This window comes from Bradyrhizobium sp. USDA 336 (assembly GCF_044908355.1).
Lineage (GTDB): Bacteria > Pseudomonadota > Alphaproteobacteria > Rhizobiales > Xanthobacteraceae > Bradyrhizobium > Bradyrhizobium yuanmingense.
The window spans coordinates 2,985,417-3,043,087 of sequence record NZ_JBIYDC010000002.1 but is presented as its reverse complement, the minus strand read 5'-3'; the positions used below and the strand labels follow the sequence as shown (position 1 = coordinate 3,043,087).

46 protein-coding genes and 1 pseudogene (2 of these 47 cut by a window edge) are annotated in these 57,671 nt (G+C 65.6%); 28 read left to right on the top strand and 19 right to left on the bottom strand.

What is annotated here, in order from left to right; genetic code table 11:
* Positions 1-1,949, top strand: partial view of a phosphoenolpyruvate carboxylase gene (gene ppc, locus ABIA45_RS15145; protein ID WP_404652619.1) — the 3' portion only. The gene continues 850 nt to the left of window position 1, outside the view; the window shows 1,949 of its 2,799 coding nt (coding positions 851-2,799); its start codon lies off the left edge, out of view; the stop codon is at positions 1,947-1,949.
* Positions 1,950-2,019: 70 nt separating this feature from the next.
* On the opposite strand, the gene ABIA45_RS15140 is transcribed toward ppc, so the two are convergent.
* From ABIA45_RS15140 to ABIA45_RS15130, 3 genes and pseudogenes are all read right to left on the bottom strand, one after another.
* Positions 2,020-2,934 carry an SDR family NAD(P)-dependent oxidoreductase gene (locus tag ABIA45_RS15140; RefSeq protein WP_109144458.1) on the bottom strand — a complete coding sequence of 305 codons (915 nt, stop codon included), beginning with the start codon at positions 2,932-2,934 and terminating at the stop codon, positions 2,020-2,022.
* 187 nt (positions 2,935-3,121) lie between these two features.
* Complete coding sequence (locus ABIA45_RS15135) at positions 3,122-4,261, bottom strand: thiolase C-terminal domain-containing protein (protein ID WP_275496593.1); 1,140 nt, start codon at positions 4,259-4,261, stop codon at positions 3,122-3,124.
* A gap of 4 nt (positions 4,262-4,265) precedes the next feature.
* Positions 4,266-4,680: pseudogene (locus tag ABIA45_RS15130) on the bottom strand (Zn-ribbon domain-containing OB-fold protein).
* Between the two features lie 188 nt (positions 4,681-4,868).
* Between ABIA45_RS15130 and ABIA45_RS15125 the strand changes: the two are divergent.
* The 5 genes from ABIA45_RS15125 (at position 4,869) to ABIA45_RS15105 (ending at position 9,988) form a co-directional block, all read left to right on the top strand.
* Entirely contained in the window at positions 4,869-6,218 is a 1,350-nt protein-coding gene (locus tag ABIA45_RS15125; RefSeq protein ID WP_404542522.1) for an amidase, read from the top strand.
* Positions 6,211-6,897 carry a DUF2848 domain-containing protein gene (locus tag ABIA45_RS15120; RefSeq protein WP_404542519.1) on the top strand — a complete coding sequence of 229 codons (687 nt, stop codon included), beginning with the start codon at positions 6,211-6,213 and terminating at the stop codon, positions 6,895-6,897. The genes ABIA45_RS15125 and ABIA45_RS15120 overlap by 8 nt, the downstream gene beginning before the upstream one ends.
* Before the next feature lie 401 nt (positions 6,898-7,298).
* Entirely contained in the window at positions 7,299-8,045 is a 747-nt protein-coding gene (locus ABIA45_RS15115; protein WP_404542517.1) for a 2OG-Fe(II) oxygenase, read from the top strand.
* Positions 8,046-8,054: 9 nt separating this feature from the next.
* Positions 8,055-8,708, top strand: a complete 654-nt coding sequence (gene alkB / locus ABIA45_RS15110; protein WP_404542515.1) for a DNA oxidative demethylase AlkB — start codon at positions 8,055-8,057, stop codon at positions 8,706-8,708.
* A 53-nt stretch (positions 8,709-8,761) separates the two neighbouring features.
* Positions 8,762-9,988, top strand: a complete 1,227-nt coding sequence (locus tag ABIA45_RS15105) for an MFS transporter (protein ID WP_404652617.1) — start codon at positions 8,762-8,764, stop codon at positions 9,986-9,988.
* Positions 9,989-10,183: 195 nt separating this feature from the next.
* Here ABIA45_RS15105 and ABIA45_RS15100 read toward each other — a convergent pair whose 3' ends face one another.
* The 6 genes from ABIA45_RS15100 to hpaH form a co-directional block, all read right to left on the bottom strand.
* Entirely contained in the window at positions 10,184-11,809 is a 1,626-nt protein-coding gene (locus ABIA45_RS15100; protein WP_271545311.1) for a thiamine pyrophosphate-dependent enzyme, read from the bottom strand.
* Positions 11,810-11,834: 25 nt separating this feature from the next.
* Complete coding sequence (locus tag ABIA45_RS15095) at positions 11,835-12,704, bottom strand: fumarylacetoacetate hydrolase family protein (RefSeq protein ID WP_157281278.1); 870 nt, start codon at positions 12,702-12,704, stop codon at positions 11,835-11,837.
* Positions 12,704-13,687 carry a 3,4-dihydroxyphenylacetate 2,3-dioxygenase gene (gene hpaD, locus ABIA45_RS15090; protein ID WP_157281281.1) on the bottom strand — a complete coding sequence of 328 codons (984 nt, stop codon included), beginning with the start codon at positions 13,685-13,687 and terminating at the stop codon, positions 12,704-12,706. The genes ABIA45_RS15095 and hpaD overlap by 1 nt, the downstream gene beginning before the upstream one ends.
* 132 nt (positions 13,688-13,819) lie before the next feature.
* On the bottom strand, positions 13,820-15,358 hold the full coding sequence (gene hpaE / locus ABIA45_RS15085) for a 5-carboxymethyl-2-hydroxymuconate semialdehyde dehydrogenase (RefSeq protein ID WP_404652615.1): 1,539 nt from the start codon (positions 15,356-15,358) through the stop codon (positions 13,820-13,822).
* Positions 15,351-15,749: a 5-carboxymethyl-2-hydroxymuconate Delta-isomerase gene (locus ABIA45_RS15080; RefSeq protein ID WP_404542509.1), complete on the bottom strand. Its 399-nt coding sequence runs from the start codon at positions 15,747-15,749 to the stop codon at positions 15,351-15,353. The genes hpaE and ABIA45_RS15080 overlap by 8 nt, the downstream gene beginning before the upstream one ends.
* 28 nt (positions 15,750-15,777) lie before the next feature.
* A complete protein-coding gene (gene hpaH, locus ABIA45_RS15075; protein ID WP_271545308.1) occupies positions 15,778-16,584 on the bottom strand; it encodes a 2-oxo-hept-4-ene-1,7-dioate hydratase in 807 nt (268 codons plus the stop codon).
* Between the two features lie 112 nt (positions 16,585-16,696).
* On the opposite strand from hpaH, the gene hpaR reads away from it, so the two are divergent.
* The 6 genes from hpaR to ABIA45_RS15045 all read left to right on the top strand — a co-directional run bounded on the left by hpaR (position 16,697) and on the right by ABIA45_RS15045 (position 26,555).
* A complete protein-coding gene (hpaR, locus tag ABIA45_RS15070; RefSeq protein ID WP_225149904.1) occupies positions 16,697-17,215 on the top strand; it encodes a homoprotocatechuate degradation operon regulator HpaR in 519 nt (172 codons plus the stop codon).
* 114 nt (positions 17,216-17,329) lie between these two features.
* The gene (locus ABIA45_RS15065; RefSeq protein ID WP_404652613.1) at positions 17,330-18,106 is read left to right on the top strand and encodes an HpcH/HpaI aldolase/citrate lyase family protein; all 777 of its coding nucleotides are present in this window, start codon (positions 17,330-17,332) and stop codon (positions 18,104-18,106) included.
* 95 nt (positions 18,107-18,201) lie between these two features.
* A complete protein-coding gene (locus ABIA45_RS15060; RefSeq protein ID WP_404652611.1) occupies positions 18,202-19,725 on the top strand; it encodes a UxaA family hydrolase in 1,524 nt (507 codons plus the stop codon).
* Between the two features lie 144 nt (positions 19,726-19,869).
* Positions 19,870-23,139 carry a DUF2126 domain-containing protein gene (locus tag ABIA45_RS15055; RefSeq protein ID WP_404652610.1) on the top strand — a complete coding sequence of 1,090 codons (3,270 nt, stop codon included), beginning with the start codon at positions 19,870-19,872 and terminating at the stop codon, positions 23,137-23,139.
* Positions 23,140-23,166: 27 nt separating this feature from the next.
* Positions 23,167-25,680: a circularly permuted type 2 ATP-grasp protein gene (locus ABIA45_RS15050; protein ID WP_271545304.1), complete on the top strand. Its 2,514-nt coding sequence runs from the start codon at positions 23,167-23,169 to the stop codon at positions 25,678-25,680.
* Entirely contained in the window at positions 25,677-26,555 is an 879-nt protein-coding gene (locus ABIA45_RS15045; RefSeq protein WP_271545303.1) for a transglutaminase family protein, read from the top strand. The genes ABIA45_RS15050 and ABIA45_RS15045 overlap by 4 nt, the downstream gene beginning before the upstream one ends.
* A gap of 74 nt (positions 26,556-26,629) precedes the next feature.
* On the opposite strand, the gene ABIA45_RS15040 is transcribed toward ABIA45_RS15045, so the two are convergent.
* From ABIA45_RS15040 to ABIA45_RS15030, 3 genes are read right to left on the bottom strand one after another with little or no spacing between them, the layout of a single operon-like run.
* Positions 26,630-28,741, bottom strand: coding sequence for a xanthine dehydrogenase family protein molybdopterin-binding subunit (locus ABIA45_RS15040; protein ID WP_404652607.1), 2,112 nt, complete (start codon positions 28,739-28,741; stop codon positions 26,630-26,632).
* Positions 28,738-29,715: an FAD binding domain-containing protein gene (locus ABIA45_RS15035; protein ID WP_404542496.1), complete on the bottom strand. Its 978-nt coding sequence runs from the start codon at positions 29,713-29,715 to the stop codon at positions 28,738-28,740. The genes ABIA45_RS15040 and ABIA45_RS15035 overlap by 4 nt, the downstream gene beginning before the upstream one ends.
* Positions 29,716-29,717: 2 nt before the next feature.
* A complete protein-coding gene (locus ABIA45_RS15030) occupies positions 29,718-30,344 on the bottom strand; it encodes a (2Fe-2S)-binding protein (RefSeq protein ID WP_404542494.1) in 627 nt (208 codons plus the stop codon).
* Positions 30,345-30,572: 228 nt separating this feature from the next.
* Between ABIA45_RS15030 and ABIA45_RS15025 the strand changes: the two genes are divergently transcribed.
* Both ABIA45_RS15025 and ABIA45_RS15020 read left to right on the top strand, forming a co-directional pair.
* Positions 30,573-30,698, top strand: coding sequence for a hypothetical protein (locus ABIA45_RS15025; protein ID WP_271545299.1), 126 nt, complete (start codon positions 30,573-30,575; stop codon positions 30,696-30,698).
* A gap of 93 nt (positions 30,699-30,791) precedes the next feature.
* Complete coding sequence (locus ABIA45_RS15020) at positions 30,792-31,616, top strand: helix-turn-helix domain-containing protein (protein WP_404542491.1); 825 nt, start codon at positions 30,792-30,794, stop codon at positions 31,614-31,616.
* 144 nt (positions 31,617-31,760) lie between these two features.
* Here ABIA45_RS15020 and ABIA45_RS15015 read toward each other — a convergent pair whose 3' ends face one another.
* The 5 genes from ABIA45_RS15015 to ABIA45_RS14995 all read right to left on the bottom strand — a co-directional run bounded on the left by ABIA45_RS15015 (position 31,761) and on the right by ABIA45_RS14995 (position 36,886).
* On the bottom strand, positions 31,761-32,585 hold the full coding sequence (locus tag ABIA45_RS15015) for a phosphodiesterase (protein WP_157281317.1): 825 nt from the start codon (positions 32,583-32,585) through the stop codon (positions 31,761-31,763).
* 67 nt (positions 32,586-32,652) lie between these two features.
* Positions 32,653-33,933, bottom strand: a complete 1,281-nt coding sequence (locus ABIA45_RS15010; protein ID WP_404652605.1) for an ABC transporter substrate-binding protein — start codon at positions 33,931-33,933, stop codon at positions 32,653-32,655.
* 28 nt (positions 33,934-33,961) lie between these two features.
* A complete protein-coding gene (locus ABIA45_RS15005) occupies positions 33,962-34,798 on the bottom strand; it encodes a carbohydrate ABC transporter permease (RefSeq protein WP_404652603.1) in 837 nt (278 codons plus the stop codon).
* The gene (locus ABIA45_RS15000) at positions 34,795-35,742 is read right to left on the bottom strand and encodes a carbohydrate ABC transporter permease (protein WP_157281326.1); all 948 of its coding nucleotides are present in this window, start codon (positions 35,740-35,742) and stop codon (positions 34,795-34,797) included. Before ABIA45_RS15000 ends, ABIA45_RS15005 begins: the two co-directional genes overlap by 4 nt.
* Positions 35,735-36,886 carry an ABC transporter ATP-binding protein gene (locus tag ABIA45_RS14995; protein WP_404652602.1) on the bottom strand — a complete coding sequence of 384 codons (1,152 nt, stop codon included), beginning with the start codon at positions 36,884-36,886 and terminating at the stop codon, positions 35,735-35,737. Before ABIA45_RS14995 ends, ABIA45_RS15000 begins: the two co-directional genes overlap by 8 nt.
* Before the next feature lie 150 nt (positions 36,887-37,036).
* On the opposite strand from ABIA45_RS14995, the gene ABIA45_RS14990 reads away from it, so the two are divergent.
* The 9 genes from ABIA45_RS14990 to ABIA45_RS14950 all read left to right on the top strand — a co-directional run bounded on the left by ABIA45_RS14990 (position 37,037) and on the right by ABIA45_RS14950 (position 47,370).
* A complete protein-coding gene (locus ABIA45_RS14990; RefSeq protein WP_271545293.1) occupies positions 37,037-37,936 on the top strand; it encodes a LysR family transcriptional regulator in 900 nt (299 codons plus the stop codon).
* A 227-nt stretch (positions 37,937-38,163) separates the two neighbouring features.
* Complete coding sequence (locus tag ABIA45_RS14985) at positions 38,164-38,991, top strand: HD domain-containing protein (protein WP_271545292.1); 828 nt, start codon at positions 38,164-38,166, stop codon at positions 38,989-38,991.
* A gap of 11 nt (positions 38,992-39,002) precedes the next feature.
* Positions 39,003-39,896, top strand: coding sequence for an alpha/beta fold hydrolase (locus ABIA45_RS14980; RefSeq protein WP_404652601.1), 894 nt, complete (start codon positions 39,003-39,005; stop codon positions 39,894-39,896).
* A gap of 171 nt (positions 39,897-40,067) precedes the next feature.
* Positions 40,068-40,694: a GTP cyclohydrolase I FolE gene (gene folE, locus ABIA45_RS14975; protein ID WP_036006126.1), complete on the top strand. Its 627-nt coding sequence runs from the start codon at positions 40,068-40,070 to the stop codon at positions 40,692-40,694.
* Between the two features lie 28 nt (positions 40,695-40,722).
* The gene (locus ABIA45_RS14970; RefSeq protein WP_404652599.1) at positions 40,723-42,246 is read left to right on the top strand and encodes an FAD-dependent oxidoreductase; all 1,524 of its coding nucleotides are present in this window, start codon (positions 40,723-40,725) and stop codon (positions 42,244-42,246) included.
* A 127-nt stretch (positions 42,247-42,373) separates the two neighbouring features.
* Positions 42,374-42,943, top strand: a complete 570-nt coding sequence (locus ABIA45_RS14965; RefSeq protein ID WP_271545288.1) for an HdeD family acid-resistance protein — start codon at positions 42,374-42,376, stop codon at positions 42,941-42,943.
* A gap of 121 nt (positions 42,944-43,064) precedes the next feature.
* Positions 43,065-44,276 (top strand): ABC transporter substrate-binding protein, encoded by a 1,212-nt coding sequence (locus ABIA45_RS14960; RefSeq protein ID WP_271545287.1) that lies wholly within the window; start codon positions 43,065-43,067, stop codon positions 44,274-44,276.
* Positions 44,277-44,442: 166 nt separating this feature from the next.
* On the top strand, positions 44,443-45,657 hold the full coding sequence (locus tag ABIA45_RS14955) for an acyl-CoA dehydrogenase family protein (protein WP_404652597.1): 1,215 nt from the start codon (positions 44,443-44,445) through the stop codon (positions 45,655-45,657).
* A gap of 255 nt (positions 45,658-45,912) precedes the next feature.
* The gene (locus ABIA45_RS14950; protein ID WP_404652595.1) at positions 45,913-47,370 is read left to right on the top strand and encodes a hypothetical protein; all 1,458 of its coding nucleotides are present in this window, start codon (positions 45,913-45,915) and stop codon (positions 47,368-47,370) included.
* Between the two features lie 218 nt (positions 47,371-47,588).
* On the opposite strand, the gene ABIA45_RS14945 is transcribed toward ABIA45_RS14950, so the two are convergent.
* Positions 47,589-49,328 carry a methyl-accepting chemotaxis protein gene (locus tag ABIA45_RS14945; RefSeq protein WP_404652593.1) on the bottom strand — a complete coding sequence of 580 codons (1,740 nt, stop codon included), beginning with the start codon at positions 49,326-49,328 and terminating at the stop codon, positions 47,589-47,591.
* Positions 49,329-49,562: 234 nt separating this feature from the next.
* Between ABIA45_RS14945 and ABIA45_RS14940 the strand changes: the two genes are divergently transcribed.
* From ABIA45_RS14940 to ABIA45_RS14920, 5 genes are all read left to right on the top strand, one after another.
* Entirely contained in the window at positions 49,563-50,945 is a 1,383-nt protein-coding gene (locus ABIA45_RS14940; protein WP_271545283.1) for an ethanolamine ammonia-lyase subunit EutB, read from the top strand.
* Between the two features lie 148 nt (positions 50,946-51,093).
* Positions 51,094-52,680: a B12-binding domain-containing radical SAM protein gene (locus ABIA45_RS14935; RefSeq protein ID WP_404652592.1), complete on the top strand. Its 1,587-nt coding sequence runs from the start codon at positions 51,094-51,096 to the stop codon at positions 52,678-52,680.
* 6 nt (positions 52,681-52,686) lie between these two features.
* Positions 52,687-53,472 (top strand): ethanolamine ammonia-lyase subunit EutC, encoded by a 786-nt coding sequence (eutC, locus tag ABIA45_RS14930; protein ID WP_404652590.1) that lies wholly within the window; start codon positions 52,687-52,689, stop codon positions 53,470-53,472.
* A 209-nt stretch (positions 53,473-53,681) separates the two neighbouring features.
* Positions 53,682-56,048 (top strand): RND family transporter, encoded by a 2,367-nt coding sequence (locus ABIA45_RS14925; protein ID WP_271545280.1) that lies wholly within the window; start codon positions 53,682-53,684, stop codon positions 56,046-56,048.
* Between the two features lie 73 nt (positions 56,049-56,121).
* The gene (locus ABIA45_RS14920) at positions 56,122-56,904 is read left to right on the top strand and encodes a class I SAM-dependent methyltransferase (RefSeq protein WP_404542458.1); all 783 of its coding nucleotides are present in this window, start codon (positions 56,122-56,124) and stop codon (positions 56,902-56,904) included.
* 18 nt (positions 56,905-56,922) lie between these two features.
* On the opposite strand, the gene ABIA45_RS14915 is transcribed toward ABIA45_RS14920, so the two are convergent.
* On the bottom strand, positions 56,923-57,671 hold the 3' portion of the coding sequence (locus tag ABIA45_RS14915) for a hypothetical protein (RefSeq protein ID WP_404652587.1). Its footprint extends 85 nt past the window's final position; only the last 749 of its 834 coding nucleotides appear in the window; the start codon falls outside the window, past its right edge; it ends in the stop codon at positions 56,923-56,925.

Sequence of the window (57,671 nt, the reverse complement as noted above, 5' to 3'; positions counted from 1 at the left end):
TCGTCACTGCCGACGTCATGCGCGGCACGCTGCGGCTGCAGTCGAGCCGGGTGATGCAGTTCTATCTGAACGAGCTGCACGTGCTCGGCGCGGAGCTGTCGATCGCAGCCCATCTCGCCGACGTCTCCGAGGAGCTGCGAACGCTTGCCGAGCGCTCGCCGGACACCTCGCCGCACCGGAGCGGCGAGCCCTATCGCCTCGCGGTATCAGGCATCTATGCCCGTCTCACCGCGACGGCTGAAAAGCTCGAAGTCGAGATCACGCGCCGGCCTGTCGGCAAAGCGGCGCCTTACGAGAGCGTGAGGGAGTTGCTGGCCGATCTCGACGTGCTGCATCGCTCGCTGATCTCCAACAACGCCCGCGTCATCGCCCGCGGTCGACTGCGGCTCTTGCGCCGCGCGGTGGATTGCTTCGGCTTTCACCTGGCCCGGCTCGACATCCGTCAGAACTCGGCCATCCACGAGCGCACCATCGCCGAGCTGATCGACGCCGCCAATCCCGGCATGTCCTATCTCGCGCTCGGCGAGGATGCCCGCATCTCGCTGCTGACCAACGAGCTACGCTCGACGCGCGCGCTGGTCTCGCCCTTCGTCAAATACAGCGACGAGACCATGGGCGAGCTCAACGTGTTCCATGCCGCCGCGGAAGCGCATGCGAAATTCGGCTCGGACGCCATTCCCCAATGCATCATCTCAATGTGCAAGGGCATGTCGGACATGCTCGAGGTCGCCGTGCTCCTGAAGGAGGTCGGCCTCGTCCATCCCTCCGGCCGCAGCGCCATCAACATCGTGCCGCTGTTCGAGACCATCGAAGACTTGCAGGCTTCGAGCAGCATCATGGACCGCATGCTGTCGTTGCACGATTACCGCCGGCTCGTCGACAGCCGCGGCAGCGTGCAGGAGGTCATGCTTGGGTACTCCGACAGCAACAAGGACGGCGGCTTCGTCACCTCGGGCTGGGAGCTCTACAAGGCCGAGATCGGCCTCGTCGAAGTGTTCGAGCGGCACCACGTGCGCTTACGCCTGTTCCACGGCCGCGGCGGCTCCGTGGGGCGCGGCGGCGGGCCGAGCTATGACGCCATCATCGCGCAGCCCGGCGGCGCGGTGAACGGCCAGATCCGCATCACCGAGCAGGGCGAGATCATCTCGTCGAAATATTCCAACGCCGAGGTCGGCCGCAACAATCTGGAGATCCTCGCCGCCGCGACGCTGGAGGCGAGTCTCCTGCATCCACGCCAGAGCGCGCCGCGCCGCGAATATCTGACCGCGATGGACGAACTCTCGAACCTCGCCTTCAAGGCCTATCGCGGCCTCGTCTACGAGACCGAAGGCTTCGTCGATTACTTCTGGTCGTCCACCGTCATCAACGAGATCGCCACGCTCAACATCGGCAGCCGTCCGGCCTCGCGCAAGAAGACCCGCGCGATTGAGGACCTCCGCGCGATTCCCTGGGTGTTCTCCTGGGCGCAATGCCGATTGATGCTACCGGGCTGGTACGGCTTCGGCAGCGCGGTCGAACAGTGGATCGCGGAGCATCCAGAGCAGGGCATGCCGTTCCTGAAAGAGCTCTACCAGGAATGGCCGTTCTTCCGCATGCTGCTGTCGAACATGGACATGGTGCTGGCGAAAAGCTCGATCGCGATTGCCTCGCGCTATGCCGAGCTGGTGCCGGACGAAGCCTTGCGTGAGAAGATCTTCGGCCGCATTCGCCGCGAATGGCATTCCTGCATCGAAACGCTGCTCGATATCATGGGCCAGGACCGATTGCTCCAGGGCAACCCGCTGCTGGAGCGCTCCGTCCGCCACCGCTTCCCCTATCTCGATCCGCTCAACCACGTGCAGGTCGAGCTCTTGAGAGAGCACCGCGCGCAGAACCCCGACGAGCAGGTGCTGCGCGGGATCCAGCTGACCATCAACGGCATCTCGGCGGGGTTGCGGAATACGGGGTAGGGCGAGTTGCAAATGGCGAGTAGCGAATAGAAACCCTATTCGCCATTCGCCACTCCCGATTCGCGCTACCTTACACCGGGTCCCAGGTGAAGATGTCGGCGGAGCGGTCGAGCTTGTAGAACGAGCCCTTCAGCGCCGGCATGCCGTGTTCGGCGATCGACTGCGGCGTCCAGCCTTCGCTCCGCTGCACCGAGCGGATCGGACGGTTCTGGCTGAACAGGAAGATCTCATTCATGCGCACGCCAAAGATCTGGCCGGTAACGTCCTTGGCGGAATCGCCGAGCAGGTAGCCGCAGAGCGGCGCGATCTTCTCCGGGCCCATCTGCTTGATCTTCTCGACGCGCGCCTTCTCGGCGTCGGTCTCGGTCGGGATGGTGCCGATCATGCGGGTCCAGGCGAACGGCGAGACGCAGTTGGAGCGGACGTTGAAGCGCCCCATGTCGAGCGCGATCGACTTCGACAGTCCGACGATGCCGAGCTTGGCCGCCGCGTAATTGGCTTGGCCGAAGTTGCCGATCAGGCCGGAGGTCGAGGTGAAGTGCACGAACGAGCCCGACTCCTGCTCGCGGAAGATGCGCGCTGCGGCGTGGCTGACGTAGAACGAGCCCATCAGATGCACCTTGATGACGGCCTCGAACGCTTCCACGCTCATCTTGTGGAAGATCATGTCGCGCAGGATGCCGGCATTGTTGACGACGCCGTCGAGCCGGCCGAAATGATCGGTTGCGGTCTTCACGATCTTGCTGGCGGGAATAGCTTCCGCGACGCTTTCGAAATTGGCGACGGCCGTGCCGCCGCGCTTCTTGATCTCCTCGACCACCTCCTCGGCGGGCGCCGCGTTCGCACCAGCGCCGTCGGCGGCTCCGCCGGGATCGTTGACGACGACCTTGGCGCCCTCGGCCGCGCACAGAAGCGCAATCTCGCGCCCGATACCGCGGCCTGCGCCGGTGACGATGATGACCTTGTCTTGCAGTGATTTGCTCATGTGGGTTCTCCGCTATGCGTTCCGGCGTTTCTTACCTCGCCCCGCTTGCGGGGAGAGGTCGGAGCGCATCGAAGATGCGATCCGGGTGAGGGGGTACAGGTCTCGCAGCCATCTCATCCGTGGAGAGAGGCCCCTCACCCCAGCCCTCTCCCCGCAAGAACGGGGAGAGGGAGAGGCGAGCAGCGGGTTACCTCTCGTTCGTGAACACGATCGTGCCACTCGCGGCGAACATGCCGCCGACACCGTGGCACACCGAAATCTTCGCGTTCGGCACCTGTGCCGGCGCGATGCCGCGCATCTGGCGCACGCTCTCCTGCAGCGCGTACATGCCGTACATGCCCGAGTGCATGTAGGACAGGCCGCCGCCATTGGTGTTGAGCGGCAGCTTGGCCCCAGGCCGCGTGTTGCCGTCGGCGATGAATTGGCCGGTCTCCTCATAGGGCATGAAGCCGAGATCGCCGAGGCCGAACAGCGGCAGATGCGCGAACGCATCGTAGATCATGAGATGGTCGACATCCCCGTGTGCGATGCCGGCCTCCTTGAAGGCGAGCGGCCCCGCGGTCTTGAAGGCACGCGAGGAGTTGAACGTCTCCATCTGGCTGACCATCGGCGTCTCGACGCTCTCGCCGGTGCCCATGATGTAGACCGGCTTGCGCGGAAAATCCCTGGCGCGGTCGGCCGAGGTCAGGATCAGCGCGCCGCCGCCGTCAGTGACGAGGCAGCACTGCAGAAGCCGGAACGGATAGGCGATCATGCGCGAGTTGAGGACGTCGGCGACCGTGATCGGCTCCTTCATCATCGCGCGCGGATTCTTCGCCGCCCACTCACGTTGCACCACCGCGACCGAAGCCAGCTGCTCGTGAGTGATGCCGTAGGTCTTCATGAAACGCAGCACGGGAATCGGGAACATGCTGGGCGGGCCATAGACGCCGAAAGGAGCCTCGAACTGGCCGTTGAGGCTGTCGGCCGGCGTCGAGCGCGGCAGTTTGCCGATCATCGACTTGCCGCTCTCGGCGTGGGTGATCAGCACCGTCTTGCACAGACCCGCCTCGATCGCCGCCGCGGCGTGGCGGACATGCAGCATGAAGGAGCAGCCGCCGACCGAGGTGCCGTCCACCCAGGTCGGCTTGATGCCGAGATAGTGGCAGACCTGCTGCGGCGTTTCGACCGCGGTGGCGAAGCCGTCGATGTCGGACAGCTTCAGCCCGGCATCGGCGATGGCGTTGAGCGCGGCATCCGCATGCAGCTGGAGCTGCGAGGCGTTGGGAATGACACCGAGCTCTGTGGTCTCGGCCGCGCCGACGACGGCAACCTGGTTCTTGCGCATGGCCTTACCCCTTCGCCGGGCGGAAGACGGGGAGGGTGATCTTGTCGTCGAGCTCCTGGAAGGCGACCTCGAGCTTCATGTCGAGTTCGAGCGCCTCGGGGGTCTGCGGGCAGTCGATGATGTTGCTCATCATCCGCGGGCCCTCGTCGAGCTCGACCACCGCGATGGCGTAAGGCGGCGTGAAGCCCGGCGCGGCCGGACGATGGTTGATCACGTAGCTGTAGAGAATGCCCTTGCCGCTCGCTTTGAAGATGCTGACCTTGCGCGAGGCGCAGGAGGGGCAGAACGGGCGCGGCGGGAAAGTAGACATGGGCACAGGCATCGCAGCGCTGCAGGCGCAATTCGCCGGCCTTGGTGCCGTCCCAGAAGTGCTGGGTCTCCGGCGTCGGTTTCGGTCGCGCGCGCTGCGGTTCGGCCATGTTGGCGGCTCCTCCCAAGAGACTCCCGAGCGACAGGCCTCGCGCCCGCCGGTTTCGAACTTGATGCGACAATCGACCATGGCGCGTCAACGGTCCAGCAATGCGCATGCATGCCATCATGCGCACAATGCTTGTGTCGAGCTGAGCCAGCGCTATAGATTGCGCGCGAAATATTCCGTGAGACAGACATGCCCGATTTTCCGACACTGGCGCAGCTCGCCGAAGATCTCGAAAGCGGCCGCACCACCTCCCGCAAATTGGTCGAGGCCTGCCTCGCCAGGATCGCCGACCCCGCGGGCGAGGGCCAGCGCGCCTTCATCCATGTCGACAAGGACGCCGCGCTCGCCGCCGCCGATGCGATGGATGCCTTGCGCAAGGCCAAGGCGGCGCCGTCGCGCTATGCCGGCATCCCGATCTCGATCAAGGATCTGTTCGACATCAAGGGCCAGGTGACGCGCGCCGGCTCGCGCGCGCTGGATGACTCAGCCCCGGCCGAGCACGATGCCGCGACGGTGGCGCGGCTGCGAAAGGCCGGCTTCGTCGTGATCGGTCGCACCAACATGACCGAGTTCGCGTATTCCGGCATCGGCATCAATCCGCATTATGGCACGCCGAAGGGAGCTTGGAACCGGTCCGAAGGCCACGTGCCCGGCGGCTCGTCCGCCGGCGCGGCGGTGTCCGTGCTCGACGGCATGGCGCATGGCGCGCTCGGCACCGACACCGGCGGCTCCTGCCGGATTCCGGCCGCCTTCAACGGCATCGTCGGCTACAAGCCGACGCAGCGCCGCGTGCCGCTCGACGGCTCGGTGCCGCTTTCATTCTCGCTCGACAGCATCGGACCGCTCGCACGATCGGTCAGCTGCTGTGCCATACTCGATGCCGTGCTCGCCAATGAGCCGATCGTCGCCTTGAGGCCGCGGCCGATCCAGGGCATGCGCCTTGCGGTGCCCACCACGATCGCGCTCGATGACCTCGACGCCGAGGTGGCCAAGACCTTCGAGCGCGCGCTGAAGACGCTGTCCGATCACGGCGCCATCGTCGAGCGTATCGAGATGGCGGAGTTCCATGACGTCGGCCCGATGAACGCCAAGGGCGGTTTTGCGGCCTCCGAGAGCTATGCCTGGCACCGCTATCTCATCACGGCCAAGGGCGACGTCTACGATCCCAGGGTCGCGGTGCGCATCATGCGCGGCGAGGCGCAGAGCGCGGCCGACTACATCGACCTGCTCAACGAACGCCGCTCGCTGATCGCGCGCGTCAATGCGCGCATCGCGCCCTATGATGCGCTGGTGCTGCCGACCACGCCCAACACACCGCCGAAGATCGCCGACCTCGCCGACGATCAGGCGTTCACCCGCGAGAACATCCGCGCCTTGCGCAATTGCAGCCTGATCAACCTGATCGACGGTTGCGCCATCTCGCTGCCCTGTCATCGCGAGGGCGACATTCCCGTCGGCCTGATGCTGGCGGGCGCAGGCGGCTCGGACCGCCGTATCTTCGAGCTTGCTGCCGGCATGGAGGCCGTCATTCGTGTTTGATCTCACTTTCACCGTCGATGCCCAGGACACCACCACGCCCCTAACGCTGGCGATCGACCAGCTGGTCATCGCCGGCTGGACCGGCCGCGACACGGTCGCGCGCGACAAGCACATCGCCGAGCTGGAGGAGATGGGCATCGCCCGCCCGGCCTCGACGCCGATCTACTACCGCGCCTCGGCGCGGCGGCTGACCCAGGAGGACAGCATCGAATGCACCGGCGGCGATTCTAGCGGCGAGGTCGAGTTCGTGCTGATCGGCTGGCAGGGCCGCATCTTCGTCGGCTGCGGCTCGGATCACACCGACCGCAAGGTCGAGGCCTACAGCGTCACGGTCTCCAAGCAGATGTGCGACAAGCCGATCGCCTCGGCGCTGTGGCAGCTCGAGGACGTCATCGGCCATTGGGACAAGATGATCCTGCGCTCCTACGCCACCATCAAGGGCGAGCGCGTGCTCTACCAAGAGGGCACGCTGGACGCGATGCTGCCGGTCGCCGACCTCATCGCGCGCGGCTTTGACGGTAGCAAGTTCCCCGACGGCTGCGCCATGTTCGGCGGCACCTTCGCCGCCAAGGGCGGCATCCGCCCCGCAGATCGGTTCGATTTCGAGCTGGAAGATCCCGTGCTGAAGCGGACGATCCGGCACGGCTACGACGTGGTGACGCTGCCGGTGCGGGGGTAACTCGCTCCACAAGCGACGGCCCCGTAGGGTGGGCAAAGCGAAGCGTGCCCACGTATTGCGAAGACGTGGGCACGGCGCAAGAGCGCCTTTGCCCACCCTACGAAACTGCCGGTGAGGGGCTGATCCCTCTCCGCGTCATTGCGAGCGAAGCGAAGCAATCCAGGCTCTCTCCGCGGAACCAGTCTGGATTGCTTCGTCGCAAGGGCTCCTCGCAATGACGGGGAGACGATCATCGGAAATCGGGTGGTTGTGGCGCCCGGGATCTGCGACACCCGCTCCCGTCATTCCGGGGCGCGCCCACTTGGGCGCGAGCCCGGAATCCATACTCCCGATCGTGGTTATGGATTCCGGGCTCGCGACTGCATCGCGCCCCGGAATGACGGATGGATAGGATCATCGCCATGGCCATCGCGAAACTCGTTTCCGCTCTCGATGAAACAGCCGACCTCGCCGGCCACGTCGACGCCCTCGACTGGCCCCAAATCACCGCCGAGCTCGACTCCCAAGGCTGCGCCGTGCTGAAGAACCTGCTGACGCCTGCCCAATGCGGCGCCATTGCCGCGCTCTACCCGGACGATGCGCACTTCCGCAGCCGCATCGTGATGGGCCGCCACGGCTTTGGCCGCGGCGAGTACAAGTACTTCGCCTATCCGTTGCCCGAACTGATCGCGCAGCTCCGCCCCGCGCTCTACGCGCACCTGCAAGCCGTCGCCAATCGCTGGAATGAGGCGATGGGGATCGACATCCGCTATCCCGGCACACATGCGGCGTTCCTGAAGCGCTGCCACGACGCCGGGCAGACGCGGCCGACGCCCCTGCTGCTGCAATATGAGGCTGGCGACTACAATTGCCTGCACCAGGACCTCTATGGCGAGCACGTGTTCCCGCTCCAGGTCGCGATCCTGCTGTCCGACCCCGGACGCGATTTCAGCGGCGGCGAGTTCGTGCTGACCGAGCAGCGTCCGCGCATGCAGTCGCGGGCCGAGGTGGTGCCGCTGGCACAGGGCGATGCGGTCGCCTTCGCTGTGCATCATCGTCCGGTGCAGGGGACACGCGGCACCTACCGCGTTAATCTGCGCCACGGCGTCAGCCGGATCAGATCCGGCCGGCGCCACACGCTGGGTGTGATCTTCCACGATGCCAAATGAGCGCTGCGATTGACGGGTGATCTGTTCGACAGCCTCGCCGAGGCGCAGCCATCGCGCGAAAAGATCGCCGACGGTGCCGTGCTGCTGCGCGGCTTCGTCAAGCCGATCGAGAGCGGGCTGATCGACGCGGTCCGCGCCATCGTGGCGCAGTCGCCGTTCCGGCGGATGACGACGCCGGGCGGCCACCTGATGTCGGTGGCGATGACCAATTGCGGCGAGCGGGGCTGGATCACCGATCACACCGGCTATCGCTACGATCCCATCGATCCGCGCACCGGTGCGCCATGGCCGGCGATGCCGCCGCTGTTCGCCGATCTCGCCCGCCGCGCCGCGGAGCAGGGCGGCTTTGAAGGCTTTGCCCCCGATGCCTGCCTCGTCAACCGCTACGAGCCGGGCACGAGGCTGTCGCTGCATCAGGACAAGGACGAGCTGGACTATTCCGCGCCGATCGTCTCGGTCTCGCTCGGGCTGCCCGCGACCTTCCTGTTCGGCGGCCTCGCGCGCAATGACAAGCCGCGCCGCTTCCGGCTCGTCCATGGCGACGTCGTGGTCTGGGGCGGGGCCAGCAGGCTCGCCTATCACGGCGTGGCGCCGCTCGCCGACGGCGAGCATCCGCTGCTCGGCCGGAAGCGGATCAACCTGACCTTCCGCAGGACGCGCTGACGCGTTTCCTCGCAGCCCTCGCTCGTCTAAGCTTGGGGCGGGGAGGCGGCGACATGACGACCACACAGAGCTCGGCCGGCACGGGCACGGCGAACCGCACGGGGCTGTATCTCGGGGTGCTGCAATTGGTGTTCACGCTGGGCTGGACCACCTACGTCGTCTACCTGCCAAAGCTCGCCGCCGATGTCGGCATCGCGCCGTCCACCGTGATCCTCATCCTGATGCTGGATCAGGCGATCTTCACCATTGCCGATACCGCGATGGGAGTAGCCGCCGACAAGCTCGCGCCCCATGTCGGCAGGCTCGGCCTGTTCGTCGCCCTCGTGACCGCGATCTCCTGCGGCGCCTTCGTCGCGCTGCCCTTCGTTGCCGGAGCCGGCGCGGCGGCGCAGGGCTGGTTCATCGCGCTGATCGTGATCTGGTCGATCACCTCCTCGGCGCTGCGCGCGCCGCCGCTGACCTTGCTCGGCAAATACCGCGCCAAGCCGCAGGTGCCGTTCCTCGCAGCGCTCGCCATGCTCGGCTACGGCATCGCCGGCGCGGTCTCCCCCTATCTCGGCGTGGTGCTGCGCGAGCACGATGCGCGGTTGCCGTTCGTGATCTCCAGCGTGGTGCTGCTTCTGACCGCGCTCGGGCTATCCAGGATCGAGCATGACGTGGCGCGCGAGACCGTGCCGCCCACACCGGACGAAGCGGCAAAGCCGCTCGGTCTCGTCCCAATCGCCTTCATCGTCGCGATGATCACGCTCGCACTCGGCTACCAGCTGCACTTTGCCATGAACAGCGCGCCGTTCTATCTGCGCTTTGCAGCTCCCGGCGACCTGCAATGGCTGATGCCGGTGTTTTGGATCGGCTTCAACATCGCGATGTTTCCGGCAAGCCTGATCGTCAAGCATCGCGGCGGCCTCGTCGTGATGGGCGCCGCCGGCCTGTTCGGTGCGGTGGCGATTGCGGCGGCCGAATTCGCCGGCAATCTCAACACGCTGATCGCCGCGCAATTTCTCGCCGGAGCTGCCTGGGGCTGCATGCTGATGAGCGCGGTCTCGGCTGCGCTCGCGATCGGCTCGACCGGCGCGGAAGGCAAGGTCACGGGCCTCGTCTTCTCCGCGCTCGCCCTCGGCACCTTCGCGCGGATGGCCGCGGTTGCCGGCGGCCTGCAGAAGATGCCGGAATACGCGCCGCTGCTGCACTGGGCGCCGGTCGCCTGCTGGTCGGTCGCGGGCGCCGGTCTGCTGGTGATTGCAGCCGCGCGGCTGCAGGGCGCGTCTAAAGCGCGATGAATTAGGCTTGATCGCGCAACGACGGAGGTACGCTCCCTCTCCCGCTTGCGGGAGAGGGTTGGGGAGAGGGTGCTTCCGCAATGGGACAATCCCCAAGAGGAGAAAGCCCTCACCCGCGCCTTCGGCGCGACCTCTCCCGCAAGCGGGAGAGGTGAACAAGCCGCGACAATCGATTCAACCTAAAGCCATTTCGCCTCAAGGCTTCGGCGGGTGAATGAAGGCCCACGGGCTGACTTCGGAATCCCGGGGCACCTCGACGGAAATCAGCACCGGCCCGCCGTGGCCGAGCGCCTTCTCCATCGCCGCCTTGAATTGCTCCGGCGCGGTGACGCGCGCAGCAGTCACGCCAAAGGATTCCGCGAGCTTGACGAAATCCGGATTGACGAGGTCGGACGCCACCACTCGGCCATCGAAATGCTGGCGTTGGTCGCGGCGGACATTGCCGTAGGCGTTGTTGTTGAACACCAGCGTCACCACGCCGATGTTGAACTGCACGGCGGTGGCAAGCTCCTGCACGCCGAACATGAAGCCGCCGTCCCCGGTGATGGCGACGACCGGCTTGTCGGGATTGGCGACCTTGGCGCCGAGCGCGGTCGGGAAACCCGAGCCGAGCGTGCCCTGGTAGCCCGAGGTGATGAAGGTGCGCGGCTGGTAGATTGGAAAGCCGTACCAGGAGGCGAAGCCGACCTGCGACAGTTCGTCGGTGACGATCGCATCTGCCGGCAGTACCTCGCGCAGGATGTTGAGATAGGCCATCTGCGGCTGAACCCGCTGGATCTCGGCTTGCGCGGCCGCGGTGGCCTCGCGGATCGTGCCGCGCCGTCCGGAAGTCTTGCTGTAGCCGGCCCTGCGAACGGCGGCGGCGAGATCGCGGGTCGCGGTCTTGGCATCGGCGACGATCGCGGTGTCCGACGAGAACCGCCGCATCTCGACCGGATCGATGTCGATGCGGATGCTCTTCAGGCCAGTGGGCCGATACGGCCAGCGCGACATGGTCGGCAGCTCAAGCCGTGTGCCGATGCCGATCATGAGATCGGTATTCGGCCACAGCCTGTAGGCCGCGGCCATAGTGAGCCCGAGCTCGTGCGCATTGGAGACGATGCCGCGGCCGCTGCGGAAGGCGACCACGGGCGCATCGATCATCTCGGCGAGCTCGAGGATTTCCTCACCCGCTTCGATCGCGCCGCTGCCGACGAAGATCATCGGCGCCTTGCTGGTCCTGATGAGCGCGGCGGCCTGCTTGATCATATCAGGATCAGGCTGCGGCGCCGGCAGAGGCTCCAGCACCTTCGCAGGCGCCGCGTCGGCACGCTGGGTGAAGACGTCCCAGGGCATCTCGACCGACGCGGGGCCGCGCCGTCCCGACATCATCTCCTGGAAAGCGCGCGCGACGATCGTCGGCGCATCGCCGGGATATTCGATGCGCTCGGCCCATTTCACATAGGTGCGCAAGGTCGCGAGTTGGTCCGGCATCTCATGCAGATGGCCGCGACCCTTGCCCAGGAACGAAGTCGGCACCTGGCCGGTGACGCACAGCACCGGCTCGTTGCAGCCGAACGCGGTGAGCAGCGCGGCGCTGGCATTGAGCACGCCCGGGCCGGGTACCACGCTGAACACGCCGGGCCGGCCGCTGGAGCGCGCATAGCCGAATGCCATGTAGCCGCAGGCCTGCTCGTGCCGCGCGCCGATCACCTTGAGCTGGGCCTGGTGGAACGCGTCGAACAGGCCGTAGACCTGCGCGCCGGGCAGGCCGAACACGGTGTCGACGCCGTGGGCGACAAGCCCGCTTACGATCGCTTCGCCGCCGGAGAGGCTGGTCATTTGGTTATTCCATTTCGCTTGTTGTTCAGGCTTCGTCGATCACGCCGTTGCGCAAGCGCCCGATCCCCTCGGCCTCGACCTCGACGACATCGCCAGGCTTCAGATAGCGCGGCGGATCGAACCGCGCACCGGCGCCGGTCGGCGTGCCCGTGACGATGATATCGCCGGGGACCAGGGTTGCGAAGGTCGAGATATAGTTCAGGAGATAGCGGAACGGAAACATCAGCCGGCTGGTGCGATCGTCCTGCCTGAGCTCGCCGTTGACATGCGTGGTGAGCCTGACGTCCGCGATCTGCGATTCCCGCGTGTAGGGCACCAGCCACGGGCCGAGGCTGCCGCTGGAATCGAAGTTCTTGCCCTGCGTCACGTTGAACTTGGCGTGGCGCAGCCAGTCACGCACCGAGCCCTCGTTGCAGAGCGTCAGCGCGGCGATGTGATCGAGCGCGGCGCTTTCGGGAATGTGCCGGCCTTGCTTGCCGATCACCAGCACGATCTCGCCCTCATAGTCGAGCTGCGCCGAGGCGCGCGGGCGCACCAGCGGCGTGTCGTGGCCGACGAAGGAGCGGGGCGAGCGCATGAACATGCTGGGATATTTCGGCGCCTCCTGGCCGTCCTTGTACTCGGCGTTACGATCAGGATAGTTGACGCCGATGCAGATGATCTTCTCCGGTGCCGGGACCGGCGGCAACCAGGTGATCTCGCTGAGTGCGTGAACCGGCGTGCGACCAGCGGCTTCCTCTGCAAGGCTCACGAGCTTTCCGGACGCGATCACCTCGCGCAGCGTCGGATAGGTCTGGGCATAGCGCGCGGAGAGATCGACGATGCCGCCTTCCAGAACGGCGCCGTACTTGGTTTCACCCTTGACGGAATAGGTGGCGAGACGAGGCAGCTTCATCAGTCCGCCACCAGCACATCGGCCACGAATTTCGGCTCGCGCACGGCTTGGCCCGTGAACGGCGAGCCCTGCTCGAACCAGGACCGCGGCGCCGGGGCGCCCCACAGCGTCTGGCGGCGCGGATCGCGCAGCGACCAGCGCAGCGGCTCGTGGTCGTGATCTCCGGTGAAATAGTCGCTGGTGTAGAGCTCGAGGCGGTGTCCGTCGGGATCGCGCACATAGAGGAAGAACGCGTTCGAGATGCCATGGCGTCCCGGCCCGCGCTCGATGTTCTTCACAAAACCTTGCGAAGCCATGACGTCGCAGAGATGGATGATGTTCATCGCCGTCGGCGTCCAGTAGGCGAAGTGATGGAGGCGCGGCCCCTTGCCGTTGGTGATCGCAAAATCGTGGACATTGCCCTTGCGATGCATCCAGGCCGCGGCGATGCGCCCGTTCGGCCCGTCCTCCTCGGCATATTCGGTGAGGCGAAAACCGAGCCGGGCGTAGAATTCCATCGTGTCCTGCACTTCGGCCGCGAAGACGTTGAAGTGATCCAGCCGCTGCGGGTGGCAGCCCCGGTAGAGGTCGTAGCGGCGCAGGAGATGCGGCCGCCGCTCCATCGCCGCGTAGAGCTCGATTCTAAAGCCGAAGGGATCGGTGAATTGCAGCGTGCGGCCCTGGAACGGCTGGTCGACGAAGGCGTAGGCGAGGCCGTTCTCGGACAGGAACGTGGCGGCCTTGTCGAGATCTTTGTCGTTGCCGACCTTGAAGCCGAGCCGGGCGCAAGCCGGCACCGCGGCCTTGCGCAGCACCAGCGAGTGATGCTGGTGCTCCTCGGCCGCGCGCAGGTAGACGGCCTCTTCGTCGGCGTCCTCGACATGCAGGCCGACAATGGTCTCGTAGAACTCGCGGCTCAGCTTCAGGTCGGTGACGTCGAGCACGACGTGGCTGGAGCGGATGATGTTGAACGGCGGTTCGAAGACATGTTGCGGTACCGGCATGTGCGTTTCCCCTTCTCGGCTTCGTCATTCCGGGGCTTACGAAGCACGAACCCGGAATCCATTCATCCACCAACTCTGCTGCTCGATGGATCCGGGTTAGGCTCTTCGAGCCGCCCCGGAATGACACCGCCGCTAAATTCCCAGCTTCTGAATCTTGTGCGTGCCCCGCGCTAGCGAGACGTGCTTGGTTTCCATGTAGAAGTCGAACGAATAATCGCCGCCGTCGCGGCCGATGCCTGAAGCCTTCATGCCGCCGAACGGCGTCGGCAGATGGCGGACATTCTCCGAGTTCAGCCAGATCATGCCGGCCTCGAGCGCATCGGCAACACGCAGTGCGCGTCCCATGTCATTGGTCCAGACATAGCCGGTCAGGCCGTAACGGATGTCGTTGGCGATCTCGATCGCGTCCACCTCGTCTCGGAAGGGCAGTACGGTCAGGAACGGCCCGAACACCTCCTCCTGCGCGACCCGCATCTTGCCGTGCGCACCGGTCACCAGCGTCGGCTCGACATAATGCCCGCCGCCGGGGCCGTCGCAGGCCTTGCCGCCGACCGCAATGGTGGCACCGTCCTGGCGCGCCACGTCGAAATAGGAGCAGACCTTTGCCAGATGCCGCTCGTGGATCAGCGGGCCGATCTCGGTGGCGGGATCGAGGGGATGGCCCACCTTGAGCGCCTTCACCCGCGCGGTCAGCTTCTCCACGAATTCTTTCGCGATGCTCTGCTGGATCAGCAGCCGACTCGAAGAGGTGCAGCGCTCGCCATTGAGCGAGTAGATCATGAACACGACGGCATCGAGCGCGCGGTCGAGATCGGCGTCGTCAAACACGATCACCGGGTTCTTGCCGCCAAGCTCGAAATGCACGCGCTTCAAGGTCGGCGCGCCCTGCATCATGATGGCCGAGCCGGTCGCGCTCTCGCCGACGAAGCCGATTGCCTTGATGGCGGGATGCTCGGTCAGCGCCTTGCCCGCTTCCTCGCCAAAGCCGTGCACGGTGTTGAGCACGCCGTCGGGGACGCCGGCTTCCTTCACGAGCCTTCCCAGAATGGAAGCGGTCACCGGCGACCATTCGGCCGGCTTGTGCACGACGGTGCAGCCGGCCGCCAGCGCTGGCGCGATCTTCCAGGTCGAGAGCATGAACGGCGTATTCCATGGCGTGATCACGCCGACCGGGCCGATCGGCACCCGCGTCGAGACGTTCCAATGCTCCTCGCTCGGCGTGTTAAGGCCGTCGCGCGCCTCGCTGCATTTGTCGGCGAAGAAACGGAAATTCTCGGCGGCGCGGATCGCGGCCTTTGCCATGAAGCGATAGGCCTGCCCGGTATCGATGCATTCGAGCACCGCGATGTCCTCGGCATTGTCCTCGATCGCATCGGCCACCCGATGCAGCAGCTTCTTCCGCATCGGCGGGCCCATGTCGCGCCACGACTTGAACGCGAGTGCAGCCGCAGTCGCTGCCGCGTCGATGTCCTCGGCATTGCCCCGCGCGACGCTGGCGAGCACGGCGCCATCGACCGGCGACCTGGTCTCGAACGTCTCGCCCGAGATCGAGGCGACGGTCTTGCCGTCGATCATGTGGCCGATGCCGTCCGCGCGCAGAGTTTTCAAAAGCGGCGCGAGGCGGTCACGGTTGGCCTGGAACAGATCGGCTTTCGGCGTGGGCTTATCCATGAGCGGCCTCCGCTTTCAGGGCGTCGTGAATGTTGTTGCGCTTCCAGCTGGTGTCCTTGTCGTTGATCTGCATGTCGAACGACAGGGCGAACTTGCTGGCGGCGAAGACGGGATCGAGATGTCTTGAGAGCGCCTGGAAGACGTGCTCGCCGGCCTTCTGGCGGGTAGGCAGGTCGCGGCCCTCGCCGATGCGCAGCACCATGTCCAGGAATCCGTAGTCCTGCCGCGCGTCCGCAATCGCATAGTGCTCGCAGCGGATGGCACGAACGCGGATGCCGCCGAGCGGGAAGATACCGGTCTCGCTAGCTGCCTTGCGCACGACCTCGCACACCGCGGCGATGTCGAGACGGCCGTCGAGATTGGCCGAATACTCGATGGTGAAATGCGGCATCGCGGTTTCACTCCCTGTCTTCTTCCGCCTAGGCGAAGTAGCAGCTCACCGAGCCGTAGGCGCCATAATCGGCCTGGATTGTGTCGCCCTTGCGGGTCTCAATCGGACGGATGAACGAGCCGGCGAGCACGACCTGGCCGGGCTCGAGCGCCAGCCCAAGCGGGGCGATCTTGTTGGCGAGCCAGGCGACGGCAGTCGCGGGATGATTGAGCACGCCGGCGGCAAGGCCGGTCTCTTCCAGCTGGCCGTTCTTGAAGCAGAGCGCTCCGATCCAGCGCAGGTCAGCATCCAGCGGGCGGATCGGCCGCCCGCCGAGCACGATGCCGGCATTCGCCGCATTGTCGGCGATGGTGTCGAAGATCTTTCGCGTCGCCTTGGTCTTGGGATCGACGCGCTCGATCCGCGTATCCAAAATCTCCAGCGCCGGCACCACGAAGTCGGTGGCGTTGAGCACGTCGAACAGCGTGCAGTCGGGCCCTGAAAGGCGCTTGCTCATGACGAAGGCGAGCTCGGCCTCGACGCGCGTCGCGATGAAGCGCTCGGTCGGAACGAGGCCGCCATCAGCGAAGAACATGTCGTCGAGCAGCACGCCGGAATCCGGCTCGTCGATGCCAAGCGCGCTCTGCATCGCTTTCGAAGTGAGGCCGATCTTGTGGCCTTTGACCACGCGCCCCTCGGCGATCTTGACGTCGACCCAGGCCTTCTGAATCGCATACGCATCCGAGATGCTGATGTCCGGGAAGTCGTGCGAGAGCTGCCGGATTTGCGTGCGCGTCTTCTCCGCCTGGTGCAGACGCCTCGCGCAAGCTTGGATATCGTCGTTGGAAAGCGCCATTTGTGATCTTACAAATCGTGGTGCCGCGGAGATACTTAACATGTTAAGTGAATGCGTCAAACACAAATTCGGCTTGCTGCACTGCAAACGTTTTGCGGCTTGAAGGGGCGTCATGACCAAGAAATCTGCCGATCCCGCCAACGGTCACCCGCCTGCCGCGCGCCAGGTGCCGATGCGCGATTTCTCGCGCTCGCTGCCGATGTCGCTGCTGCGGGCACGGGAAGCGGTGATGCGGCAGTTTCGTCCCTCGCTACGCGAGCACGGCCTGACCGAGCAGCAATGGCGCATCCTGCGCGCGCTGGCGGCGATCGAGGCGGTCGAGGTCACGGAACTCGCGCGCACCGCGTTCCTGCTCGGGCCGAGCCTGTCGCGCATCCTGCGCGACCTCGAGGCGCGCAACCTGATCGAGCGCAAGACGGCGAAGGCCGACCAGCGCCGCAGCATGGTCTCGATCTCGAAGGAGGGGCTGAAGCTGATGGCCTCGGTCGCGCCGACGTCGGAGGCGATCTATGCCGAGATCACGCGGCGCTTCGGCGCCCGCAAGCTCGCCGAATTGCAGGAGATGCTCGGCGAGCTCGAACGGAGCCTTGCCGGGCTCGGCGGCGCGGACGAGACAATAGCCGGGGAGTGAAACCAGATATGCGTGCGTGCGCGGCGAGAGCCATGGACATTCACGCTTTTTTTCGCTCAAAGTGCGGCCCAACCGATCCGCGGCGAGTGAGAGCAACAGGGAAGGAAAGGCAACGTGGCGAACAAAGTCAAAGAGATCTGGAAGTCGGGCAAGGCGGTCGTCAACGCCTGGCTTGCCATTCCCTCCGGCTTCTCGGCCGAGATGGTCGCGCAATGCGGCTTCGACAGCGTCACGGTCGACATGCAGCATGGCGTGCAGGACTATCTCTCGATGGTGCAGTGCTTCCAGGCCATGGACAAGCATCCGGTCACCCCGATGGTCCGCGTGCCCTGGAACGAGCCTGGCATCATCGGCAAGGTGCTCGACGGCGGCGCCTATGGCGTGATCTGCCCGATGGTCAACACGCCGCAGGAAGCCCGGAACCTGGTCTCCTATTCGAAATATCCACCCAAGGGCGTGCGCTCCAACGGTCCGATCCGCGCCGGCATGTACGGCACCGCGGGCTCCTATCAGAAGACGGCCAACGACGAGATCGTGCTGCTGCCGATGATGGAGACGCGGACCGCCGTCGAGAACATGGAAGCGATCCTCGACGTCGAAGGCATCGACGGCGTCTATATCGGCCCGTCCGATCTCGGCTTCTCCTACGGCCTCGAGCCCAAGCTCGACCGCAGCGAGCCCGAGATCCTCGCGATCTACGAGAAGATCATCAAGGAATGCAGCAAGCGCGGCCTCAACCCGGGCATTCATTGCAGCGGCGCCGAGGGCGCAGCGCGCGCGATCAACATGGGCTTCAAGCTGGTGACGCTGTCCAACGAAGTCGGCCTGATGACCACCTACGCCAAGATGCAGGTGAACGCGACCCGCAAGGATTCGGGCGGCAAGGCGTAAAAAACCCGCGCATGGCGAATGGGAGTAGCGAATAGGGCTGCTCCCATTTCCACTCGCCATTCGCTATTCGCTACTCGCCTCCGAAGGAGACTTCCATGACCATCAGCCCCGTCATCCGCCTGCATCCCGATGATGGTGTGGTGATCGCGCGCGCGAGCCTGCCGCCGGGAACATTGGTCGCCGACGGCGTGACCACGGTCGATCGCATCCCCTCCGGCCACAAGGTCGCGATCAAGCCGATCGCCGAAGGCGAGCCGATCAGGCGGTACGGCCAGATCATCGGCTTTGCCACGCAAGCCATCGCGCCGGGCCAGCACGTGCACGTGCAGAATTGCGGCATGGGTGATTTCGCCAAGGACTATGCCTATTGCGTCGACGTCAAGCCGACGCCGAATTTCGACCTGCCGGCGACCTTCGAGGGCATCCGCCGTCCGGACGGCCGCGTCGCCACGCGCAACTATATCGGCATCCTCACCTCGGTGAATTGCAGCGCGCATGTCGCGAGCCTCGTCGCCGACGTCTTCAAGAAGAATCCCTTCACCGGCGACAATCCGCTCGCCGACTTCCCCAACGTCGACGGCGTCGTCGCGCTGACCCACAAGACCGGCTGCGGCATGACGCAGAACGAGCCGCTGGCGCTGCTCCGCCGCACGCTCGGCGGCTATGCGCGGCACGTCAACTTCTCCCACGTCATCGTGCTCGGCCTCGGCTGCGAGGTGAACCAGATCGGCGGCCTCATGGAAGAGCAGAAGCTTGCCGGACGACTGCGCGCGATGGACATCCAGGAGGTCGGCGGCACCCGCAAGACGGTCGAAGCCGGCATCGCCTTCGTGCGCGAGGCGCTGACTGACGCCGACAAGGTCCAGCGCGAGACGGTGCCGGCGAGCGAGCTCACCGTGGCGCTGCAATGCGGCGGCTCGGACGGCTATTCCGGCGTTTCCGCCAATCCCGCGCTGGGGGCGGCCAGCGACCTCATCGTACGCCACGGCGGCACCGTGATCCTGTCGGAGACGCCGGAGACCTACGGCGCCGAGCACCTGCTCACCCGCCGCGCCGTCAGCCGCGAGGTCGGCGAGAAGCTGGTCGATCTGATGCGCTGGTGGGACGAATATACCACGCGCGAAGGCGCCGAGATGAACGCCAATCCGAGCCCCGGCAACAAGGCCGGCGGCCTCACCACCATTTTGGAAAAGTCCCTCGGCGCGATGGCGAAGGCCGGCACCACCAATCTCGTCGAGGTGCTGCGCTATGCCGAGCCCGTCACCAAGAAGGGGTTCGTGTTCATGGACACGCCCGGCTACGATCCGGTGGCCGCCACCGGACAGGTCGCCGGCGGCGCCAACCTCGTCTGCTTCACCACGGGCCGCGGCAGCGTGTTCGGCTGCAAGCCGGCGCCGTCGATCAAGCTCGCCACCAACACGCCCATGTACAAGCGCATGGAAGAGGACATGGACGTCAATTGCGGCACCATCCTGGAAGGCGAGGAGAGCGTCGAACAATGCGGTCAGCGCATCTTCGATCTCATCCTCAAGACCGCCTCGGGCCAGCCGACCAAGAGCGAGAGCTTCGATTTCGGCGGCGCCGAGTTCGCGCCCTGGGTGCTGGGCGCGACGATGTGAGAGAGGCGAATGGCGAGTAGGGAGTGGCCGCAATTCGCCACTCACCACTCGCCCGTGCCTTAGGCACGGTCTGCCCGTTGTTAGTGCTTGATCGCATTGACCTCCGGTGTTCTGCTCAAAAATGCTGCTGGAGCACCGCATCCCTTGTCGATCTACGTCGCGCTACACCACGTCACGCACTACAAATACGACCGCCCGATCGACCTCGGCCCGCAGACCATCCGGCTGCGGCCGGCCCCGCATACGCGCACGCCGATCCTGAGCTATTCGCTCAAGGTCACGCCCTCCAATCATTTCGTGAACTGGCAGCAGGACCCGCAGGGCAACTGGCTGGCGCGCTATGTCTTTCCGGAGAAGACCACCGAACTGAAATTCGAGGTCGACTTCACGGCGCAGATGACCGTGGTCAACCCGTTCGACTTCTTCGTCGAGCCCTATGCCGACAGCTTTCCGTTCGAATACCCCAAGGATCTGAAGACGGAGCTTGCGCCTTATCTCGAGACCATCAAGCCCGACCGTCTGTTCGCCAGGTTCCTCGATTCGATCCCGCACGAGGCCCCCAACACCGTCAACTTCCTGGTCGACCTTAATCGCGAGATCCAGAAGAAGGTTCGCTACATCATCCGCATGGAGCCGGGCGTGCAGACGCCGGAGGAGACGCTTGCCTCAGGCGCGGGCTCATGCCGCGACTCCGCCTGGCTCCTGATCCAGACCTTCCGCCATCTCGGGCTCGCCGCCCGCTTCGTCTCGGGCTATCTGGTCCAGATCCGTCCCGACATCGATCCGATCGAGGGACCGCCGGAAGTCGAGAACGACTTTACCGATCTGCACGCCTGGGCCGAGGTCTATCTGCCGGGTGCCGGCTGGATCGGATTCGACGCGACCTCGGGCATGCTCGCAGGCGAAGGGCACATCCCCGTCGCAGCCACGCCGCACTATCGATCCGCGGCGCCGATCTCCGGCGGGGCCGGCTTTGCCGAGGTCGAGTTCTCCTTCGACATGAGCGTGAGGCGCATCCGCGAGGCGCCGCGCATCACAAAGCCGTTCTCCGACGAATCCTGGGCGCGCCTCAACGATCTCGGCGAGCAGGTCGACGGCGATCTCGCCGCCCATGACGTGCGCCTCACCATGGGCGGCGAGCCGACCTTCGTCTCGGTCGACGATCTCGAGGCCGGCGAGTGGAACACGGAAGCGGTCGGCCCGACCAAGCGCGCCCTCGGCGACGATCTGATCCGCCGGCTGCGCACGCGCTTCGCGCCGGGCGGGCTGCTGCATTACGGCCAGGGCAAATGGTATCCGGGCGAGAGCCTGCCGCGCTGGGCCTTCGGCCTCTATTGGCGCAAGGACGGCGTGCCGATCTGGAAGAATGCCGACCTCATCGCCAAGGTCGAAAACCCGCGTCGCGCCGAGGTGAAGGACGCCGAGACCTTCATGGAAGGCACCGCGGCCCGGCTCGGCCTCGATGCCGGCTACATCATGCCGGCTTATGAGGACACCGCGTACTGGCTCCAGAAGGAGGCGGAGCTTCCCGTCAACGTCGATCCCTCCGATTCCAAACTATCCGATCCGGAAGCCCGCGCGCGGATGGCGCGCGTGTTCGACGAGGGCCTCAACACACCGCGCGGCTTCGTGCTGCCGGTGCAGCGCTGGAACGCGCCGCCGCGTTGGCGCAGCGAGCGATGGCAACTCCGGCGCAATCATCTGTTCCTGATGCCGGGCGATTCGCCGCTCGGTTTGCGCCTGCCGATCGGCTCGCTCGGTTACGTCCCGCCCAACCAATATCCCTACATCGTCGAGCAGGACCCGATGGAGGCGCGGGACAAGCTGCCGGTGTTCACGCTCGCGGCGCGGCCGGAATCCCCGCCGCGGGCCGCGCCCGAGCATCTCAACACCTCCGTCCCGGTTCGCACCGCGATGTCGGTCGAAGTCCGCGACGGCGTGCTCTGCGCCTTCATGCCGCCGGTCGAGCGCATCGAGGACTATCTCGAACTGGTCGCCGCGCTCGAAGCCACCGCGGAGGAGATGCAGCTCCAGGTCCATGTCGAGGGCTACCCGCCGCCGTTCGACCCGCGCATCGAGGTGATCAAGGTGACGCCCGACCCCGGTGTCATCGAGATCAACATCCAGCCGGCGAAGAACTGGCGCGATGCGGTCGAGATCACGACCGGTCTCTATGAGGATGCGGCGAAGGTGCGCCTCGGCGCCAACCGTTTCCTGGTCGACGGCCGTCACACCGGCACCGGTGGCGGCAATCACGTCGTGATCGGCGGCTCCTCACCGCAAGACTCGCCGTTCCTGCGCCGGCCCGATCTTCTGAAGAGCCTGGTGCTGTATTGGCAGCGCCATCCGGCGCTGTCCTATTTCTTCTCCGGGCTTTTCATCGGTCCGACCAGCCAGGCGCCGCGCATCGACGAAGCCCGGCACGACAGCATCTACGAGCTCGAGATCGCGCTCTCGCACGTGCCGCCGCCGGGCACGCAGACGCCGCTGTGGCTGGTGGACCGGCTGTTCCGGCACCTTCTGGTCGACATCACCGGCAATACCCACCGTGCCGAGATCTGCATCGACAAGCTCTATTCACCGGAAGGGCCCACGGGCCGGCTCGGCCTCGTCGAATTCCGCGCGCTCGAAATGCCGCCGGATCCGCGCATGTCGCTCGCGCAGCAGCTCCTGATCCGCGCGCTGATCGCAAAGTTCTGGCGCGAGCCGCTGAGCGGCAAGTTCGTGCGCTGGGGCACCGCGCTGCACGATCGCTTCATGCTGCCGCATTTCATCTGGGAAGATTTTCTCGACGTGCTCGGTGAGCTCAAGCAATCGGGCTATCCGTTCGAGCCGGAATGGTATCTGGCCCAGCTCGAATTCCGCTTCCCCGCTTTCGGCCGCATCCATCATGGCGGAGTGACGCTGGAGCTGCGGCAAGCGCTCGAGCCTTGGCACGTGCTCGGCGAGGAGGGCTCGGCCGGCGGCACCGTGCGCTATGTCGATAGCTCGGTCGAGCGGCTCCAGGTCAAGGCCGAAGGCTTCGTCGAGGGCCGCCATGTCGTCACCTGCAACGGCCGCCGCCTGCCGATGACCCCGACCGGCCGCTCCGGCGAGGCTGTGGCCGCCGTCCGCTTCAAGGCCTGGCAGCCGGCCTCCGGCCTGCACCCGACCATCCCCGTGCACGCGCCGCTGACCTTTGACCTGATCGATACCTGGAACGGCCGCTCGCTCGGCGGCTGCGTCTACCACGTCGCCCATCCCGGCGGGCGCAACTACGACACCAAGCCGGTCAATACCTACGAGGCCGAGGCCCGGCGGCTGGCGCGCTTCCAGGACCACGGTCACACCCCGGGTCCGATGCAGCCGCCGCCCGAGGAACGCACAAATGAATTTCCGCTGACCCTCGACTTGCGGACCCCGCTCCTGCAATGAGTATGATGGTGGGGGAGGGAAAGGCCCATGGGCGAGGGCGCAGCCGAAGACAACGACCAGGCGGGCAGGGCAAATGCCCAGCAGCGGATTGCGCAGTGGGTCCGCGACTATAGCCGCCTGCCCGGCATCCCCGACGAGTTCCTGGGGCCCGACGGTGCGCCGCGCGCGGTCTGGAGCCGCTTCTTCGACGCCTTCGGCGCGCTGGCGCCCGACGAGATCGAGCGCCGCTTCGGCATGGCCGATCGCCATCTCCGCGAGGCCGGCGTCACCTACCGCGCGCCCGGCGATAGCGCCGACCGGCCCTGGTCGATCAGCCATCTGCCGCTTTTGATCGACGAGGCCGACTGGCAGCAGCTTTGCGCCGGCATCACCCAGCGTGCCGAGCTGCTCGAGCGCGTGCTGCGCGACATCTATGGCGAGGGGCGCCTCGTGGCCGAAGGCGCGCTCCCGGCCGCGGCGATCGCCGGCAGTCCCGAATATCTCCGTCCCGTCTGCGGCGTGCCGCCGCCCGGCGGACGCTATCTCTCGATCTATGCCGCCGATGTTGGCCGCGGGCCCGACGGCCGCTGGTGGGTGCTCGGCGACCGCACCCAGGCGCCATCGGGTGCGGGCTACGCGCTGGAGAACCGCCTGGTGCTGTCGCGCGCCTTCTCCGATCTCTACAAGTCGATGAACGTGCCGCGCGTCGCGCCGTTTTTCGAAGCGTTCCGCGACTCCCTTCGCGCGCGCGCCGATCGCGACGAGCCCAGGATCGGCGTGCTCACCCCCGGCAGCTTCAGCGAGACCTATTTCGAGCACGCGACGCTGGCGCGCTATCTCGGATTCCTGCTGGTCGAGGGCGACGATCTCGCGGTCAGCGACAATCGCGTCCACATCCGCACCGTCGCCGGCCTGAAGCGGCTGGATGTGCTGTTGCGCCGGGTCGATTCCAACTCGCTCGATCCGCTCGAGCTCGATGCCTCCTCGCGGCTCGGCGTGCCCGGCCTGATCGACGTGCTGCGCAAGGACGGCGTCGTCGTCGCCAACATGCCGGGCTCGGGCGTTTTGGAGGCGCGGGCGCTGCTCGGCTTCCTGCCGGCGCTGAGCCGCCGCCTGCTCGGCGAAGACCTGAAGATGCCGCACATCGCGACCTGGTGGTGTGGCCAGCGCGTGGCGCGCGACGAGGTGCTGGCGCGGCTCGACGAGGTCGCGATCGAAGGCGCCTATCGCCGCGGCGTTCCCGGCTTCGACTCCAGCGGTCCGGTGCTCGCGAGCGAGCTCGACGCGAGCGGACGGCAGCGCCTGATCGAGGCGATCGGCGCGCGCGGCATGGACTATGTCGGCCAGGAGGTGGTGCGGCTCTCGACCATGCCGGTGTGGGAGCATGGGCAGCTCACGCCGCGTCCCTTCGTGCTGCGCGTGTTCGCGGCCGCCACGCCGGATGGCTGGGCCATCATGCCGGGCGGCTTCTGCCGCATCGCCGAGCAGCCGGACGCGCGCGCGGTGTCGATGGGCGACGGCGCGCGCGCCGCCGACGTCTGGGTCGTCTCCGACAAGCAGGTCGCGACCGCGACGCTTCTGCCCGCGATCGACAAGGTGCGCATCCGCCGTATCGCCGGCGTGCTGCCGAGCCGCGCCGCCGACAATCTGTTCTGGCTCGGCCGCTATCTCGAGCGCGCCGAGGCGACGCTGCGGCTGGTGCGCGCTTTGGGCTCGCCGAGCGGGCCGAACAAGGGCACCGCGGCCTCGGTGCAATCGGCCGAACGCATCCAGCGCCTGCTGGTGGCCTGGGGCGCGGTTTCGCAATCCTCACGCACGGCCGCGGGGCGCATCGTCGCCGAAGCGCTGCAGGGCGCGGAGCGTTTCGGCTCGGCCCTGTCGCTGGTGAGGGCGGCGCAGCGCACGGCGACCTCCTTGCGCGAGCGGCTGTCGCCCGATGCCTGGCAGGTGATCACCGAGATGGCCGAGCGCCTCGCCATCGAGGTGGAGGACGACGACAGCGTGCTGAGCGCCGCCGAGCTGACCTTGCAGGAGCTGGCGAGCTTCGCAGGCCTTGCGCAGGAGAATATGAATCGCGCCGCCGGCTGGCGCTTCCTCGACATCGGCCGCCGTATCGAGCGCGCCATCAACACCACGCGCTTCACCCGCCAGTTCGCCTATGACGAGGCCGGTGACGAGGATCTCGACATCCTGCTGACGCTGGTGGATTGCCAGATCACCTACCGCTCGCGTTATCTGCTGGCGCCGATCCTGGCCCCGGTGCGCGACCTCGCGGTGCTCGACGGCTACAATCCGCGTTCGGTGGCGTTCCAGGTGACGACGCTGAACGAGCACATCGCCGCGCTGCCGAGCCTGAAGGAGCATGGCCTGATCGAGAAGCCGCAGCGTCTGGCGGTGGCGATGCAGGCGATGCTCGCGACCGCCGAGGCTGAGAAGCTCGAGGTCAAGACGCTGTTCGCCCTGGAGCAGGATCTGCTCAGCCTCGGCGAGGCGATCGGGCAGCACTACTTCCCGCACGGCCCCAATGCCAGCCGGCCGGAAAAGCTGACGGGGCTGGCGTGATCTACGACATCCGTCACGTCACCACCTACGAGTACGAGAATCCCGTCAGCTTCGCCCGCTGCACGCTGCGACTGGAGCCCGCAAGCGGCGGCGGCCAGGAGCTGATCTCGCACGAGGTCGAGATCCATCCGCGCCCGGCCGAGCGCAATGTGCGGCGCGACTTCTTCGGCACGCTGACCGAGAGCGTGGTGATCGAAGCCGCGCATCGCAATCTGCGCATCGACTCGCGCTCGCGCGTCTCGGTGTCGCGCAAACCGCCGGCCCGCGATGCGGTCAGCCCGCCCTGGGAGAGCGTCCGCGATGTCGCGTTCGAAGCCACCAGCCTCGGGCCGTCCTCGCCGGTCGGCTATGTCTTTGCCAGCCCCCTGGTGCCGGTGCTGCGCCCGGTCAGCGCCTATGCGGGGATAAGCTTTCCGCCCGGCGCGGGCATCCTCACCGGCGCCGTCGACCTGATGCGACGGATCCGCGGCGAATTCCGCTACGATCCGAAGGCGACCGTGATCTCGACACCGCTCGACGAGGTGTTCGACAAGCGTCACGGCGTCTGCCAGGACTTCGCCCATGTCATGATTGCCGGGCTGCGCGGGCTTGGCCTGCCGGCGGCCTATGTCAGCGGTTATCTGCGCACCGCTCCGCCGCCGGGACAGCCGCGTCTGCAAGGCGCCGACGCCAGCCATGCCTGGGTCTCGTTATGGTGCGGGCCGGAGCTCGGCTGGATCGATCTCGATCCGACCAACGATCTCCTCATCGGCAACGATCACATCGTGCTCGCAATGGGGCGCGATTTTTCCGACGTCTCGCCGGTCGACGGCATCATCGTCGGCTCGCCCAAGCAGAAGCTCAGCGTTGCCGTCGACGTGCTGCAGGTGGAGTAGGGCGGGTACGTCAGCCTCTTCGATGCAGCACAATCATATGCCCAGGAGCGGCGTATGCCACCCTCTTTACAGCGCTAAGCGGTCAGCACGTCTTCGATCCGGATCGGCAGGGTGCGGACGCGCTTGCCGGTCGCATGAAAGACGGCGTTCGCGATCGCGGGGGCGATACCGACCAGGGCGATTTCGCCGAGACCCTTGACCCCGAGTTCATTGACGTGCGGATCCGACTCCTCGACGAAGTGCGCTTCGACCTGGGGAATGTCCAGGTTGACGGGCATCAGGTAGTCGGCCATGTGAGCGTTGACCGGCCGGCCGTCGCGAGCGTCGAGAACGGTGCGCTCCATCAGCGCCATACCGATGCCGCCGACCATTCCGCCGGTGCATTGGCTGCGGGCGAGACGCGGGTTGACGACGCGGCCGATGCCATAGGCGCCGACCGCGCGGCGGACGCGGATCGTGCCGACGTCGGGATCGACGGCGACCTCGACGAAGACGGCGCCGAACGAGTGCATCGAGAACCTGGCGGCAGCCTCGGGATCCCGCTGAGACGACGCCGTGGCTTCGATCGGTCGATCGTTCCGGTCCTTCGCGGCCTGTTCCCGCACGGCGATGCAGGCAGCGCGGATCGCGGAGCCGACCGAGGCCATGGTCCAAGAGCCGCCGTGGGATGGTGCAGGCGGATAATCTGAGCGGCCAAGGCTGAAGCGCACCTTTTCGACGGGGAGCCCGAGAGTCTCGGCGGCGACCTGCGTCATCGACGTATAGGTGCCCGGACCCATGTCGCTGGCCGCGATCTCGACCTCGGCTGTCCCGTCGCGAAGCAGCCGCGCCCGCGCGGTGGCCGGCGCGTGAAAGGCCGGATAGCTTGCCGAGGCTACTCCCATCCCGATCAGCAGGCGGCCGTCGCGCATCGAGCGCGGTTCGGGCGTACGGCGCGACCAGCCGAATCGTTCGGCCCCGAGATCGTAGCATTTCATCAGCGATCGGCTGGAGAAGGGCTTGTTTTCTCCCTCGTCGATCTCCGGCTCGTTCCGGCGCCGCAGATCGATCGGATCCAGGCGGAGCCTATAAGCCAACTCGTCCATGGCGCATTCGAGCGCGAAAACGCCGCTGGCCTCGCCAGGGCCACGCATGTGGTTTGGCGTTCCGGTATCGAGCGGGACCAGGCGGTAGCGCGTCCGCACGTTGGGCGAGGAGTAGAGGAACGTCGTGACCGAGGTCAGGGCTTCCATGAATTCTTCGTAGCGACTGGTCTCGCCCGTACCTTCGTGCACCACGCTGATGAGCTTTCCATCCGCCGTGGCGCCGAGAGCGATCCTCTGCACCGTGCGCGGCCGATGTCCGGTCGTGAAGAACATCTGCTTGCGCGTCAGGACGAGCTTCACCGGGCGGCCAACGTGGCGGGCGGCCATGGCCGCGAGCGTCACATGAGGCCACGTTCTGAGCGAGGTCCCGAAGGCCCCGCCGATGAACGGGCAGATCACCGTCACTTTCTCGGGTGACAAACCGAAGATCGCCGCGATCTCGGCCTGCTCGTTGACGACGAACTGGCTCTTGCTCCAAAGCGTCAGGCGGTCACCGTTCCAGCTGGCGATCGTCGCATGCGGCTCCATCGGATTGTGGTTCTCGCGCGCGATGTCATAGGTCTCGTCGACCTTCACCGGCGCGTCGGCCAGAGCCTTATCCGCGCTTCCGCGCGTCGTGTCGGCGGGAAGCCGGGCGTCCGGCTGTTTGCCGGCCTCCGGTACGATGGGACGAGCTTCAGGGCCCGCGGAATCGACGATTGGCCGCTCGGCCTTGTAGGTGACGCGCAGCGCCGCGGCGGCCCGCTCCGCCTGCGCGATGGTCGCGGCAACGACGAGCGCCACCGGCTGGCCGTGGAAGCGCACAAGATCGTCCTGCAGCACATGCAGCCGCTCGCCCGTCGCCGGATCGATGTAGCTCTTGTGCGGGCCGTACGCCAGGCGTGGCGCGTTGAGATGCGAGAGAACGGCGAGAACGCCCGGCATCTTCTCGACCGCCGCGCTGTCTACGCCGGTCAATCGTCCAAGCCCTATTGTGGCGCTGACGATCACGGCATAGGCCTGGCCCGGCTGATTAAAATCGGCCGCGTACCGCGCGGAGCCGGTGACCTTGGCGCGGCCATCCACGCGGGGCAGCGGCTGTCCGATGACGCTGATCGTCATGCAATTCCTCCCGTCATTTCGAAGGCGCGGACGATCGTCCGCGGCAGGAGTTCGAGTTTGTAATGATTGCCGGACAGCGGGCGGGCCCCTTCCAACGCCGATCGGGCGGCCGCCTCAAACACCTGCCGGCCCGGTACCTTGCCGATCAGCGCCGCTTCCACCGCGCGCATGCGCCAAGGTCGGGTGCCGACCCCGCCAACCGCGAGCCGCGCGCCGCGGATCACGCCGTCCACGACGTCGAGCGCCGCTGCCGCGGAGACCAGCGCAAATTCGTAAGACGCGCGGTCGCGCACCTTGAGGTAGCGCGCCCGGCGGCTATCAGGCCCCCCGGGGATCCGCACTTCAACGATGAGCTCGCCCGGCAGCAGCGTGTGTTCGAGATGGGGGGTGTCGCCGGGCAAGCGAAACAGCTCCTCGACCGGGAAAGTGCGCTCGCCCTTCGGACCCCTGACCTGCATGGTGGCGTCGAGCGCGACCAGCGCGACCGCAACGTCCGAGGGGTGCGTCGCCACGCAGTGATCGCTGGTGCCGAGAATGGCGTGACCGGCATTCAGGCCGTCGCGTGCGGCGCAACCTGAGCCAGGGCTGCGCTTGTTGCAGGATGCGTCGAGCATCCGAAAGTAGGGGCAGCGGACGCGCTGGAGCAGGTTGCCGCCGATCGAGGCCATGTTGCGCAGTTGCGGTGAGGCGCCCTCGATCAGGCTCTCGGAGATCAGCGGGTAAAGACGCTGAACATCGGAGTGGGCGGCGATGTCGGCCATCCGCGCGAGCGCGCCGATGACGAGATTGGACCGGTCGACGCGAATACCGGAGAGCGGAAGCGCATTGATGTCGACGAGCTGCTGCGGCTGCTCCACCTCGTCGCGCATGAGATCGATCAATGTCGTGCCGCCGGCGATGAGGCGGCCTCCGGAGGACGCGGCGGCGACGGCGGCCTCGATGGAGGTCACCTTCTCGATCGTGAACGGGAGCATGGTCAGACCCTCTTGGCGGCGTCGGCAACGGCGGCGACGATCCCGGGATACGCCCCGCAGCGACAGATATTGCCGCTCATCCAGAACCGAATGTCCTCCGGCGAGCCCGCATGGCCTTCGGCGATGCAGCCGACGGCCGACATGATCTGCCCGGGGGTACAGAAGCCGCATTGCAAGCCGTCGTGCTCGACGAATGCGCTCTGGAGCGGATGAAGCTCACCATTCTTCTCGAGACCCTCGATCGTCTCGACTGTGGCCCCGTCGTGCATCGCAGCCAGCGTCAGACACGACACGACCCGCCTGCCGTTGAGCAGGATGGTGCAAGCGCCGCAGGCGCCCTGATTGCAGCCCTTCTTCGTACCGGTGAGACCGAGATCTTCGCGCAGGACGTCGAGCAGGGATTGCCGCGTATCCAAGTCAAGCTCCTGTCTCGTTCCGTTCACGTTCAGGCGAACCCGTGCCGTCGATGCAGCGGGCTTGCTTTCGGATGCGGGTTGCGCGGCAACTTGGGGCACCACCGCCATGGAAGCCGCTCCGCCGACAGTCAGCAGGAGCGAACGGCGCGATACTCCGCCCCGCGTGCTTTCGGTCTCAGCAGCGCCGGCGGCGAACGGCTCTTGGTTTGTCATGGTGGTCGGGATCCCCTCGGATGATCCCGCCCAGTAAGCCACGATCCCGGCGGACGCACCGTTCCGATATTGCGGCGACTATCGCAATCTTGCGACGAAGTGGTGCCGGCGCCTAAGGACTCTGCTTCTCGCCCATTGCGGCGAAAGGCCGCCCAGCTGTGAGGGGGCGCAATGAGATCAAGCCCGACCCTTGCGCTATCTTCCCATCGGCGTTGTCTCGATACCGCCATGTCCATCATGCGCAGTATTTGGGCAATCAGTCAGAAGACATTTCGGGCCGAAGCTTCCCTTCCCCGCAATGTCGTGAAATATTGGTATGTTGATGAAGCGCCTGTCGCGGGTGCGGTCAAATAGTGCGTAACCAAAGCGATGCCCGATCCGGTACACACACGAGAACGAAACCCTTCTCAATCTATGATCCGGATTCTATCGGAGGCACCGCCGCCGTTGGCACCCATCCAGCTAGACTGCGGCACTCAACTCACTCATCGTTTTGTTCGCGGCACGCGTTACGGCTATGCCCCGGGCATGCCCGGACACCTTGTCGGCACCTATTATGGTGAGCCTCAACACAGTGCGTGGACGGTTGAGCGACGGCGGCTCTCCGCTCCGCTGCGGCCCAATTCCATCACAGTGATTCCCGAGCGGCATGATGGAGATTGGGAAGTTGACGGACCGCTGCACGTGTCCCATGTCTACCTCACCAACGAACGACTGGAGCATTGCCGAACGCTCATCGGCGGACGAGGCAATGTAGAGCTGATAGCACGCGTCGGCAGCGAAGACGCCGTGACCTCGCAGATTCTCGCGATCCTCAGCAACCCCGCCGTCATTGCCGATCCTTCGGCAAAGTTGCTGGTCGATCGCTCGGTCGACCTGCTCTGCATCCAGTTGTTGCGTTTGCACAGCATAGTACAACTGCCGCAGAGCCCCGCCTATACTCGCGGCGGGCTCGCACGCTGGCAGCTTAAGCGTGTGACCGATTACATGCTGGCGCATCTCGACAAGCCGATCGGCCTCGACGAACTGGCGTCGCTCGTCGGCCTCAGCCGCTACCACTTTTGCACGGCGTTCCGCCTCTCGACCGGATTGACGCCGCATGTCTGGTTAACTCGGCAACGCATATTGCTTGCACAACGGCTGCTGAATGATCCAAATCTATCGATCAGTGAAGTTGCGCTCGCGGTCGGATATTCGACGCCATCGGCTTTCGCCCAGACCTTCCGCAGAATTGTCGGCACGACGCCCCGAAGTTTCCGCCGATCCTTGTAGCCTCACATCGGATGTCTGCTTCTGGGCCCATCTCCGACCCGGGGCGAGGACGCCAGCGCGCTGCTATCGAGGTGGAGCGGACTCTCCAAGGAGTGCAGCGCGGGCTTATAAGTAGCGCCCCTGGTAATGGTCGGCGCTCGCCGTTCATCTCACCATGGTCTCGCGATCCCAGGCCTTGTAATCGGGCGAACCCTGGGTGCGGATAGGACCGTCATAGCCGTATTCCACCATGTGCACGGTCACATAATCTTCTCCAAAAAACGCGACGCCGTAGGATTGCGGCAGGTCGCAGGCGCTCAGCAGCTGCGTCTCGGAAAAGAGCGGATAGCTCGCATGGTTGGTGCCGCGCAGCGACGAGACGGGGACGCCTGCAATCGAGCCTGCAAGAGGCAAGTGGCAATGCCCGAAGAAGACGTGGCGGATCTTGGCCCGATGGCGGCTGACGAGATGCCGGAACGGAGCCTCGTCGAGCAGGCCGATCTGGTCGAACGGGACGAGATGCACCGGCATGGGATTGTGGTGCATGAAGAGCAGGAACGGCCCGTCATGCTCGGAAAGCCGGGCCTCGAGCCAGCCGAGACGATCGTCGCAATAGCGGCCGGCGTGCGTCTCCGGATGGGCGGTGTCGAGAAACAGGCAGCGCCCCGCGGCGGTGTCGTGGATGCCCTGGACGAAGCCGTTCTCGTCGGCGAGGTCGGGGAATACGCTCAGGAAGGCGGCGCGCCGGTCGTGGTTGCCGATGCACAGCCGCACCGGCAGCGGATATGCGTCGAGGCGCTGCTTGAGCCATTGATAATCGGCGAGATCGCCCCAATCCGAGAGGTCGCCGGTGATCACCATCAATTCGGCGTCGTGATGATCGTTCAGCGCATGCGCCAGCGCCCGCTCGAAATTGACGCGCGGATCGCGGCCGCCGATGGTCGAGCCGGGCGCCGTCAAGTGAATGTCGCTCAGGTGCAGCAGTTTCATCGCCATCTCCAGTCATTGGTCCGGCACGGGCGCCGATGGCGTCCCGTGCCGGCAGATGTCAGGACGCTCAGCGCGCCGCGCCGGTCGTCTTCGGCAGCAGCTTCTGCACGTCAGTCGTCATGTCGGCGAGAACGTCCTCCGGCTCCTTGGCGCGGGCACCCGAGATGATCGAATTGAGATGATCCTTGATCACGTCGGTGATCTTCAGGCCGTTGTCGCCGGGGAAGGCGTACCACTTCGTGAGCAGCGCGAGTTGGCTGACCGCGGTGTAGTTATTGGGGTTCTTGACGTAGAAGTCCTTCAGATAGACCTCGTTGGCGACCTTGTTCGGCGGCATGTAGCCGGTCGTTTCCGCCATGATCGCAGCGCCCTTGGGGCCGGTCCAGAACTTCACCACTTCCCAGGCGGCATCGCGCTTGGCCTTGTCCTTGGCGAGGATCAGCACGACGTTGCCGCCGGCCGGCAGCCTGCCCTTCGGGGAGGCGACGTCCGGGAACGGAATCGTCTTCAGCGCGAACTTGCCGCCGGTCATCTGTGTGACCTTGTTGAGGTCCGAGGTCGAGGTGACGTGGAAGCCGGTCTTGCCGGCCGCGAACGCGGCGCGCATCGACGGCTGGTCGAGATTGGGCATGCCGGCCTCGTTGACGAGCCGCGCGATCGTGTTGATGGCGAACTTGCCCTCGGCTCCGTCGAAGGCGACCTTGGTCTCGTCGGCATTGAGCATGGTGCCGCCGCGCGCGAACACCGGCGCCTGCCACAGCCAGTTGCCGGTGATGTCCCAGGCATAGGTGACGCCGTTGGTGTCATTGCCGAGCGCCTTGACCTTCTTGGCCAGCGCGATCAGCTCGTCCCATGTCTTCGGCAAATTGTTCACGTCGCCGCCGGCCTGCTTCACCAGGTCAAGATTGACGTAGACGATCGGCAGCGAGATCGCGAAGGGCAGGGCGTAGACCTTGCCGCTGGCGGTGCCGATGTCGAACATCGCCTGGTGGAAGCCCTGCTTGTCGAAATCCTTTTCGGCGGCGATGTAGCCGTCCAGCTCGGCCGGGATGCTCTTGTCGACCAGGACGCGGATGCGATTCAGACCCTGGAACGAGACATCAGGCATCTGATTGGTCACGGCCTCGCGCAGCACCTTCTGGGTGCCGTCCTCGTAGGATTCGTAAGGCGCCCGCATCGTGACCTTGATCTCCGGGCGCACCTTGGCGAATTCCTCGGCGATGCGCTTGTGCGTCTCGGTGAACAGCTCCGGATAGGGATATTGCATCACGATCTCGGTCTTTGTCTGCGCGAGCGCAGATCCGGCCGCAAGCGACAGAGCCGCCGCGGCGATGATGGTCTTCAGCATGATAGACTCCTTGTTTGAGGTGACGTGGCTACTTGATCCCGGTCAGGGTGATGCCCTCGATGAAACGGCGCTGGGCAAAGAGGAAAGCGATGACGAGCGGCGCGATGATCACCATCGCCGCAGCCATCAGCGGGCCGTAGCTGGTGCCGGCCTCGCTGTTGCGGAAATGCGCGACCGCGAGCGGCGGCGTGCGCAAGTGCTCGCTGTTGAGCACGATCAGCGGCCAGAAATAGTCGTTCCAATGCGCGACCACGGAGAAGATCCCGAAGGCGGTCACTGCGGGAATCGCGGCCGGCAGCATCACCCGCCAGACGATGCCGAATTCGGAGATGCCGTCCATGCGCGCGGCGTCGACGAGATCGTCGGGCACGGTCTTGAAGAACTGGCGCATCAGGAAGATGCCGAACACCGAGATCGTGAAGGGCAGCACGAGCGCGGCATAGCTGTCGAGCAGGCCGATCTTGTGCAGCAGCAGGAAGACCGGGATCGCGGTCGCCTGCGGCGGGATCAGGATCCCGAACAGCACCAGCGCAAACAGCGTCTCGCGGCCGAGGAAGCGAAGTTTTGCCAGCGCGTAGGCCGCCGGCAGCGCCACCATCACCTGCAGCACGAAGATCGAGACCGTGACGATGATTCCGTTGAGCAGGAAGCGCAGGAGATTGGCCTTGGCGAAGGCCTCGCGCAGGTTCTCGACAAGCGCGAACTGGTGCGGGATCAGGTGCAATTCGCTGGAGAAGATCTCGGTCTGCGGCTTGGATGCGGTCGAGATCATCCAGATGAAGGGTGCCAGCATGAGCGCGGCGCCCGCGATCAGCAACACGTGGCGGAGGATCGCCCGGACTGGGTTGGGATGCGCGTTGCTCATGTGTAATGCACGCCGCGATCGGCGAGCCTCGATTTGATCAGCGTGAGCAGGAGGACGAAGACCAGGAAGACGACGGTGATGGCCGCGGCATAGCCCGAGCGGAAAAACTCGAAGCCTTCCGTGTACATCGTGTGGATCAGCACCTCGGTGGATTTCGACGGGCCGCCCTTGGTCAAGACGTGCACGGTGTCGAACACCTGGAACGAGCGGATGCCGGAGATCACGACGACGAAGGTCGTGACCGGCCCCAGCATCGGCCAGGTCACGAGGCGGAAGCGTGCCCAGCCGCTCGAGGCACCGTCGATTTCGGCCGCCTCGTAGAGCTGCTTGGGGATGGAGACGAGGCCGGCGAGGAACAGCACCATGTTGAAGCCGACCGCCTGCCAGATGCCGATCGCGCACAGCGCATAGAGCGCCGTGCTGCGGTCCTGCAGCCAGGCGAAGGCCGGCAGGCCGGCGCCGCGGAGCAGCCCGTTCACCAGGCCGAATTGCGGATGCAGCATGAATTCCCACACCACCGCCATCGCGATCAGAGTCGCCATGACGGGCAGGAAATAGATCGTCCGGTAGAGGCTGCGCAGGCTGGTGCCGCTCTGGATCAAGAGCGCGATCGCAAGGCCGGCGATCACGGCGCCGGGCACTACGATCACGACGTAAGTCAGCGTGTTGCGCAGCGCGGTCCAGAACACCTTGTCGGCGAACAGGTCCTGGTAATTGGCCAGCCCGATCCAGGAGAAATGCGGCGCGCCGAGCTGATAATCGGTGAAGGAGAGGGCGATCACGCCGGCGAGCGGACCGAGCAGCATGACCAGCATGAGCGCGGCGGCCGGCGTCACCAGCGCGTAGGCGGCATGAGTCCGCCTGCTGCCATGGGCCGGCAGCGTGCGCCTCGTCGTGCCCGTGGGAGCGACGGCCGCGCCGATGGTCATGGAGCCGTCAGACATGGGCGGGCTCACGGATGCGCTCGGCCTGCTCCACTCTGAGCTCGATCCGTTTCCCGGCCGGATCGAACATCCGCACCGCGTCTGGTGCGAAGCCGAAGGCGACGGAGCTTGCCATCGCCGGCAAATGCTTGACGTCCGCGAGCCGCGCGATCAGGCGCGACCCGGTGCCTTCGACTGCGAGATGCACGAAGGCCTCGGCGCCGAGATTTTCCAGGTGGACGACGGTTCCGGAGAACGGCCCGGTGCCGAGCTCGATCCGCTCCGGACGGACCCCGATGCGGCAATCGCCGGCCGCCGCATTGCACGTAAGCTTCAAGGCGGTCCCCAGCACATCGACGCCGCCGTCCTTTCGGATCCGGCCGGGGAGGACGTTGATCTTGGGGCTGCCGATGAATTCGGCAACGCGGATGTCGCCGGGCTCGTTGTAGATCTCGGCTGGCGTGCCGGCCTGGATCAGCTCACCGCCCATCATGACGGCGATCCGGCTCGACATCGTCATCGCCTCGGCCTGGTCGTGCGTGACGTAGACGAACGTCGCCTTGAGGCGGCGGTGCAGCTCGGCGAGCTCTGCGCGCATGTGGACGCGCAGCTTCGCGTCAAGATTGGAGAGCGGTTCGTCGAACAGGAAGGCCACCGGCTCGCGCACCATGGCGCGTCCGACCGCGACGCGTTGCCGCTGTCCGCCGGACAACTGTCCGGGCTTGCGCCGCAGCAATGGGGTGATGTCGAGCTGCTCGGCGATGCGTTCGATGTCGGCGCGAATGTGCCGTTCCTTGGCGCGCCGGCCCGGCAGCAGCGCACCCAGCAGCGGCAGTCGCTCGATCGCGGAGAGGCGCCGCATCCGCAGCGGCACCGCGATGTTGTCGAAGGCGCTCAAATGCGGATAAAGCGCATAGGATTGGAACACCATCGCGAGGTTGCGCGCGCTCGGGCGAATGCCGTCCACGGGGCGGCCGTCGATACGGACCTCGCCGGAATTTTGCGGCTCGAGCCCGGCAATGATGCGAAGCAGGGTCGACTTGCCGCAGCCGGACGGGCCGACCAGCGAGATGAACTCGCTGTCGGCGATGCGGAAATCGATGCCCTTCAGGACGTCGGTGCCGTCAAAGGACTTGCGGATTGCGGATAGTTCGATTTGCGCCATGCGCACTGATCCCCTGCTGGTCCGTTTGCGGCGCACGAGGAGTAGGAAGCGCGTCTGACATTCACATAACGGTCAATGGCCTTCCTTATGGTCATCCCAGGTTTTGCTTTCGCCCGGTCCGACGGGGAATATCATCTTGGGGTTGTTGTCGTGGCGTTGACGTCTTCGCGTGTCCGGGCGGTCAATGCCGTGTTCGAGACCGGCAGCTTTGCCGCTGCGGCAAGGCGGCTCGGGGTGTCGCAGCCGGCCGTTGCGCAGCTGGTGCGGGATCTGGAGGCCGAGTTCGGGGTGGCGCTGTTCGACCGGCACGGCCAGACCCTGATCGCGACGTCGCTGTGTCGGCGGCTCTATGCCGCCACGAGCCGCATGCAGGCGGTCGAGGCGGATGCGCTCGCCATCCTGCAGCAGCGCGACGAGCTCACGGGGGGTGAGCTTCGCATCGGGCTCGGTAACGCCATGCCCGGCATGGCGTTGATCGCGGCGTTCCGCAATCTGTATCCGAAGATCCAGATCAACATCGAGATCGGCAGCTGGTCGGCGATCATGGCCGCGGTGGTCGACCAGCGCGTCGACGTCGCCGTATTGCCGGAGGTGCCGCAGGACAACCGCTTCCGGCGCGAGCCCTGCGTGCAGCAGCGCGTCGTTGCGATCTGCCATCCCGTTCACGATCTCAGCCGCCAGTCGCGCGTGTCCATCGCCGGCCTCATGCAATATCCGCTGGTGTTCCGGACCCGGGATTCCGCGACCCAGCGCGCCGTGGACCGGGCGTTTCGCACCCTCAACCTGCGCGCCAGTCCGACGATCATCGTTAATACGCGCGAGGGGATGCTGGAGGCGGTCGCCAACCGGCTTGGCGTCGGCTTCGTGTGGGAGCACGGCTCGAGCCGCATCGACCGGATCGCGAAGGTGGCGATCGCGGAAATCGAGGCGGAGTCGCCCGAATACATCTTCTCGCTGGCCGGCAAGCGCGGCAAGCTGGTCGAGCTGTTCTATCTCGCCAGAAGCCTTTCGCGCCCGGCCGACGGCGCCGATATCCTGGCCGCGCCCTGAGCGGTCCGAGAAGCGGCGCCGCTCCCGCGCCTTCCGGCCAGCCTCTGGTTGTGCCGAACTGTGACGGCAACCGTGATGTTGCGCAGCGGGGCCGGCAAGATGACGGGAATTTTCGCCCCGGAGTTTGGTGACCCGGCCCAAGATGGGCTATGCTCCCCGGCAAGTCGAGACAAGAATGAGACGTCGGGAGACGGCATGGGATACCAGCGGCGGACGGGGCTGCATCCATGATGACCTTACCCAGGCTGGCGGCCGAATCCCTGGAGAAGGTGCTGGGCTCGTTCATGCGCCGCAGGTTCGGTGAGACGCCGGCCAACATCATCGAGAGCGCCACCCGCACGACGATGGAATGCATCGGCAACAGTGATGCGCTCTATCACAATATCGAGCACACGATGCTGGTGACGCTGGCTGGGCATTCGATTCTCAGCGGTCGGTATCTCCACACGCACCTGGCGGCAGAGGATTATGTCCACGTCCTGATTGCCTGCCTCGCTCACGATATCGGCTATGTGCGCGGCCTGTTCGAGGAGGATGACGAGGACGGCTTCCTGGTCGACGCGGCCGGCACGAAGGTTTCCCTGCCGCGCGGCGCATCGGATGCCAGCCTGATGATGTATCACGTCGATCGCTCGAAATTGTACGTGATGCGGCGACTGAGGCATATTCCGGGGCTTGACCCGGAACGCGTCGCCCGCGCGATCGAAGGCACGCGGTTTCCCGCCCAGCCGGGGCAGGAATACGATACCGAAGCCTCGATCCTGCGCGCGGCCGACTTCATCGGCCAGCTCGGCGATCCCAACTATCTGCGCAAGGCCAACGCGCTCTATTACGAGTTCGAGGAGGTCGGCATCAACCGCCAGCTCGGCTACGACTCGCCCGCCGACATCGTGAACCGCTATCCGCAATTCTATTGGAACAGCGTTGCTCCGCACATCCAGACCGAGATCGGCTATCTCAACAAGACCGAGATCGGCCGGCAATGGATCGCCAACCTCTACAGCAACGTGTTCCGTGCCGAGCGCGACATCTCGCTGTCCGGTCCGCAGAAATAGCTGCGACATGCATGCAACAAAAAACCGTCACCACTGACGTCCTCGACATCGCCTATCGCGAATACGGTGCGCCGGACGGCTGGCCCTGCATCATGGGGCACGGCTTTCCCTATGACGTGAACGCCTATGCCGAGACCGCGCCGATCCTCGCCGAGGCCGGCGCACGCGTGCTGGTGCCCTGGCTGCGCGGTTACGGGCCGACGCGGTTTCGCTTCGCCGAGACGCTACGCTCCGGCGAGCAGGCGGGGTTAGGTGCCGATCTCCTGGCCTTCATGGATGCGCTCGGGGTCAAGCGTGCCATCGTCGGCGGCTATGATTGGGGCGGGCGCGCCGCCTGCGTGGTTTCGGCGCTCTATCCGGAGCGCGTGATCGGTCTCGTCTCCGGCAATTCCTACAACATCCAGAACATCGCCCTCGCCATGGAGCCGGCCTCGCCGCCGGAGGAGGCGGCGTTCTGGTATCAATATCTCTTCCACAACGAGCGCGGCCGCCGCGCCTTGGAGCGCAACCGCCGCGGCTTTGCCCGTCAGCTCTGGACGATGTGGTCGCCGAAATGGGCCTTCGATGACGCAACGTTCGAGACGAGCGCCGCGTCCTTCGACAATCCCGATTTCGTCGACGTCGTGATCCATTCCTACCGCCATCGCTACGCGCTGGTTGCCGGCGATCCCGCCTATGCGGGGATCGAGGCGAAGCTTGCCGCGCAGCCGCCGATCCGTGTCCCGACGATCGCGATCGACGGCGACAGCGACGGCGTCAATCCCGGCACCGCCCACCACGCGCGCAAGTTCGAGGGGTTTTTCGAGCGGCGCGTCTTCACCGACGCCGGTCACAATTTGCCGCAAGAGCGGCCGGCCGAATGGGCACAGGCCGTGATCGACGTGCGGAAAGCGGCTGCCTCATAGGCGGCCCCGAGGCGCCCTCGGCGCACCTCATCATGAGGGGATTGGCGGGTCGGCACTAGGCCATCCTCCCGTTCCCCAAGTTTCCCCGACTTTCGGGAACCTTTTCCGATTGGCGCCGTCCAAGCTGTGGGCCCGCTTCCATATGCGGGCTCGTTGCAGGGGAGAAGCTTGATGAAGTCACAAGTGCGCAAGCTGGAACGTGTCGCCGTGGCGCAGACGCCGTCCGATCGGCCTGACAGGGCGGAGGTCGAACAGGCGATCCGGACCATGATCCGCTGGGCCGGCGATGATCCCGCGCGCGACGGTTTGCGCGAGACACCTGCTCGCGTTGCACGCGCGTTCGCAGAGTATTTTTCCGGATACGCACAGGACCCGACCGAAATCCTGCAAAAGACCTTCGAGGAGATCGAAGGCTATGACGAGATGATCGTGCTGCGCGGCGTTCGCTTCGAGAGCCATTGCGAGCACCACATGGCGCCGATCGTCGGTCGCGCCTGGGTCGCCTATATTCCGCAGGGGCGCGTCGTCGGCATCTCCAAGCTCGCACGCGTGGTGGACGTCTACGCAAAACGGCTCCAGATCCAGGAGAAGATGACCGCACAGATCGCCAACACCATCAACGACGTGCTCAAGCCCGAAGGCGTCGGGGTGATCATCAAGGCGACACATCACTGCATGACCACGCGCGGCGCGCACAAGCCTGGGACCGATCTCGTCACCAGCCGCATGCTGGGCGTATTCCGCGACAATGCGCTGACGCGCCAGGAACTGCTGGGGCTCGCCAGTTCGGACGACTGACTCGCGCGCTCATGATGGAGGCGTTGCCATGGCCGAGGATAAGAAGCCGAGCGGACCCGACCTGACCGAAGGCGTGGCCCTGACCGAGTTCAAGGACGGCAAATTGCTCGGTCACGTCGGAGAGGACGATGTCCTGCTGGTGCAGGCTGGCAGCGAGGTCTTTGCGATCGAGCCGGCCTGCAGCCATTATCACGGCCCGCTCGCCGAGGGCCTGGTGGTGGGCGACACCATCCGCTGTCCCTGGCATCATGCCTGCTTCTCCCTGCGCACGGGCGAAGCCACGCGGCCGCCGGCCTTGAACGCGCTGGCGGTCTGGGAGGCCACGCGCGATCAGGACAAGATCATCGTCCGGCGCAAGCGCGAGGCCCTGACGCCGCCGTCCGCCCATCGCAGCGCACCGGCGCCAGACAAATTCGTCATCGTCGGCGGTGGCGCCGCCGGCTTCGCCGCCGCCGAGACGCTCCGGCGCGAGGGCTTTGCCGGTGCCATCACCATGTTCAGCAATGACGGCGCGATGCCGGTCGACCGGCCAAATCTCTCCAAGGATTACCTTGCGGGCAACGCGCCGGAGGACTGGTTGCCGCTGCGTGGCGAGGACTATTACCGCGACTCGGGCATCGATCTCAGGCTCAACGCCGACGTCGTCGCGATCGATGCCAAGTCGCGCAGCGTCACGCACGGCAACGGCGACAAGCTGCCGTTCGATCGGCTGCTGCTGGCGACCGGCGCCGAGCCGCTCAAGCTGCAGATCCCGGGCGCGGACCAGCCGCATGTTCACACCCTGCGCTCCGTCGCCGACAGCCGGGCGATCATCCAGGCGGCGGGGAGCGCCAAGCGGGCGCTGGTGATCGGCGCCAGCTTCATCGGCCTCGAGGTCGCGGCGTCCTTGCGGGCCCGCAAGATCGAGGTGCACGTGGTCGCGCCGGACGAGCGGCCGATGCAGAAGGTGCTCGGCGCCGAGATGGGCGATTTCGTTCGCTCCCTTCACGAGGACAACGGCGTCGTCTTCCACTTGAAGGAAACGGTGGAGAAGCTCGATGGCCTACGTGCGAGGCTGAAGAGCGGTGCTGTCATCGAGGCCGACCTCGTCGTGGTCGGCATCGGCGTCAAGCCGCGCCTCGCGCTCGCCGAGCAGGCGGGGCTAACCGCCGATCGCGGCGTCAGCGTCATCGAATATCTGGAGACCAGCGTCGCCGGTATCTTCGCGGCCGGCGACATCACGCGCTGGCCCGATCCCCATTCGCGGCAGAGCATCCGTGTGGAGCATTGGGTGGTGGCGGAGCGGCAGGGTCAGACCGCCGCGCGCAACATGCTCGGCAGGCGCGAGCGCTTCGACGCGGTGCCGTTCTTCTGGAGCCAACACTATGACGTGCCGATCAACTATGTCGGCCACGCTGAGAACTTCGATGACGTCGCGATCGACGGCAATATCTCCGGAAGGGACTGCCTGCTGAAGTACCGCAAGGGCGGCCGCGTCCTCGCGGTCGCTTCAATCTATCGCGATCTCGACAATCTCAAGGCCGAGCTCGAGATGGAGCGCACGCGCGGCTGAAGCCCCGCGCGCGAGCTTGATTTGCGTCAACATTGCGACAGGTGAAGGCTGTTCTGCTGGCTGTCGTCCCGGTGCGGTGTGTGCTATCCTGGCGTGTGCCCGCGGGCTTCGCATGCAGGAGTGGCCCATGACCAGTGCTTCAGACGCATCTCATCCTTCCAGCTCGGGTATCTCTGCGCTGCACGGCAAATGGGGGTGGATCGTCGCGCTAGGCGTCGTTTACCTCATCGCCGGCTTCGTTGCGCTCGGCAGCATGGTCATGGCGACGGTGGCGAGTGTGATCGTGGTCGGCGCCATGATGATCGTCGCCGGCGTGACGGAGATCATCGGCGCATTCCAGATGAAGAGCTGGGGCAAGTTTCTGATCTGGGCCTTGCTCGGCGTGCTCTATGTCATCGCCGGCTTCCTGACCTTCGCCAACCCGCTGTTCGCGGCAGTCCTGCTGACATTGTTCTTGGGCGCATCGCTGATCGCCTCGGGCGCGGTGCGGCTGTTTCTTGCCTTCAGCATGAAGCGCGAGAGCCCGTGGCTGTGGGTCGCGCTCTCGGGCGCCATCACGCTGCTGCTCGGCCTCCTGGTCGTGGCGCGCTGGCCGGTGAACAGCGTCTACATCCTCGGCCTGTTTCTCGGTATCGACCTGATGATGGCCGGCGCCGGCTGGATCAGCTTGGGTTTCGCCTTGAAGCGGCGCGGCTAGCGCAACGCCATCAGCAACTCGACGCAAGACCCTCTTGCGGAACTCCGCTGAGCTGACGTGCTGACAAGAGTCAGCACGCCGCGTGACCGTCTCGCGCGGCGATGATCATCGGGGAGAAACCATGAAAGCCGCTTTGGTCCTGGCCGCAGCGCTGGCCGCCGCCTGCGCGTCCGCCCCTGTCTCCGCGCAAAAATCCTACGGTCCTGGGGTCAGCGACACCGAGATCAAGATCGGCAACACCATGCCCTATAGCGGTCCGGCCTCGCCGCTCAGCATCACGGGACGGGTGATCTCCGCCTATTTCGACGAGATCAACGAGAAGGGTGGTGTTGGCGGCCGCAAGCTCAACCTGATCTCGCTGGACGACGCCTTCTCCCCGCCCAAGACCATGGAAGCCGCGCGGCGCCTCGTCGAGGGCGACGGCGTCGCCTTCATCTTCGCCACCATGGGCACGGCGCCGAGCTCGGCGATTGCAAAATATCTCAACAGCAACAAGGTGCCGCAGATCTTCCTGATCAGCTCGGCCTCGAAGTGGAACGATCCCGCCAACATGCCGTGGTCGATCGCGCTGCCCTGGGCACCGAACTACACCAGCGAGGCCGCAATCGATGTCGCCTATGCCCGCGCCAAGAACCCGAATGCGCGCTTTGCGGTGCTCTACCAGAACGACGACGCCGGCAAGGAATATCTTCGCGGTGTCAAGGAGGCGCTCGGTGCCGACGCCGACAAGGCGATCGCGATGGCCTCGAGCTTCGAGGTCGCCGACCCCACCGTCGATTCCCAGGTTCTGACGCTCGCCAATACCAAGGCCGACGTCTTCATGATCTATTCGGTGACGCCGCGCGCCTGCGCGCAGGCGATCCGCAAGGCGCACGAGGTCGGCTGGCAGCCGACGCGCTTTCTCGCCTCGGGATGCGCCAACAAGGCCACCGTGATGGCGCCGGCCGGGCTTGAGGCCGGCAAGGGTGTGCTGTCGCTCGGCGCGCTGAAGCCGTTCGTCGAAACGCCCAGGGACGACCCGGCGATGACGGCCTATATCGACTTCATGAAGAAGCGCCTGCCGAATGCCGACATCAACAACGTCGCCGGCCTCTACGGCTACACCGTCGCCGAAGCGCTGGTGGTCTTACTCAAGCAATGCAAGGACAATCTGACGCGCGAGAACATCATGGCACAAGCGGCGAATCTGAAGAACGTGCCGCTGTCGCTCCTGATGCCCGGCATCACCCTTAACACCACGCCGCAGGATTTCCGCCCGATCAAGGACGGCTACATGCTCCAGTTCGACGGCAATGACTGGATCGTGGCCAGCGAATTGCTGCGCGGGACGTGAGACTGAGCGAGCCAGCGTCTCTCTCCGCTCGCTTGGAATCGTAGGGTGGGCAAAGGCGCTCTTGCGCCGTGCCCACCATCTCACTCGATCGCAAAAGATGCGTGGGCACGCTTCGCTTTGCCCACCCTACGATACTGGCGGGAAGGTCAGCGATCAGGAGACCATCATGGACTTTCAGCACTCTCCCCGTTCGCTGGAGCTGCAGGAGCGCGTCCGCCAGTTCATGCGGACACAGGTCGAGCCGGTCGAGGAGCTCTATTATGAGCAGGTCAAGCCGGAGGCGACACGCTACAAGACGCCGCAAATTCTCCAGGATCTCAAGCAACTCGCGCGCCAGCAGGGGCTGTGGAATCTGTTCCTGTCCGGCGAGCACGGCCCGGGCCTGACCAACCTCGAATACGCGCCGGTGAAGGAGATCATGGGCCGCATCCTCTGGGCGCCCGAAGTCTTCAACTGCTCCGCGCCCGATGTCGGCAACATGGAGGTGCTCGCCAACTACGGCACCAAGGCGCAGCAGGAGCGCTGGCTGGCGCCGCTCCTCGAGGGGCGTATCCGCTCTGGCTTCTCGATGACGGAGCCGCAGGTCGCCTCCAGCGATGCCACCAACATCCAGTGCGAGATCAAGCGCGACGGCGACGATTACGTCATCAACGGCCGCAAATGGTTTACCTCGGGCGCGATGAACGAGGATTGCGAGATCCTGATCGTGATGGGCAAGACTGCGCCCGACCACCCCGACCGCCATCGCCAGCAATCCATGATCCTGGTGCCGAGGAATACGCCCGGCGTACGCATCGTCCGCGACATGCTCACCTACGGCTTTGACGATGCGCCCGTCGGCCATCCCGAGATCGTCTATGACAACGTCCGCGTGCCCGCCGAGAACATTCTGCTCGGGGAGGGCCGCGGCTTCGAGATCGCGCAAGGCCGGCTCGGCCCCGGCCGCATTCATCACTGCATGCGCCTGATCGGCTGCGCCCAGCGTGCGCTGGAATTGATGTGCCAGCGCGCGGTCTCGCGCGTCGCCTTCGGCAAGCCGCTCGCAGAGCAGGGCTCGGTGCGCGAGGACATCGCGCATTCCTTCTGCGAGATCGCGCAGGCGCGGCTGCTCACCTTGCAGGCCGCCGACAAGATGGACCGCGAAGGCAACAAGGCCGCGCGCGATCTGATCGCCGCGGCCAAGATCGTGGTCCCCAGCATGGCCGCCCGCGTCATCGACCGCGCCATCCAGATCCACGGCGCCGCCGGCGTCTCGCAGGACACGTTCCTCGCGCGCGCTTACGTCTACGCCCGCTTCATCCGCATCGGCGACGGGCCGGACCAGGTGCATCTCGCGGCCGTCGGCAAGGAGCTGATCAGGCGCGGCGGGGTGATGGGGTAGCGCCGTGGCCCTTGGCCGGATTGCGCATCGGCGGCGCTTCGAAGCGCCGCGACGGGCAAGTCCTTTGGCCGCGATGCCGTATGGCCTCAGATCACTGTAGTACAATAGTAACTACTGCTGACCGAGAGTGACCCTGCACGCCATGGCGGGTTCACCCAGGTGAAAGAGCACAGATCGCTTTCGCGCGAGAAAACGTCCGATACCGACGTTACAGGAAGCGCTCGCGTCCTGTAGGTGCCGGCGGGCCATTTCCGCATGAGCCTGCGTTGGCTGATCGTCGCGGCGCTCCTCCTGGCTGCCTTGCTCGTCCAGATACCGATCGTCCTGAACCCGGATCTGGCCTGCCTGCTGACGGAGGGCGAGCAGGTCCTGGATGGCCGCAAGCCGGGCGTCGATCTCTTCGAGCTGAATCCACCCCTGTCGGTCTATTTGTACATGCCGGCATCGATGCTGGCGCGAACGACCGGAATTGCGCCTGAAGTGATCGTGATCATCCTGATCCTGGTCGAAATCATCGTCGCGCTTCTGATGATCGATCGTGCCGCTGCGGCCGCAAGGCTCGGGATTGAAGAGCGGATCGTTGCGACCTGCCTGTTCGCGTTCTTGTTCGCAATTCTTCCGAGCGGCGTATTCGGACAGCGTGAGCACGTCGCCGTCATTGCGCTGACCCCTTTCGTCGCCGTCACCGCGATCCGCTGGCGTGGCCTCAGCCCCGGAGCGGTTGCGGTCCTGGCGGGACTTGGCGCCGGACTCGCCATGAGCATCAAGCCCCAGCTTGCCCTGGTCGTCGGGCTTCCGATCGTCCTTGCGGTCGTCCGCCAGCGATCGCTCAGGCCGTTGTTCTCTCCGGAAGCGATGACGGCGGCTGCTGTCGTCATCGGCTACGGTGCGGTCCTCGCCAGCGTTTTCCCCGCCTATCTGTTCGACTATGCGCCGATGGTCTCTGCCGCTTATTTGCCGTTGCGGATGAATCTGGGCGATCTGCTGTCTTTCCCGGCCATGGTGTTGGCCGGGTCCGTCGTGTTTCTCGGCCTGCTGGCCCCGCACGAGTTCAAGTTTGGAGGCAACGCGACCCCGTGGTTGGCTGCGGCGCTCGGTGGAGCTGCAAGTTTCGTTCTCCAGGGCAAGCATTGGACCTACACGGCGTTTGCGCTCTGTGTCTTTGCGATCGCCGCGCCGCTGTTGCATGCGCGCATCAGGACGATGCGGATGCCGGTCATGATCGCCGGCCTCGCCGCCGTTGCGCTCATCGGCTATTGCCTGGCCTTGCAGGTCCGGCCGTTTCCGCCGCTCAAGGAGCGCATCCTGGCCCTCGCAAAGCATCCGCGGCTGATCACGATCGGCGATCACGTCGCGCTGGGGCATCCGCTCGTCCGCGAGGTCAACGGGACCTGGGTGGGCAGCTCCTGCATGCAGCTGTTGGCTGCCGGCGCGATGATGCTGCAGAAAACGACGACGCCAACCGAAGGCGAGCGCGCAAGACTGGACAGCATCATCGATTTCGAGCGGCGGCACTTGCTCGCAGACCTGCGCGCCGGTCGTCCGGATGTGATCCTCGTGGATACCCGGCTGCTGAGCGCGGTCCCGTTCGACTGGCTGGCCTGGGCAAGGTCCGATCCGGAGCTCCAGGCCGAGCTAAGCCGTTACCGCGAGCTCGAGGATGCCGGCGGCCGCGTCCGGATCTTGGTCGCTCGATCGGGTTCGGAGCGGTAACCCCGTTCGGTTGTGCGCCGGCTGCGGCACGGGCGCCACGCTCGTCATGCTGACATCATGCCCCTGTTTTGCCCGACGAGTCAAAATCGGTCCGCAAGAACAGCACGCTTTCGCGCCGTTCGGCTAAGCCACTGAAAAACCTCACCCCCGCCTACTGTGCATGGGGTTGTTTTTCCGTTTTTGCTGGAGCGACCGTTTTCGCGGCGCCAGGCGGGCCGCTACCCCGCCTTGGCGATGCGCCCGTCCGCCGACCCCGCGCGCAGGTTCTGGAAGAACGTCTCCACCTCCCGCGACAGCGTCTGCGCCGTCTCGGTCAGGCTGCTGGCGGCGGTGAACACCGAAGCCGCCGCAGTATCGGTCTCGCCAATGGCATCGCGCAGCGAGGTGATGTTCGCCACCAGCGTCTCGTTGCCTTGGGCGGCGCTTTGCGCGTTGGAGGAGATCTCGCGCGTGGCCTGGTCCTGCTGACTGATGGCGCCGGCAATCGCGGATGTGACCTCGTTGATCTCGCGCACGGCCCCGCCGATCTCGCGGACGGCGTCGACGGCGTTCCGCGTCGAGGCCTGGATCATCGCGACGTTCTCGCTGATCTCGGCCGTGGCCTTGGCGGTCTGGCCCGCGAGCGCCTTCACCTCGTGGGCGACGACAGCAAAGCCGCGGCCGGCATCGCCGGCACGCGCCGCTTCGATGGTGGCGTTCAACGCGAGCAGGTTGGTCTGCTCGGCGATCGCCTGGATCAGGTTGAGCACGCCGTCGATGCGTTGCGTGGCTGCAGCGAGGCTCTCGATCTCGGAGATGGACTTCTCGGTGCGCTGGCCGGTCTGCTCGACCGCGCCCGCGCTCTGCCGCACCTGGCGGCCGATCTCCACCACCGAGGCCGAAAGCTCCTCGGCCGCGCCCGCCACCGCGGTGACGTTGTGCGAGGCCTGCTCGGTGGCATTCGCCGCGGTGCCGGCGCGGCTGCTAGCATCCGCAGTGACACGCGTGATGGTCTGCGCGGTCTCGCGCATGACGGAGGCGTTGTCGCTGAGGCCGCGCATGATCGCGCCGATCGCCTCGCGAAATTGCTCGACGGACCGCTCGACGTGACGGGCGCGCTCCTCGCGCGCGGCGGCGTCTTGCGACACTTGCGAGGCGAGGTTGCGGTTGCGCCCCATCGAGTCCTGGAACACCTGGATGGCGCGGGCCAGCGCGCCGATCTCGTCGGCGCGGTCGGAGTGCGGCACCACGACATCGTCGGCGCCGTCGGCGACCTGCTTGATGGTGGCGGTGATCGCGGCGAGCGGCCGGGCGATCGAGCGGGCAATGATGACGATGCCAGCGACGACGAGGGCCAGCGCCACGCCGCCGAGGCAGGTGAGGATGAACGACAATGTGCGGGCGGTCTCGGTCTGCTGCGCGATCTGCCTGCCGCGCTCGGCATAGACCTTGGACAGCGCCTCGAGGTCCTTGTTCAGCGCCGAGCGGACGCTGCGGTTGGCGTCGTTGTCGCCCCATTCGCGGCCCGCTGCCGCGTTGATCTCGACGCCGCGCCGCACCAGCTCCTTGCGGAACTCGACGAACTGCTCGATGCGCTTCTTGAAGGTCGCGAACTGCTCGGCATCGTCTTCCTTGACGATGGTCTCCCAGCGTTTCACGACGTCGAGGATCTGGGCGTTGAACTTGAGCAGGCCGTCGCCGTATTTCTTCACCACGGCCGGCTCGGTCGACATGTAGATGCCGCGCGATTCCATCACCACCGCATAGACGAGGGAGTTGACCCGCTCGACGTTCAGCGCGGCGGAATTGGCCGTCTCGATCGCGACTGCGAGGTCCGCGCTGCGGCGGCTGTTGTAGTCGGACAAGATCGCGATCGCTGCCGTGAGCAGCGCGAACAGCGCGAAGATCGCATAGAGCTTGCTGGCAAGCGTGAAGCGGCCTGCCGGCTTGGCGGCATTCCCAGATCGGACGGATGTCATGATGTTCAAGGAGCCCGGATTGGCCTGACCGGCCGGTGAACGGGGTCAGGCAAATTGTTGCAAAACTATGCAGAACGAAGATGGACGCCTCGTTAACGCGCGGCCTGGCCGCCTCCGTCCTAGGTCGAAGGAAAGGCAAGTCATTTCAGCGTCTTGATCCGAAGGTTTAGTTTCAGGATAGTCTTTTGGGATAGTCTTGGAGTCGGCCGTTGGCCGAGCAACCCGGAGAGACCCTTGGTCTACCGCCACAGCATCGACGCCACGACCTACAGCTTTCCCGACCTGCGCGACCTGCTCGCCAAGGCGACACCCCCTCGCTCCGGCGACCGGCTGGCCGGAATTGCCGCAGCCAGCTCCGAGCAGATGATCGCCGCGCGGATGGCGCTCGCCGATGTGCCGCTCGGCCAGTTCCTGCAGGAAGCCGTTGTTCCCTACGAGGCCGATGAGGTCACTCGCCTCGTCATCGACAGCCATGACGCCAGGGCGTTCGCGCCGGTGGCATCGCTGACGGTCGGCGCCTTCCGCGACTGGCTGCTGTCGGACGCCGCAACGCCCGAGATCCTGCGCAAGCTGGCGCCCGGCATCACGCCGGAGATGGCGGCCGCGGTGTCGAAGCTGATGCGCAACCAGGATCTGATCCTGGCCGCGCGGAAATGCGAGGTCACCACCGCCTTTCGCAACACCATCGGCCTGAAGGGGCGGATGAGCACACGCCTGCAGCCGAACCATCCCTTCGACGATGCAAGGGGCATCACCGCCTCGATCCTCGACGGCATCCTGCTGGGGGCAGGCGATGCCTGCATCGGCATCAATCCCGCCAGCGATGATCCGGCCGTCATCGCGCAATTGCTGCGGCTGCTCGACGAGATCATCGCGCGGCTGCAGATCCCGACGCAAGGCTGCGTCCTGACCCATGTCACGACGACGCTGTCGCTGATCGGGCAGGGCGTGCCGGTCGACCTCGTCTTCCAGTCGGTCGCGGGCACCGAGGCCGCCAACCGCAGCTTCGGCATCGACCTCGCACTGTTGAAGGAGGCGCAAGAGGCCGGGCTGTCGCAGTCGCGCGGCACGGTCGGGCGGAACCTGATGTATTTCGAGACCGGCCAGGGCTCGGCGCTGTCGGCGGGCGCCCATCACGGCGTCGACCAGCAGACCTGCGAGGCGCGCGCCTATGCGGTCGCCCGCGCCTTCGCTCCGCTGCTGGTCAACAGCGTGGTCGGCTTCATCGGCCCCGAATATCTCTATGACGGCAAGGAAATCATCCGCGCCGGGCTAGAGGATCATTTCTGTGGCAAGCTGCTCGGCCTGCCGCTCGGGGTCGACATCTGCTACACCAACCACGCCGAAGCGGATCAGGACGACATGGACAATCTCCTGACGCTGCTCGCCGCCGCCGGCGTCACCTTCATCATGGGTGTTCCCGGTGCCGACGACGTCATGCTGAACTACCAGTCGACGTCTTTTCACGACGCGCTCTATGTCAGGGACGTCTTCGCGCTGCGCCGTGCGCCGGAATTCGACGACTGGCTGGCGCGCTCGGGCATTGCAGGTGCCGATTTCCGGATTGCCGGCGATGCAGGCCTGCTGCCCGATTTTGCCGCGCGGCTGATCGCATGAGGCGGAAGGTCAACTCGGTTGGGAAACCATCGGCGCCTCTCGGAATTATGCTTACGCCACAATATTGAGAAATTCCGGCGACAGCATTACGCTATGTGTCGGGCTGGCAATTTCCGCACCATCGGTTGAGTGTGGCGGGGGAGCTTTGATGCGAGCTGAAAGTAACGGAACGTCCCGGCGGATTCTCTGCGTGTTTCCGCGCTACACCTCGTCCTTCGGCACGTTCGAGCATTCCTATCCGCTGACCGATGGCGTTCGCGCCTTCATGCCGCCGCAGGGGCTGCTGCTGATCTCCGCCTATCTTCCGAAGGAGTGGCAGGTCAAATTCGTCGACGAGAACCTGCGCCGCACGACGAGGGAGGAGTTCGAATGGGCGGAAGCGGTCTTCGTCAGCGGCATGCACATCCAGCGCCAGCAGATGAACGACATCTGCCGCCGTGCCCATGAGTTCGATCTGCCGGTCGCGCTCGGCGGGCCTTCCGTCAGCGCCTGTCCCGACTATTACCCGTCCTTCGATTATCTGCATGTCGGCGAGCTCGGCGATGCCACCAACCAGCTGATCGAGATCCTGTCGCGCGACACCTCGCGGCCCGAGCAGCAGGTCGTGCTCACGACCAAGGACCGCCTGCCGATGACGGAGTTTCCGATCCCGGCCTACGAGCTCGCCGACGTGAAGAAGTACTTCCTCGGCAGCATCCAATATTCCAGCGGCTGTCCCTACCAGTGCGAGTTCTGCGACATCCCCGGCCTTTACGGCCGCAATCCGCGCATCAAGACGCCGCAGCAGATCATCGCCGAGCTCGACCGCCTGCGCGAATGCGGCATGACCGACACGGTCTATTTCGTCGACGACAATTTCATCGGCAACCGCAAGGCGGCCATGGACCTGCTGCCGCACCTGATCGAGTGGCAGAAGCGGACCGGCTACGTGGTGCGGCTCGCCTGCGAGGCGACGCTCAACATCGCCAAACGCCCCGAGATCCTCGAGAAGATGCGCGAGGCCTATTTCATCACCATCTTCTGCGGCATCGAGACGCCCGATCCCGACGCGTTGAAGGCGATGCAGAAGGACCACAACATGATGGTCCCGATCCTGGAGGGCGTGCGCACCATCAACTCCTACGGCATGGAGGTGGTCTCAGGCATCATCATGGGGCTCGACACCGACAAGCCGAACACCTCGGAGGCGCTGCTCGCCTTCGTCGAGGAGTCCCGGATTCCGCTGCTCACCATCAATCTGCTGCAGGCGCTGCCGAAGACGCCGCTATGGGACCGGCTTGAGCGCGAGGGGCGGCTGGTCGAGGACGATGGCCGCGATTCCAACGTCGACTTCCTATTGCCCTATGACGAGGTCGTCGCGTCCTGGAAGCACGCCATGGCAGTCGCTTACGCGCCCGACAAGGTCTACGCGCGCTATCAGCACCAATGCGACCACGTCTATGTGAACCGGCTCAAGGTGCCGGTGCCGGACGAGATGAAGACCTGGCCGAACATCCGGCGCGGCCTCGTCATGCTACGCAACATCTTCTGGAAGGTCGGCGTGCTTGGCGACTACAGGCGCGTGTTCTGGAAGTTCGCGCTGGGCCGCATCAAGCGCGGCGACATCGAAGGCCTGATCGGCTGCACGCTGATCGCGCACCATCTCATCACCTTTGCGCGCGCGGCCTCCAGCGGCAAACAGAACGCTTCGAACTATTCGATCCGGCTGCGCGAGGCCGCCGTTCCGGCCGAATGATGCCCCATGTCTGACCCGGCCCTGCCGCGCCGTCCGACCCTCGATTTGCAGTCGTTCACGCCTGCGCGCGTCGCGCTGGGACGCAGCGGCGCGAGCCTGCCGACGAAGGCGTTGCTCGATTTTACGCTGGATCATGCCCGCGCCCGCGATGCCGTGCATGCCGCCTTCGATACGCCGCGTCTCATCGCCGATCTCGACGCGCTCGGTGTTGCCGCGACCGAGGTGAGGAGCCGGGCGGTCGATCGCAGCGACTATCTGCGGCGGCCGGATCTGGGACGGCAGCTCGACCCCGGCTCGGCCCAGCGTCTGGCACGAAGCATCTCGGCGCCGTGCCAGCTCGCGGTCGTGATCGGAGACGGCCTGTCCGCGGCGGCGGTCCATAGCCATGCGGCGATCGTGGTGAGGCGCCTGCTGCCATTGCTTGCGGAGGGGGATGCTGTCGCGGTTCGCCATGTCGTCGTCGCATCGGGCGCGCGCGTCGCGCTCGGCGACGAGATCGGCGCCATTCTCGGTGCGCGCATGGTCGTGATGCTGATCGGCGAGCGGCCCGGCCTGTCCGCGCCCGACAGCCTCGGCGCCTATCTGACCTTTGCGCCGAGGCCCAGCCGCACCGATGCCGAGCGCAATTGCGTCTCCAACATCCATCACGCCGGGTTGAGCCACGAGGAGGCGGCGTTCAAGATCGCCTGGCTGGTCCGCGAGGGGCTGGCCCGGGAGATCACCGGCGTGGCGCTGAAGGACGAGAGTGCGGACCCCGCGCCGCGCCAGATTGGCACATCCTCGCCGGGATGACGGTCATTCCAAGCCCGGATCGCCACTTTTCTGATCGATTCGGCCGCGCCGGGCCTGCTTGCGAAAAGACCTGTTGACCTGCTAAACCGCTGCCGGCGATTTTCCGCGCATTTTCAAAGGGCAAGCCTCCCATTGGTATGGCGTTTTCAAGCCGTTCGCGCGGCGCGATAAGCTCGCAAGGCCGAGCCGATTTAGGAACTGGATAAGGCATGCTCGAAAAGCACAGCGAGAATGAGGTTCATGTCGACAAGGTCGAGCAGGGACCTACGTCCTCCATCGCCTTCGGGCTGGAGCGGCTCGGGCTGATCGCCGTTCGGGCCCCGATCGTCTCCTGCATCGTCCTGCTCGCGTTGATCGTCGGCGCGGTGTTCGGGATCTACCGGATCAAGATCGACGATTCGCTGTCGCAGCTGTTCCGCTCCGACAGCCGCGAATTCCGCCAGTACGAAGAGGTGACCAAGAAGTTCCCGGCGGAGGAGTTCGATGTCCTCGTCGTGGTCGAGGGCAAGACCCTCCTGGAACGCAGCAACCTCGAGAAGCTGCGCGACTTCGTCACCGACCTGCAGCTGGTCGAAGGCACCCGCGGGCTGGTCTCGCTGTTCTCGGCGCGCCAGGCGCCGGCCCCCGGCAAGCTGCCGGCGGCCCTGTTCCCGGCCGAGCTGCCCGAGGGCGCGGCCTATGACAAGTTCATCGAGACCGTCAAGAACAACGAGATCATCCGCGGCAAGTTGCTGTCGGAGGACGGCACGCTGGCGTTGATCGTGCTGTCGCTCGATCCCGAAGTGGTCGGCTCCAACAAGCTGACCAAGACCGTCGGCGACATCCGCGCGCTGATGAAGGAGGATCTCGGCGACACCGGGCTCAACGTGCAGCTCTCGGGCGTGCCGGTGATGCAGCTCGAGATCCGCAATGCGGTCGAGCGTGACGGGCTGACCTACAACATCCTCGGCATCCTCGCCGGCTGCATCATCGCCATCATCTTCTTCCGCAAGATCTCGTTCATGATCGCCGCGGCATTCCCGCCGATGATAGCAATCCTGCTGGCGCTCGGCGCGCTCGGCTGGGCCAATTTCAATCTCAACATGTTCCTGAACGTGATGACGCCGCTCATCATGGTCATCAGCTTCTCGGACTCGATGCAGCTCACCTTCGCCGCGCGCGACCGGCTGATCGCGGGCCAGGACAAGTTCACCGCGTTCAAGAACGCGGTGCTGGTGGTGGGCCCGGCCTGCGTGCTGACGCATGGCACCGCCGGCATTTCCTTCATCGCGCTGATGTTCTCCGACTCCGACCTGATCCGCAAGTTCGGGGAGGCGGGCCTTGCCGCCACCATCATCGCGCTGGTCGCGGTGCTGTCGCTGGTGCCGGTGTTCGGCGTCCTGTTCGTGCGCAACGAGAAGGTCTTCGCGGTCAAGTTCCAGGGTGCGGACGCCGGTGTCCAGGCGCTGCGCAATTTCTGCTACTGGATCGCGGTGCGCATGGTCGGCCGGCCCGGCCTGTTCAGCCTGATCGCGGTGCTGTTCGTCGGCGGCCTCGGCGTCATCTATGCCAATCTGGAGCCGCGCTACCGGCTCGCCGACCAGGTGCCGGACAAGCGCCAGGCGGTTGCTGCCAGCGATCGGCTCGATGCCAAGCTCACCGGCGCCAATCCCGTCAACGTGCTGATCGTGTTCCCCAAGGGTGAATCGCTCTATTCACCGCAAACGCTCCAGACCATCGCCGAGGTGCATGCGACGGTCGAGAAGTCCGCAGGGGTCGGCAACGTGTGGTCGCTGGAGACGCTACGCCGCTGGCTGGCGGAGAAGGCCGGCAGTGCCGATGTCGCGACGCTGAAAGAATATGTCAGCGTCATCCCCGAGCACCTGGTGCGGCGCTTCATCGACGCCGAGCAGGACGCCGTGGTGGTGGCCGGCCGCGTGCCGGACAAGGATTCCAGCCAGCTCCTGCCGATCGTCGACAAGCTCGATTCCGAGCTCGACGCCGTCCGCAAGAAGCATCCCGGCTATGAGATCGCCGTGACGGGTCTCGCCGCCATCGCCGCGCGCAACTCGGCCAACATGATCGAGAAGCTGAACCACGGCCTCACGATCGAATTCGCGCTGGTCGCGATCTTCATCGGCCTCGCCTTCCGCTCCTGGGTGGTGACGCTCGCCTGCATCCTGCCGGGCATCTTTCCGGTGGTGATGTCGGGCACGGTGCTGTGGGCGATGGGCGAGGGCCTGCAATTCGCCAGCGTCGTCGCGCTGACCGTCTCGTTCGGACTTGGCCTCTCCGCCACCATCCACTTCCTCAACCGCCTGCGGCTGGAGAACAAGCCGGGCGTCGGCTCGGCGCTGGCGGTGGAGCGGGCGACCGTGCTGGTGGGACCTGCGCTGATCCTGACCACGGTGGTGCTGGCCTGCGGCCTCGTCGTCACCGTGTTCTCCGACCTGCCGTCGCTGCGGCTGTTCGGTTGGCTCAGCGCCTTCTCGATGGTGATGGCGCTCGTCGCCGACCTCTTCATCCTCCGGCCGACGGCGATGTGGCTGATCAATCTGCACGCCAAGCTGCACGGCCCGGACAAGCAGGCGATCTGAGTGGCTTCATCCACCGGACATGGAATCGGCGCAGTCTGAATGACTGCGCCGGAGTTCCGGTCGGGGACGAATCATGCAGTACGACGGCTCCATCGTGGCGTTTCAACAGAAGCGAGGCGGTGATTCAGCTGCTTTTTTCGTCCCGTTCCTGACATCGGGTATGACCCTGCTCGACGCGGGCTGCGGGCCCGGCACCATTACGGCAGCGCTGGCGGACCACGTCGAAAAGGCCGTCGGCCTCGATATCGAGCCGACGGCCATTACCGCCGCCAATCGGCTCGTGTCGGCGGCGGGCTCGACCAATCTGGCCTTTGTCGAAGCCGATATGACGGCGCTGCCGTTCGCAGATGGAACGTTCGACGCCGTGTTCTTTCACGCGGTGCTCTACCATCAGAGCCGGGAGATATTGGCGCGAACGCTGGCCGAAGCGCGCCGCGTGCTGAAGCCGCGCGGTCTCGTCGCAACGCGCGATGCCGACGTCGGCGGCAACGTTCTTTATCCTGAAATCGACGGCGTGCGGCTCGCGCTCGATCTCTGGCAACGCTGGTACCAGCACGACGATCCGGAGGCGCTTCGCTTCGGGCGCCGGCAGGGCTCCATCCTCCGAGCCCACGGCTTCGCGCCGGTCTGGGCCGGTGCAAGCTACGTCAACCACGGTGCCGATGCGCAGACCCGCAGCGAGGCCGTTGCCGATGCGCGGCGGAGCCTGCTGGACCTAGGACCGCAACTCGTGGGCAGTGGGCTCGCGACAGACGATGAGATCCGGGCCGCGCTTGCCGGATGGGAGGCTTGGGAACGCGATCCGGACGCGGTCTATTTCCGATGCCGGTGCGAATGCATCGCGCGAAAGGACTGATCCGGCGCGGTTCGGCCCTCACGCCTCGACCCGGACGATCCCGTAGGGATTGAACTTGAAGTCGCCCTCGGCGTAGTCCTGCTCGCGCGACAGCGCGAGCTTGCGGTCGCGCAGCGTTGCCTCGATGCCGCGCTCAGCCATCGCGTCCGCGATCTCGTCCATCAGCTTCACCGCGTTCCGGTCGCTGCCGCGCGATCGCGCGACATAGATATCCGGCAGTCCGACGAGGTGGAAGCCGACGCTTTCGTTGTAGGTGTCGCCGGCAAGCGGACGCTTGGCGAAGGCGAGGCGGCAGGATCGGCCCATCGCTGGCGTGACGGTAAGGCCCTGGTTCGTGTTTGCGGCGGCCTTGCACTCGCGGGCCAGTTGCCGCCATCGCGCCAAGCCGTGGGCAACGCCCGCGCTTTCTCCTTTCACGGCTGTGGCGCCGGCCTCGATCATCTCCTCGACAATTCGCAAGGCGGCAGCTGAATAGGCGACCGTCTTGTGCTGCTCCATCGACGGGCTCAACACGTAGAGGACCGCTTTGTGATTGAGTACGGCCATTTCGTCCGCCTCGGACCACGCTTTCGGAAAGACGCGGTCCCAGCACACACCGAAAGAGCGCTCCATGTGCGGATCTGGATTGGCTTGCGAATAGGTGCGGTCGATCTCGAAGCCGAAATCGGCGATCGTCTTCGCCACCGCCTTCGGCGGATGCAGCAGGCTTTCATTCTTGCCGAGGAAGCAGAGCACGTGACGCGGCTTCACGGACGAAGGCTGCATGT

Coding starts and splice junctions, on each gene's coding strand:
- ABIA45_RS15140 (WP_109144458.1), bottom strand. CDS start 2,934: ATGAGCAAATCACTGCAAGACAAGGTCATCATCGTCACCGGCGCAGGC.
- ABIA45_RS15135 (WP_275496593.1), bottom strand. CDS start 4,261: ATGCGCAAGAACCAGGTTGCCGTCGTCGGCGCGGCCGAGACCACAGAG.
- ABIA45_RS15125 (WP_404542522.1), top strand. CDS start 4,869: ATGCCCGATTTTCCGACACTGGCGCAGCTCGCCGAAGATCTCGAAAGC.
- ABIA45_RS15115 (WP_404542517.1), top strand. CDS start 7,299: ATGGCCATCGCGAAACTCGTTTCCGCTCTCGATGAAACAGCCGACCTC.
- ABIA45_RS15105 (WP_404652617.1), top strand. CDS start 8,762: ATGACGACCACACAGAGCTCGGCCGGCACGGGCACGGCGAACCGCACG.
- ABIA45_RS15100 (WP_271545311.1), bottom strand. CDS start 11,809: ATGACCAGCCTCTCCGGCGGCGAAGCGATCGTAAGCGGGCTTGTCGCC.
- ABIA45_RS15095 (WP_157281278.1), bottom strand. CDS start 12,704: ATGAAGCTGCCTCGTCTCGCCACCTATTCCGTCAAGGGTGAAACCAAG.
- hpaD (WP_157281281.1), bottom strand. CDS start 13,687: ATGCCGGTACCGCAACATGTCTTCGAACCGCCGTTCAACATCATCCGC.
- hpaE (WP_404652615.1), bottom strand. CDS start 15,358: ATGGATAAGCCCACGCCGAAAGCCGATCTGTTCCAGGCCAACCGTGAC.
- ABIA45_RS15080 (WP_404542509.1), bottom strand. CDS start 15,749: ATGCCGCATTTCACCATCGAGTATTCGGCCAATCTCGACGGCCGTCTC.
- hpaH (WP_271545308.1), bottom strand. CDS start 16,584: ATGGCGCTTTCCAACGACGATATCCAAGCTTGCGCGAGGCGTCTGCAC.
- hpaR (WP_225149904.1), top strand. CDS start 16,697: ATGACCAAGAAATCTGCCGATCCCGCCAACGGTCACCCGCCTGCCGCG.
- ABIA45_RS15060 (WP_404652611.1), top strand. CDS start 18,202: ATGACCATCAGCCCCGTCATCCGCCTGCATCCCGATGATGGTGTGGTG.
- ABIA45_RS15050 (WP_271545304.1), top strand. CDS start 23,167: ATGGGCGAGGGCGCAGCCGAAGACAACGACCAGGCGGGCAGGGCAAAT.
- ABIA45_RS15040 (WP_404652607.1), bottom strand. CDS start 28,741: ATGACGATCAGCGTCATCGGACAGCCGCTGCCCCGCGTGGATGGCCGC.
- ABIA45_RS15035 (WP_404542496.1), bottom strand. CDS start 29,715: ATGCTCCCGTTCACGATCGAGAAGGTGACCTCCATCGAGGCCGCCGTC.
- ABIA45_RS15030 (WP_404542494.1), bottom strand. CDS start 30,344: ATGACAAACCAAGAGCCGTTCGCCGCCGGCGCTGCTGAGACCGAAAGC.
- ABIA45_RS15025 (WP_271545299.1), top strand. CDS start 30,573: ATGTCCATCATGCGCAGTATTTGGGCAATCAGTCAGAAGACATTTCGG.
- ABIA45_RS15015 (WP_157281317.1), bottom strand. CDS start 32,585: ATGAAACTGCTGCACCTGAGCGACATTCACTTGACGGCGCCCGGCTCG.
- ABIA45_RS15010 (WP_404652605.1), bottom strand. CDS start 33,933: ATGCTGAAGACCATCATCGCCGCGGCGGCTCTGTCGCTTGCGGCCGGA.
- ABIA45_RS15005 (WP_404652603.1), bottom strand. CDS start 34,798: ATGAGCAACGCGCATCCCAACCCAGTCCGGGCGATCCTCCGCCACGTG.
- ABIA45_RS15000 (WP_157281326.1), bottom strand. CDS start 35,742: ATGTCTGACGGCTCCATGACCATCGGCGCGGCCGTCGCTCCCACGGGC.
- ABIA45_RS14995 (WP_404652602.1), bottom strand. CDS start 36,886: ATGGCGCAAATCGAACTATCCGCAATCCGCAAGTCCTTTGACGGCACC.
- ABIA45_RS14985 (WP_271545292.1), top strand. CDS start 38,164: ATGATGACCTTACCCAGGCTGGCGGCCGAATCCCTGGAGAAGGTGCTG.
- ABIA45_RS14980 (WP_404652601.1), top strand. CDS start 39,003: ATGCAACAAAAAACCGTCACCACTGACGTCCTCGACATCGCCTATCGC.
- folE (WP_036006126.1), top strand. CDS start 40,068: ATGAAGTCACAAGTGCGCAAGCTGGAACGTGTCGCCGTGGCGCAGACG.
- ABIA45_RS14970 (WP_404652599.1), top strand. CDS start 40,723: ATGGCCGAGGATAAGAAGCCGAGCGGACCCGACCTGACCGAAGGCGTG.
- ABIA45_RS14965 (WP_271545288.1), top strand. CDS start 42,374: ATGACCAGTGCTTCAGACGCATCTCATCCTTCCAGCTCGGGTATCTCT.
- ABIA45_RS14960 (WP_271545287.1), top strand. CDS start 43,065: ATGAAAGCCGCTTTGGTCCTGGCCGCAGCGCTGGCCGCCGCCTGCGCG.
- ABIA45_RS14955 (WP_404652597.1), top strand. CDS start 44,443: ATGGACTTTCAGCACTCTCCCCGTTCGCTGGAGCTGCAGGAGCGCGTC.
- ABIA45_RS14950 (WP_404652595.1), top strand. CDS start 45,913: ATGAGCCTGCGTTGGCTGATCGTCGCGGCGCTCCTCCTGGCTGCCTTG.
- ABIA45_RS14945 (WP_404652593.1), bottom strand. CDS start 49,328: ATGACATCCGTCCGATCTGGGAATGCCGCCAAGCCGGCAGGCCGCTTC.
- ABIA45_RS14935 (WP_404652592.1), top strand. CDS start 51,094: ATGCGAGCTGAAAGTAACGGAACGTCCCGGCGGATTCTCTGCGTGTTT.
- eutC (WP_404652590.1), top strand. CDS start 52,687: ATGTCTGACCCGGCCCTGCCGCGCCGTCCGACCCTCGATTTGCAGTCG.
- ABIA45_RS14925 (WP_271545280.1), top strand. CDS start 53,682: ATGCTCGAAAAGCACAGCGAGAATGAGGTTCATGTCGACAAGGTCGAG.
- ABIA45_RS14920 (WP_404542458.1), top strand. CDS start 56,122: ATGCAGTACGACGGCTCCATCGTGGCGTTTCAACAGAAGCGAGGCGGT.